Below are 57,671 nucleotides of genomic sequence, written 5' to 3' on the forward strand. Positions count from 1 at the left end.
AGTATTAGAAGGTGTGAGATTCTTAGAACCTTCTGCGTAAGTATCCAATGACCAAACGGCCAGAAATAGAGCAACAATTACTTTTCTCATTATGCTAAGTTAAATAGCCAATTAGCGTTTAGGTTTAGTACGAATAAGCTAAAAAGGCATACCAAACCCCAAAAACCAATAAAATACATTAAAAGCGCTGGATGAAAAAGGAAAATTTTGAAATCATTTTCCATGAAATATTACAATAATAAGCAAAAAAGCTAAGTATTTTCACCTAGAAGAGTCAGATTTTACAAAAATCGAAATTCGACTCTATTTGATAATTTGCTCGGTATGCGTCTTAGTTTTTACTTTACCAATAACTTCTTCGATCAAGCCGTCTTCATTAATTATGAATGTAGTCCGAACGGTCCCCATGTATTCTCTTCCGTAGAGCTTCTTCAAAGCCCAAGTTCCATAAAGATTGTGCACTTCTTTTTCGGGGTCTGATATAAGATTAAAAGGCAAATCGAATTTGTTAATAAATTTTACATGAGATTTTTCAGTATCCGTACTTACTCCGAGAACTATATAACCTTGTTTCTTTAGCAATTCATGGTTATCCCTCAAGTCGCACGATTGAGCAGTGCAACCAGGTGTATTATCTTTAGGATAGAAATATAACACCACCTTCTTCCCTAAATAATCTGATAATTTTATCCTTGAACCATCTTGAATTTTCGCTTCAAACTCAGGTGCCTTGTCTCCTACTTGTAAACTCATTATTATTTTTTTGACGTGTAAAAATCAGGCGCAATTTACACACTTATTTGATTGAGGCATCAACATTATTCTACCTACAGGAATGGGATTCTTACAACGCACACAAATTCCAAAATCGTTATCATATATTTTAGAGCGTGCCACCTTCAACTTGCTTAGTTTTTCTTCGGCCTTACGCAATGAAGCTTCATTGATACTCTTATTATTAATAGCATCCATTCTGCTCACACGGCCAATGGCGTTTTCTGGAGAAATGGGTTTAGTCAACTCTTTAAGCTCTGAAATGTTATCTTCAACTTTCTTGATTTCAGTGATGATTAACTTTTCAACTTCTTTTCTATCTAAATCCATTTCGGGCTTTTATCAATATCCTCTTGATATAATAGTACTTAATTCATCTAAATCGACCAGCGTAATTTGATTAGATTTAATCTCAATTAACCCTTCTTTCTTAAAGTCAGACAGGGTACGTATAACTGATTCTGGTGAGGTACCTACAATGTTAGAAAGATCCTCTCTTGAAAATTGAAATTTCTTATTCTCTGAACCATAATTTTTCTGAACAGTTAATAACGCCTCAGCCACGCGTTGCCGGACAGAATTATACGCGATATGCAGCATCTTCTCCTCTTGGTCTTTGAGGTTTCCAGAAAGGATTTTTATAAATCTAGAAGCTACAGATCTATCTTTATATATAAGTTGCAAAAAGTCATCCTTCGGAATATAATAAGACTCACTATCCTCCATTGCCATGGCTGAATCGCTATGATCCGATTGAGTAATGAGGTCATTAAATCCAATAAAATCTCCAGCACCATATAGACCTGTGATCAGCTCTTTTCCATCCTTATTGGTTTTATAAGTTTTAATTTTCCCTTTGTTAATAAATATCAGATAGTTAGGGTAATCTCCTTCGTAATATAGATTTGTCTTTTTCTTGTGGTGTCTGATCCGCTTTTCCTTAGATAGCTGCTTCAAACTTTCTATTTCTTTGGCATCGTTGAAAAAACTATCAAGTCCAGATATATTAGCGTCATATTCATTTTGAATCTGCTTACTCCTTTTTAATCTAGCTTCAACAGCTCCCAACAATTCAATATCGTCAAAAGGTTTCGTGAGATAATCGTCGGCTCCCAGGTTCATGCCCTTTCTAATATCTGACTTCTCCACCTTTGCAGTAAGAAAAATAAATGGTATATGAGCTGTAGATGGGTTTTTTGAAATGATATGGAGCACTCCATAACCATCCAACACAGGCATCATAATGTCGCAAATAATTAACTCTGGTTTAAAGTTCTTCAGTTTTTCTAATCCATCCTTACCATCGCAGGCAGTGGTAACCTCATAACCAGAAAGTTCCAAGATTTCAGCGGTATTTTCTCTTACCTCCACATTGTCTTCAATCAGCAATATTTTATTCATCTCTTATAGCATTAATTTTTAATACAAATGTGGACCCCTGTCCTTCCGTACTTTCAAAGTTTATGATACCCTGAATAAGTTCAAGGTATTTTTTTACAATATTCAATCCTAATCCCGTGCCTTGAATATGAGAAGCATTGTTCGCTCTGAAGAACTTATCAAAAAGGTGCTTCTGATCTGTTTTTGGGATTCCTATTCCGTGATCAATCACCTTAACTGTGAGCTCTTCCATTTCTAGTATAACATCGAGTATCACTTTCTCTCCTTCCGGTGAATACTTGATTGCATTAGACAGTAAATTGACCAGTACCTGTTTTAGAATTTGTGAATCTGTACAAAACACCCCTTCAGGAGAATTGCACTTCAGGTCAAGTACCTGATCTTTTTTCATTAACTCCCGCATTTCATCGGCTATCTCGTGAAGAAAATCACAAATATGGAGCTCCCTTGCGGATACAGTCAATTTCCCCGCATCCAATCTATCCATAGACAGAAAGTCATTCAAAATTCCGGTAAGCTCGCCTACACTAGATTTCACACGGTTGATGTGCTTGAGTTTTTTATCTCTGTTCTCATCAGTGATATACTTCCCAATCAGAGAAACAGAAGAAAGAATAGCACTAAGTGGTGTTCGAAATTCATGTGAAGCCATTGATACAAAGCGAGTCTTGAGTTCGTTGAGTTCCTTCTCTTTTTCAAGTGCTATACGAGCTTCATTTTCAGCCTTTACTCTTTCCTTGATTTGCATTTCCAAGTCTGTATTGGACTTTTGCAATTCTTCTATTGCTTCATTTAGTTTTTTGGTTCTGTCCTGAACACGCTGTTCGAGCTCGGCAGCATAAATCAATAACTGTTCTTCACTTCGTTTCAGCTCTATCTCAGCTTCTCTTCTTTTCGTGATATCAATAATGTGAGCAATAGTCACCTCTTCATTGTCCACTTTAGCCACATTCAGACTGATTTCTACAGGAAAGGTGCTACCATCCTTTTTTAAAGCAACCAAATCCCTCCCTGTTCCCATCTGTCTGGGTTCTGGATTTTCCGCATACTTGGTACGATGTTCTTTGTGGCCTTTACGAATTTCTTTGGGCATTAATTCTTCAATAGTCATACCAATTAGTTCATTGTTGGCATATCCGAACAATTCATGACTTTGCGGATTGGCTAGGGTTATTTTACCCTTATTCACAAGTAAAATGCCTTCCACACAGGAATAAAATATGTTTCTAAAAGTATTGGTATGTTTATCTATCATCGATCACGATCCTTTCTGCTTCAAAAGTAAACTCTCATCTCCTACAAAAAACTGATTTATATCATGTGATGCCTTGATCATTGCCACTTCACAGGGCTGGCACTAGGACTAATTTTGAGATAAAATTGAAACTACCTATATGATTTCAGTCCGCAATGTACTTGTGCCCATTGATTTTTCAAAAGCCTCCAAGGCTGTGGTAAAATACGCAATAGATGCTGAAGCACATAAAAACGACCACCTAGTCTTACTTCATGCCTACAGACTCATTGCCGATGATTTTTCCAGTCAGAGAGATTCTCCTGTAGAGTTACGTAAATCAATTGAAAGTCAATTACTTCAGAACTATAACACCTTTAATGAGAATCTCGATTTAAGAAAAAAACCAAATCATTTAGAATTTAAAATGGAAGTTGGATTTACGGTCAACTGTATCCGTAGCTTGTGTCGTCAAAATAAATTTGACCTTATTTTATATGCGCTAAAAGAAGGTAAAAAAAATGAACAGCTCGCGGATTTAATCAAATTAGGATGTTCACCAGTTCAATTGATCTCTGAAAAATACAACGCTGAGACGACAAAATCTCTCATTGGAAAAGGAATTTCCAGGGCGGATTTTTTTGATAGCTGGGAGGATTACATTCACCAGATTGAGCAAAATCCAAAATTGTCTTATACCGTTGCACCAGACTAAGGATTTAGCTACCTTCATCTTCACAATATCCGAGGCACTTGAGTCAAAATATCACACAAAATAAAACCATTTGTTACCACTGCGGTGAAGACTGTCAGTCCGAACCGTTATGGCACAACGATCATACTTTTTGTTGTTTTGGCTGTCAGACCGTATTCGAGCTTTTATCAGAAAATGATCTATGCGATTACTACAGTTTTGAAAACAATCCCGGTAATCAGCTAAGCCACTTCATCAAAGACAAATATCTATTCTTGGATAACGAGGAAGTAGTTGATCATTTATTAGACTTCAAATCCGATCAACTGTCCAAAATTACTTTTAGCATACCTTCCATTCATTGCAGCAGTTGTATTTGGCTATTGGAGAATATTAGTCGGTTTGATAATGGAATTATCGTTTCTAAAATCAACTTCTCTAAAAAGAGGTTGACCATCGATTACAATCCTACTAAAACCACCTTAAGGAAAATTGCTGACTTGCTATACCAGTTGAGCTATGAGCCTGAAATTTCGTTGGATGCCAAAGGAGCAACAAGCGCTAAAAAAAATAAAACCAGAGATCTGAAAATTGGAATTGCAGGGTTCTGCTTTGGTAATATTATGCTTCTCGCCTTCCCCGACTATTTGGGTATTGAGATAGATTCAGAATTCATTCAATACTTCACATACATTAGTCTTTGCTTGTCAATCCCTGTTATATCCTACTGTTCAAGCGAATTTTTCACTTCAGCATTAAGTGGCCTACGTAAACGCCTTCTTAATATTGACCTGCCTATTGCTATTGGAATTTTGGCTCTTTATGGCCGAAGTCTATATGAAATCATTAGCAACACAGGCCCTGGATATTTGGACTCTATGTCTGCTTTGGTATTTTTTCTTTTGATCGGGCGCTGGGTTCAAGGCAAAACTTATGAAGGCCTTGCCTTTGATAGAAACTTTAAATCATATTTCCCATTAGCTATCCAAAAAATAAAAGGGGCTGATAAAACCAAAACCAGCACTCTGGTCTCCCTTTTGGAGGTGAATGACTTGATTGAAGTTCGCAATGAAGAAATCGTGCCTTGTGATGCTATCTTGATGAGCAAAGAAGCATTAATAGACTATAGTTTTGTGTCAGGTGAATCTATTCCAAATAGAATTTGTGAAGGTGCTAAAATATATGCCGGCGGAAAAGTAAAGGGCTCTGCAGTCCAAATGACCATCATAAAGCCAGTTTCTCAGAGTTATTTGACCCAACTTTGGAATCACTCTTCATTTGATGAAGAGGATACTGGAATGCCCTCTCTCATAGATCAGGTGAGCAGATACTTTACCCCTATAGTGTTACTTATTGCGCTTTTTTCTGGGCTATACTGGTATGTGTTTGACAGTTCAAAAGTCCTGTATGTAGTGTCTTCTGTATTAATAGTGGCTTGTCCTTGTGCACTGGCACTGGCTACTCCTTTTACATTAAATGCAACGATGAATACTTTAGGGTTACACAAAATGTATCTGAAGGGAACTCATGTCATAGAGAAATTATGGCAGGTCAAAAAAATTATATTTGACAAAACTGGAACTATCACCACTGGATCAAGTCAAAACGTAGAATGGATAGGTAAAGAATTAAATAACGAAGAAAAAAATAACTTATATGCATTGGCTTCCCAATCGGTGCATCCATTGAGTCTGCAACTAGTCCATCATCTTAAAAATTTTCAAAAACACTTTGAAGTCACAAGTTTCCAGGAAGCGAAAGGGAAAGGTATCTCTGGCCTCGTAAATAATCTAAAAATTAAATTGGGTTCTCCAACATTCGTGGGACTATCTATAGACTCATCTGATGGTGCCGTAGTCGCTGTATCTATAAACAAAGAAGTGAAAGGGTATTTTCTAATGCGTACTAAATATCGAGTTGGTTTATCGTCTATGATTGATCAACTAAGCAAAACATTTAATCTTGCAGTGTTGTCAGGTGACAATGAGGCTGAGCGAAAAAGTCTTGTCGAAATATTTCCTAAAGGAACTGAAATCAATTTTAATCAAACACCTGAGAATAAACTATTTGCAATTGAATCGTTTGAAAAGGAACAAAAAACGATGATGATTGGTGATGGCCTCAATGATGCCGGAGCTTTGAAACGCAGCTTTGTCGGTTTATCCGTTGCTGAGAATATGTCGAGTTTTACACCTGCCAGCGACATCATTATGCTTGGGAACAAACTCACCGAGCTACCAAAATTTCTATCTCTAATCAGTTTGTCAAAAAGAATTATTTTGTCAGGATTTATTGTTTCATTTGTTTACAACATTGCAGGATTGTCCCTTGCTGTAGCAGGCTTCATCACTCCGGTGATTGCAGCTATTTTGATGCCAATTAGCAGTATTTCCGTTGTGGCGTTGTCAACTTTAGGAGTTAAATATTTGGGCTATAAGTTAAAATTGAAGGCGTGAAAATTCTAGTCATACTTATTGTCGTTAGTCTTGTAATTGCTCTGGTATTTCTTGCGCTGTTTATCTGGTCAGTAAAATCAGATCAGTATGAAGACACCGACTCTCCTGCCATGAGAATTTTATATGATGATAAACCAAAATCATCTGTCACATCCAAAAAATAGATGACACAGATCATGTTTTGAAGTGATGGAGTCCTTTAGAAGTCCAAACGGACTCCTGTTGATTTGCTATTAAATAATAATCAAACATGGCAACTTCACTTATTCATAAATACAATATTCCTGGCCCTAGATATACGAGTTATCCTACTGTACCTTTCTGGAAAGAAAGCCTCGATATGGTTGGTTGGAAATCACAAATTAAAAATGCCTTTAATCTGACTAATAATGATAAAGGTATCAGTCTCTATATTCACCTACCCTTTTGTGAGAGTCTATGCACCTATTGTGGATGCACAACCAGAATCACCATCAATCATGCCGTTGAAAAACCATACATAGACACCGTATTAAAGGAATGGAAATTATACATAGCACTATTTGAGGATGTACCTGAAATAACAGAAATACACCTTGGTGGAGGTACACCTACCTTCTTTAGCCCAGAAAACTTGGTGAGATTAATTGAAGGAATACGGCAAACATCCATTATCAGAGAAGATGCCGAGTTTGGTTTTGAAGCACATCCTAATAATACAACAGAAGAGCACTTAAGGGCTCTTTACAATCAAGGTTTTCGTCGCGTGAGTTTTGGCATACAGGACTTTGACCCAAAAGTACAACACATCATCAATCGAGTTCAAACTTATGAACAGGTAAAAAAAGTAGTCGATCAAGCAAGAACTATTGGCTATGAATCCATCAACTTCGACCTGATCTACGGTCTCCCCCTACAAACTCAAAACAGCATACAAGACACGTTTGAAAAGGTTCAAAAATTACTACCGGATCGCATTGCATTTTATAGCTATGCACACGTTCCTTGGGTCAAACCAGGCCAGCGCATGTTCACCGAAAAAGACCTACCTAACAATGACGAAAAAAGGAAATTATACGAGTTAGGTAAACACTTACTTCTCGACATAGGATATAAAGAATTGGGCATGGATCACTTCGCACTACCCAATGATTCGCTATGCCTAGCAGCCAATAACAGAAGTATGCACCGAAACTTTATGGGATACACTACCAACCACAGTATGCTATCTGTAGGGCTAGGAGTTTCGGCCATAGGAGATTCCTGGCTTGGGTATGGTCAAAATGAGAAAAAAGTAGAGGTGTACAAAAAAGCCATTGAAAACCAAGAGTTTCCAATTATCAAAACACACATTTTGACCGAGCAAGAAGCCTTTGTAAGGAGGCATATCACCAACCTTATGTGCCACTTCGAAACCCATTGGGATCTATTGGACATAAATGCTCAGTTGTTCGATGAGGTGGCCATTAGACTTGAAGAAATGATATCAGATGGTTTAGTAACATTTGAACTAGGTCACATCAGTATAACCAAAAAAGGAAGACCATTCGTCAGAAATGCCTGCATGGCGCTGGACATTTATCTATGGAATGAATCAGAAAAGTCTAATAAGTTTAGTCTGACGATTTAGACATGATCTAAATCACTATTTGGATTGCCATAACTCAGATGAGACTCAAACACAGTCTTATACCTTAGTACTGTTATTTTAAATTAATCAAACCTTTAAGTCATGCAAACTATTGCAGTACCATACGATTTTAGTCCATATGCCGAGGCAGCATTGGACTTTGCCATTCAGCTCAGCCATAAGACAAATGCTGAGATTAAACTTATTCATGTGATTGAGTATCCACTAGCCACTACATTTAATGTGACTGGAGAAATAGAAGCTGATGAACAAATGGATAAGATATTTACTCTGGAGCTCATCAAAAAGACCAATGAAAGAATGAAAACTGTTCTGCAGGCTTATGAAGGAACAGAAAACATTAATCAGGTCATTCTTATGGGAAATGCCTATGACGGAATAACTGGTCAGATCGAAGAACTTGATGCCGATTTGATTGTAATGGGCACAAAAGGCGCAACTGGCTTGAAGGAGCTGCTCGTAGGATCCAATACGGAAAAAATCGTAAGGAATGCTCACTGCCCGGTAATTGCCATTCATGAAAAATGTGATATCAATTCCATTCAAGATGTAGTGTTCGCTACGGACTTAGACGAAACACACCATAAAATACTCAAATCATTCGATGGGTTTAGAAAAGTGTTAGAGGCAAAGCTTCATCTGGTATGGGTGGATACTCCTTACAATTCTGTAAATGATGATTTGGGTAAAGAAAGATTAGAGACAATTGCCAGAAAAAATGATCTCGAAAATTATGAAGTACATATTGCCAAAGCCTTCAAACCGGAAGAGGGAATTCTTTCTTTCAGCTGGCAACTGAAAGCAAGCATGATCGGCATGAGCACTCATAGTCATAAGGGCCTGGTACACTTTTTTGTCGGTAGTGTTGCAGAAGATGTTGTCAACCATGCCACTATCCCTGTTTGGACATGTAGTATTAAATAGCAAGTAATGAAGATTAATAAAATACTGGTCCCAATGGACTACTCCCCTTGTGCAGAAAATGCCTTTCGAACAGCGCTACTATTAGCAAAAAAAGCAGGAGCCTCGATTCAGGTAGTGTCAGTTACCCATGTGCCTCACATGCATGCAGAGGCGGTAGGTGCTGCATCTATCATTCAACCGCTACTTCAAGAATATCATGAACAACTAGATGAACAATTTGACATACTAATTTCATCTAACGATGTTCAGGATATAGAAGTGACTAACTCCAAGTACAATGCTCCACTTCACAATGCTATATATAGTTGCACCGTTCAGAACGAATGTGATCTCATTGTCACTGGAACTAAATCGCAGCACGGCTGGCTCACTAATTTCTTAGGAAGCAATAGCATGGATATGATCGATAGAGCTAAAATTCCTGTGCTCGTAATTCCAGAAAACTGTCATGCTGGCAATTTCAAAAAACTTGGAGTGGCCATAGACTATTCAGACTTTGACAACCCAGCAATATTAGAACCCCTACGGGATTTTGCCACGGTGAATTTCTCCCAATTGTGTTTTTTAAATGTGACCTCAAAACAGCACAAGCTTTTTGTATATGATGACATTAAATTGAGTATTTCTAATTATTTTAATGGTCTAAAACAATCTTATCACACTTTCACTGATAATCGCAAGCTTGAAGAAATTTTAATGGAAGCCATCAAAGACCTACACTTAGATATGCTTTTTATGTTACCTAAGAATCATTCTGTGCTAGATCGATTGATTAATAAAAGTCACACCAGAGCTATGGCATCCAAAACCGACAAACCAATGATGACAATCCACGAAAAATAATACAACCATGAACGGAACATTAATAGCTGTTGTAGCCGCAGCATTTGCCATTTGGGCACTAGTTTCTGTGGCAAAAAGTAATCTTAAAAACGACCAGAAAGTCATCTGGTTCGCTGTTGTTATTTTACTGCCTATTCTTGGACCTATCATCTATTGGTTCAAGAATAAAAAATAAGTAAAACCATCTTGAAGAGCTTGTAATTAAGCTTTTTCAACAAATGAATTAACGAAATAATTGTACATGATTTTAATCATGTTTTTGAATGATTTAAAAAATTTACAGACCTGAAATAGTAACCTAATTTAGTCCTCAAATTATAAAATCAATTGCCTCATATGGAACTAGAAAAATTCAGTTACGACAATAAAATTGTCAAGTACTTTACTATTGCCTCCATTGTTTTTGGAGTGGTAGCTATGTTGGCAGGACTTACTGCAGCCATTCAGTTGTTTTATCCAGCCTTCAATTTCGACTTGCAATACACTACTTTCGGTAGAGTCAGGCCGTTGCATACCAATGCGGTGATTTTTGCATTTGTAGGTAATGCCATGTTTGCAGGAGTCTACTATTCGATGCAGCGATTGCTCAAAACTCGAATGTTCAATGACATGCTCTCTTGGATTCATTTCTGGGGATGGCAATTGATCATTCTAGCTGCAGCCATCACCCTTCCGATGGGATTTACAACCAGTAAAGAATACGCTGAACTTGAATGGCCTATTGACATTGCCATCACATTGATTTGGGTAGTGTTTGGTATCAACATGATTGGTACGATCATCAAGAGACGAGAGCGCCACATGTATGTGGCTATTTGGTTTTATATCGCCACGTTCGTCACTGTAGCTGTACTCCATATTGTAAACTCAATGGAGATTCCGGTAACCTTTATGAAAAGTTACTCATGGTATGCAGGTGTACAAGATGCGCTGGTACAGTGGTGGTATGGTCACAATGCCGTGGCATTCTTCCTTACTACTCCGTTTTTGGGAATCATGTACTATTACCTTCCAAAGGCAGCCAATAGACCGGTTTACTCCTATCGCCTATCGATTATTCACTTTTGGTCATTGATTTTTATTTACATCTGGGCAGGGCCTCACCATTTACTTTATACTTCATTACCTGATTGGGCACAGTCTTTAGGAGTAGTATTCTCTATCATGCTGATTGCACCATCCTGGGGGGGCATGTTAAACGGTCTATTGACGCTTAGAGGAGCTTGGGATAGAGTTAGAGAAGATCCTGTTTTGAAATTCATGGTGGTAGCGGTAACCGCCTACGGTATGGCCACTTTCGAAGGCCCCATGTTATCGCTGAAAAACGTTAGTGCCATTGCACACTATACAGATTGGATTGTAGCTCACGTTCATGTTGGCGGCTTAGGCTGGAACGGGTTTATCATTTTCGGTATGTTCTACTGGCTCGTTCCAAAAATGTGGAAGACCGAATTGTTTTCAAAGAGTTTAGCCAACACTCACTTTTGGTTAGGCACATTAGGTATCATTTTCTATGCACTCCCACTTTATGTTGCAGGAATCACACAAGCCTCTATGTGGAAACAATTCGATGCGGAAGGGTTCTTAGTATACAAAAACTTTCTGGAAACAGTAGTTCAAATTTTACCGATGTACATGCTGAGAGCAGTCGGTGGTAGTTTGTATTTGATTGGTGTACTCATCATGATCTACAACTTGATCAAAACAGCTGGAATAGGATCTTTCGTAAGTGATGAAGAGGCTGAGGCCCCCGCATTAGAAAAGAAAGAGATCACTGGTGGTCATTGGCACAGTATACTAGAAAGAAAGCCAGTCATTTTTACCACACTTTCTTTAGTAGCTATCCTTATTGGAGGAGTTATCGAGATGGTGCCTACCTTCTTGATTAAATCAAATGTACCAACCATTGCCTCTGTAAAGCCTTACACTCCATTAGAGGTACACGGACGAGATATCTACATCAGGGAAGGTTGTAACAATTGCCACTCACAAATGATTAGACCATTTAGATCAGAAACAGAACGCTATGGCGAATACTCTAAAGCGGGTGAATTTGTTTATGACCATCCATTCCTTTGGGGGTCCAAACGAACAGGTCCAGATTTGGCTCGCGAAGGCGTAGGCAAACTGAAGAAATCAGATTCGTGGCACTTCTATCATATGCTCGATCCTGCTCAGGTATCAGAGGGCTCTATCATGCCACCTTATCCTTGGTTGTTCGAGCAAATGATCGACAAGGATTTGACGGCAGGAAAAATCAATGCCTTGAGAACAGTAGGCGTGCCATACCCTGATGGTTATGAGGAAGTAGCTAATGGGGAATTAGAGGCTCAAGCAAAGACCATAACAGACAATCTTGCAGCTGAGGATGTAGAGATTTCAGGAGATGCGGAAATTATTGCGTTAATCGCCTATTTACAGCGATTAGGAAAGGACATAACTGTAAAAGAATAAAAGGAGGTTATTATGTTTAAATACTATTTCGAACAGGTAAATAATGTAGCTATATGGCCAATTATTTCACTATCTATCTTTTTCATCTTTTTCGTTGCATTACTCTGGTGGGTATTCAAAGGCGTAAACAATTCATACATAGATGAAATGAAGAATCTTCCGATCAATAAAACCCCCAAAACTTAAGCAAATGAATCAATTTAAAACATACACAAAAAGACTAGGAGTTTGTTTGATGTTGCTCCTTACAGGCCCAATGGCATTTGCGCAAGCGGAATCTGAAATTATGAGCTTTTCTTTGAACACCACTGAATTAATGATTGTGCTCGTATTGATTGTCATGCTACTCGTGTTACTGGTGGCCTTCTACCTATTAGTGATTCTACAAGTGATGGTGAGAGAAGACGCCATGCGAAAAGCTAAAGAAAAGGGTGTGGAATATGTCGAGGAACCTAGCGCCTGGTCTACGTTCTATGCAGGACTAACTGATGCTGTCCCGATTGAAAAAGAGGCAACCATTGAACTCGATCATGATTATGATGGCATTAAAGAGTTAGACAACCATTTACCACCATGGTGGAAGTACATGTTCTATGCGTCGATTGTATTTGCGGTCGTTTATATGTTCATGTATCATGTTAGCGGTTCTCTACCACTCCAGACGCAAGAGTATGAAATTGCCATGGCAGAAGCCCAAGCCAATATGAGTGAGTCTGAAGCAGGAAGTTCCATCGACGAATCCAATATTGTGTTCTCTGACGACCCTGCTGTATTGGCTAGTGGTAAAACTGTCTATGAACGTAATTGTGTTGCGTGTCATAAAGCTGCTGGCGAAGGTGGAATTGGCCCGAATCTAACCGATGAATATTGGCTACATGGAGGAAGCATTCAGGACATTTATAACACGATCAAAAATGGAGTTCCAGATAAAGGAATGATTGCCTGGGGTGATGTACTCTCTCCTACTAAAATGAATGACGTGGCTTCTTATATTGAAACATTGAAAGGAACAAACCCTGCTAACGCAAAGGCTCCGCAGGGAGAGTTGTATAAGGAGGAAGCCATAGAAGTAGCAGAGCAAGAGGAGACAGCAACTGAATAAGCAAAATGGACAACCATTATGAGTTTGAGGAAGAATATCGAGATACGATATCGACCGTAGACGAGGAAGGTAAGAGAGTATGGGTATACCCTAAAAAACCTAAAGGGAATTATCACAACTATCGCATACTTGTTACTATCATTTTACTTGGTCTTTTATTCAGTGGTCCGTTTATCAGTATTGATGGGCACCCACTGCTCTTACTCAATATATTTGAACGAAAATTTGTAATCCTGGGGCAGGCATTCTGGCCCCAGGATTTCTTTTTATTGGCGCTTCTTGCCGTAATATTTTTTGTATTCATCATTTTGTTTACCGTGGCCTTTGGTCGCGTATGGTGTGGGTGGGCTTGTCCACAAACACTCTTCATGGAAATGGTATTTCGAAAAATTGAATACTGGATTGAAGGAGATGCTAATCAGCAGCGGAAGTTGAATGCAGCGCCCTGGAATGCGTCTAAAATCTGGAAAAAATCTCTAAAGCATTTCATATACCTGGCGTTTTCTATTTTGATTTCTCATACGGTGATGGCCTACCTGATTGGCATTGAAGAAGTACAAGAAATCGTAACCCAACCTCCTGCTGCACACATGAGTGGTTTTATTGGATTGGTTGCCTTTACAGGAATTTTCTATTGGGTGTTTGCTTACTTTAGAGAGCAAGCTTGTGTAGCCGTTTGTCCTTATGGACGATTGCAAAGTGTCCTTATCGTAAAGGACACCATGGCTGTGATGTACGACTGGCTAAGAGGCGAACCAAGAACCAAACTAAAAAAGAATGAACAAAATGCTGAGGCCGGAGATTGCATTGACTGCAAGCTTTGTGTTCATGTCTGCCCTACCGGTATCGACATTCGAAATGGCACCCAATTGGAATGCGTGAATTGTACAGCTTGTATGGATGCATGCGATGATGTGATGACCAAAATAAGCAAGCCTAAAGGGCTTATTAGATTGTCCTCGCATACAGCAATAGAAACCGGTCAGAAGAAGCTTTTCACACCTCGTGTAGCTGGCTACTCAGTGGTGCTTGTAGCTATGATGGTATTTTTATCATTCATGTTGATATCTAGATCTGATGTAGAAATTACTGTACTGAAAGTACCTGGAACACTCTACCAGAAAACAGACGATGGACAAATATCGAATCTCTACAATATTCAGTTTGTCAATAAGACTTTTGAAGAAATGAAGCTCGAACTTAAAGTGCTCAACCTAGAAGGCGCACATATTGACAGAGTAGGTACGCAGGAAATCGTGATCCCAGCAAATGACAAATATGAAGGCGTCTTTTTTATAAAAATGCCAACAACCCATATCATAAAAACAAAATCCAGTGTAGACATTGGAGTATTCAGAAAAGGTGAAAAAATTGATGAGATTGACACCAAATTTTTAGGGCCTGTAAAAATGAAACGATGAATTGGGGAAAGAGTATAGTGTTGGCGTTTGTAATATTTGCAGGGATAATTATCACCATGGTTTCCATATCCATGCAGCATGATGTAAATCTTGTGGCAGTAAATTATTACGAAGAGGAGTTGGCCTACGAGGATCAAATGAATAGGATTAGAAACTATGAAAGTCTTCGTAACAAACCAATGGTTAAGAAAGATGGTAATCAAATTGTGCTGAGCTTTCCTAGTGAAGTAGCTGATCAAATGAAAGATGGAGAAATTCACTTTTTCAGACCGTCGGACTACAAATCCGACAAGAAAATAGAAATCAAACTGGATCACCAATACCGTCAAACTTTTCCAGTTTCTCTCTTAGGCTCCGGTTTATGGAAAACCAAACTCAACTGGAAAAGTAAGGACAAAGAATACTTCTTCGAACAAAAAATAGTCTTGTAATGCACTGGACTGCCTTGTTTCTTGGATTTGTGGGAAGCCTGCACTGTGTGGTGATGTGTGGACCAATTGCCTTAGCACTCTCCGGTCAATCATCTCTATCCAAATTCTTAATCAGTCGAATATTATACAACATTGGCAGAGTTTTTACTTACGCCTTGATTGGGTTACTGTTTGGCCTTTTGGGAGAGTTAGTGACTTTTGGGGGTTATCAACAGGCCTTTTCTATAGGTATGGGATTATTCATGATTATGGTCGCCTTGGCAGTTTCTAGTTCTATTAGAGGAAAGGTCTATCAGCCGATGCACAGATTGGCACAAGGACTTAAAAAAACACTATCTAAGTGGTTGCGTACCAACAAGCTATCTGGCACTTTCCTATTAGGTATTTTAAACGGTTTTCTTCCCTGTGGTTTGGTTTATGCTGCAGTGGCAGGTGCTCTCGCAACGGCCAGCTTCCTCGAAGGCACCAAATACATGATTGTTTTTGGGTTGGGTACTTTTCCAGCTATGCTCTTTATGGCTATTTCAGGAAGGGCTATTCGAAAGCTATCATTCATCAGTTTAAACAAGCTATCTACCATTTTCATCTTTACTTTAGGTTGTTTGTTGATCGTTCGAGGACTGAATTTAGACATCCCCTATTTGAGCCCTGCCATATCATTTCTTTATCCAACGGCAGACATTACGGTCTGCGATTAATTAATTAACAAGAATATTTCTTTGAGTTTCGGTTCGTTTATTGAATTCGAATTAAATTGAAGTATAATTTCAACAACCAACACGACAGACTTCATGAATCGATTTCTAAAAGTTCTAAAGATCAGTTTACTCACATTTATTATTTTGTTATTCTCGCTTGTAGTCACTGGATGGTTGTTGCAAGACCGAATCACCAAATACGCATTGAATGAATTAAGTGAGACCTTTGATGCTCCGATGGCCACACAGGATGTCAACTTTTCATTGATCACAGATTTTCCTTTGGCAAGCATACAATTCAAAGGGCTCTGGCTCGGAGCTTATCAGTGGAATGAAAAGAACGAAATACAAAGTATAGACACCTTGGTTAGGGTAAACAACCTGTATGTAAGCGTAAATACCAGAGATCTCCTGAATGACATTTTCACAATTAGAAAAGTAGAGTTAGAAGGAGCATTTGTGAAATATGAAATCGACTCACTAGGCGGCACCAATTTTGATTTTCTAATGACCTCGGATACGGTTGCTGTGGAAGAAGAAGTGGTGGAAGGAGAACCATTAGACCTGACCGCCGAAGGCATTCGACTGAGCAGTTTCACGCTGCTGTATAAAGATGAGCAACAAGGTATCGAGACCAAAGCCTACATTCCAGAAATCAATGGAGCGGTCAAACTCAAAGACCCTAAAACTTACGCTCATTTCAATGGCAATTTAGTGATCTCAGATGTCTTTGTGAAAGATACGCCCATGGATCGCATGGAAAAGGCTGACTTGGGGATTAATCTCACTTTTAAATCTGATACCCTAGAAATTGCCTCTTTGGTCTTACAAACAGAAGAAATAAAAATTACCAGTAACGGAAAGGTGATTTTAGGTGAACAGACATATGCCGATTTGAATACAACCATAAAGGCGCCAAGTCTTGCCAAACTCACCAAATACGCACCCGATGGAATGCTCAAAGCCAATGGAGTCTCTCAAATTGCCGGAAGTCTTGACATCAATTCTTCCATTAGAGGAATTGTAGGTGAAGAGGATTTACCTCACTATGAGGTCACTTTGAATTATGACCAAGGAAGTTTGAAATATGAGAACTACCCTCTCGTCTACAACATCGGAATTCAAACCTCCATAACCAACGGTGCTAAAAACAACAACTCGACAACGGCCATCAATTTATCTCAACTCAAAGCAAATATTAGTGGAAGCCAAATCAATCTAAGCGGCAAATTCAGTAACCTTGATCAACTCAAATACGACCTCAAAGCCGGCCTGGATTTAGATTTTGATGCTTCAAATAAAATAATACCTGACTCTCTCGCTCAAAAGGCAGGTGGTCAGATCAAAGTGCAACTAGCCACCAAAGGCATTGCTCCTGATTCAGTAGATAATCAATTTGTTGCTGACGCGCTCTCAAATACAACTGCAAAAATTAACTTCCAGCAGTTTGACCTTCTTATGAAAGATGCGATAAATCTGAAAGCTCTGTCTGGTGAAATCGCTTATGCCAATCGCACGATTCGAGTATCTGATGTGAGCGCTTCTCTCCCTGACTATAAGGTTGATTTAGCCAAAAACAACCTTGAGATGAATTTTTCCGGAGATGTAATGCAGCCAGAATCGATGGACATCAATATTCCCAACTTCCATTTGGCCACGACTGAAGCATCAATCCACGGCAGTGCTACAATTGAAAAAATGAAGCATCTAACCTTTGCAACCAATACGCAACTAAATCTAAACCTCAATAAGGCAAAAAGATTCACTTCAGATACGCTTGTCAATGATATGAATGGCCTTCTAAAAGCATCTATCCAGTCCAAGGGTAAGCTTGACATTGAAAAAATGGCAGATGAAGACATAGAGACGATTCTATATGACAATACCAATTTAGACCTCACCCTTGAGCGTATCAATCTGGATATGAAGGATACACTAATGAATGTGAAAAATCTCAGCGGAAGGATTACAAAGAAAGAGCATCATATTTCTATCGATGGGTTTAAAGGCGGCTATCAGGGTATTTCGTTTGATATCACTACGACCATAGAAAATGCAATCAATACAGCATTACGAAACAAACCAGGTACTCTAAAAGTAGACGGCACATACAAGCTGGGTGATTTGGATAACAAAATATTAGGAGCGTTTGCTTCGGAAGACGAAGCCCAGGACACCCCTTCTTCCAGAGAAATCGAAGAACCTACCAATTGGAATTATGAAGTTACCGGTCAGGCTTTTGTGAAAAGTTTTAAATATGATGATACGACCGTAAAAGACATTGAGACTGTATACGATATCAATGATGCGAATCAACTCATTAAAAGTACAGTGAAAGTTGGGCAAACAATATATGGTAAGACGGCTACGATCAACAACCTATCAACCAAACTGGAAATGAATATGTCCAACAATGAAGTGAAAGGCAAGTTGGCCATCACTGATATGAAGTATGAAGATGCCATACTGAAGGACATTTCTGCACTCTATAATGTCAATGATTCCGTTTATACTGTGGATCAACTGGATTTCATGGGGTTTGGAGGGGAGATTATTTCATCTATGCAGGTTCACATGAAGCCAGAGGATGAAATGGAAATTGAAATGAAAAGCAATATCGTAGAATTAGATGTCAGAAGGTTGATGAAAGAAATGAAAAATTTCGATCAAAAAGAAATGACCTATGAGCAGTTGAATGGAATCGTGTCCTCAGATAATTTCTTCTTAAGAATGGTCATGATTGGTGATTCAATTGTATATGATGACATGAGAATGACCTGTGACTTGAAATTTCATGATGGGGGAATCTATCATTACCCACCTGTGCAAATATTAGCTAATGATATACCAAAAATTGATAACTTAGATACTCTCAGTTTTAAGACAATCGACACTCACATGTTCTTGTTTAAAGATGCAGTCTATGTTCCAAGAACTTATGTTGTTAGCAGTCTTTTTGATATCGACATTTTGGGTATGCAAAAGTTTAATGAAGATTACCATTACCATGTTGGTGTTAACCTAGGCCAAGTAATGGGAAGAAAAAAAGCTTCAAGCTTAGATGACAACTCAGAAACCAAAAAGAAAAAAATGATCCGAGTTAAAGCCACTGGTCATCAAGGAGAATACAAAACCAAAATTGACAGTCCAAAAGCTAGAGATGACATGAAAACCAAAGTAAAAACTCAGGAAAAAGTTTTACAATTCAGATTTCAGCCCAAAGCTTTCAGTTTTGAAACAGGTGCTGAAAATCTATAATTTTAGCTTTCAAAGCAATAAAATAGTGAATTGATCATTACATTTAATAAGAGATTAAATAGAACTTTAAAACCAATAATATGAAACACAATATATTTTTATATGCGATGCTTGCTTCTGTATTTACGCTCGGAGCATGTAGCGATGATGACGATGAATCATGCGAAAAAGATGAAGTTTGTGAAGTCGAGTATTCTGTTTGCTGCTCATCTGGATCAGATGACGATTGTACTTTTGTAGTAGACGGTGTAGAGTATGACTCGTTCGAAGATGCTTCAGAGAATTTTGAGTGTACAGCTAGTGCTTTCCCAGATGAAGACAAAGCAAGGGCCATTCAATCATTAAAAGATTTAACCGCCCGCGCCAAAGCAAACCTTTAAGCGCTACCAAGTTCAGTTATCGAAAAGGGACTTAAACCAGGATTCGGATTTCCGGTTCTTTTTAAGTGCCTTTTCGAGTTTATCCCCTCTTGGGTTGACTGCTACGATCACACCGTCCCCATCGATCAAATAACTCATGGGCACACTGGAAATGCCATAAGCCACAGCTGCTTCATTTTTCCACCCCTTCAAGTCACTCACATGCGTATCCCAAATCAAACTATCCTTCGTGATGGCTTTCTGCCAGGCTTCTTTTTTTTTGTCAAGTGAAACACCATATACGGTAAAACCAGTACCGTTTTCGAACTCTTCATCCTTGTACTTCAGATAATCAGCTACAATCTGCGGGTTTTCTTTGCGACATGGCTTACACCAAGAAGCCCAAAAGTCAATAAATACCATCTGACCTCTTAGAGAAGACAACTTTATGATTTCGCCGTTCATATTGGGTAAGGCAATGTCGGGAGCAGTTTCTCCTACTTTAAAAGCAGGATCAGTGGGCCCCATCATCATTAAACTTACAAATAGTATAAGTAGTTGTTTCATAATCGTATGTTAGCCAAAAACTAAGCCAAAGGATAAAAATCAGCTCAATTCAGCTTTAAATATAATCCTTCCCAAGAGATAATTTGAACAATCAAATCTAAACCTTTAGGTATACTACTGATTATACCATATAAAATGATAATGGTTGGATTTGACAGTAGACCCTATTCTATCTCCAGCTTCTCATAAGGTTGAAACAAACTCAAATTCAATGCATCAACTTCTTTTTCAAAACCTGCCCACTCTTTCTCAAAAAAACTATTGGTTTGAGTCAGCACCCCATCCAATTGTGTTTTTAGCTGGTTGGCCACCAGCTCCTGTGACGAGTTGTTCGTACTGTAAAGCTGAGAGTAAAAACTAGCTTTCCAAAGCTGTCCTGATATCAGCTTACCCCCGTCTATAAACCCTTGTAGATCTTCCTTATCATTCACCAACTCTTTGAGTGATTTGATTTTCTCTTTCAACTCTTTAGCACTTTTAGCAACTTCATCATTAGTCACGTTTTGTCTTTTCATAGCAGCCAATGTTAAATCAATCGTCTTCTTCGCTTCATTGAGCTGATCAATCGCTGTAGTTGCCAGCATCAGATATTTATTGATCTGATCTAAAGTCTGGGCATTCTTAGTCATCATAGCTTCTGCAATATCAATCCGAGGATCTTTCTTGATGGTGACACTAGTCATCATAGAATCATTACCAAACTTAAATTGAACATTGTACTCACCTGGAAGCACCCAACGACCAGAAACATCCTGTATTTCCTTCTCTGGTTTTGCCATTGATGTCGAACGATAACCTTTTTGGCACATGTCCCAATTGTAGCGATTCATCCCCTGTTTTCCGATAGTATATGCTTTTCTAATTTCATTGTTAGCAGCATCAAACACCTTTACCCATACCGTATCAGATTTGATTGTAGTATCCTGTTTTGAGGTTTTCTTCAAGGAGTAAGTCAATAGTGCACCATTTGCTTTGTCATCTCCCTTATAAATAGCATCTCCCTGGAATCTTGTACCTGCCGCCTCTTTTCTACTCCACAGGTAAGCGTCCGCTGCTTCGTACACATATAGGTTCTTGTCCAGCAACGAAGATCCCTGCTTAGCCAAGTCTCTCAATGGGCGGATATCATCCAACACCCAAATAGAACGGCCAAACGTGCCTATAACTAAATCGCCAAATTCCTCTTGAATATCAAGATCATAGGTGGAAACAGTTGGATAACCTTCCTTCCATTGGTTCCATGATTGCCCAGCATTGAATGACACATATAATCCAAACTCTGTACCAGCAAACATCAGGTTGGGCTCCACCGGATCCTGAACAAAACTCAACACATAGCCGGATACATCTTGCTCATCAATCAATCTTTCCCAGCTTTTTCCATAATCTTTAGTTCTATACAACCATGGCGTCCAATCATCTCTTCTATAATCATTGACTACCAACACTGCCTCTCCGGCATTGTACTTAGATGCTTTCACTTGGGGCATCCAGGCACCAGATTTCAAGCCCTTAATTCTGCTATTAAGTTTCGTCCATGTATCTCCTCCATCCTGGGTCAATTGGATGTTTCCATCGTCTGTAGACACCCAAATTACCTGATCGTCCACTGGTGATGGAGAAATGGCTAAAATCGTGGTGAAATTTTCTGCTCCTGAGGCATCCATGGTCAACCCACCACTTTCATTACTTTTTTGTTTAGCTGCGTCATTAGTAGTCAGATCCGGAGAAATGATTGACCAGTTTTGCCCTTTATCAATGCTTTTGTGCACATACTGACTTCCGTAGTATATCACATCTGGATTGATTGGGTCTTGGGCAATGGCTGCATTCCAATTGAACCTTAAGTTCTTTCCTTCTGGATGTACAGGTTTAATATACTGTGACTCTCCCGTTTCCAAATCAATATACAGGACATTACCCCCTTGCCACATACCAAAGGCATATCTTGGATTGGATCGATCTGGCACTACATCAAAACCATCACCAAAAGCAATTTCATCCCAGTAACTATTTCTGATACCTCCGTTTCTTAATGAATTAGATGGCCCAATCCACGAACCATTATCCTGCATTCCACCATAAATATTATAAGGCACTTGATTATCTGTGGAAATGTGATAAAACTGACCAACTGGCAAATTTTCTACAAAACGAAAGGTCTTTGCTCGATCTCTTGATATCGCCAATCCTCCATCATTCCCTATAATAACTAGAGAGGGGTCTGTGGGATGAACCCATATGGCATGGTAGTCGCCGTGCACTCGTGTTGGATTCCAGCCCAACAATGTAGAGAATGTCTTTCCTCCATCCTCGCTCAATCCTACTTCAGAATAGATATTATACAATCTATTCTCATTCAATGGATCTGCAGCTATCTCTGCATAGTAGAATGGCCTGCCACCAACCTGTTTGTCCTGAACCTTCTTCCATTTTACACCACCATCCTCAGATTTATATAATGCATTCTTTTTTGACTCCACCAAAGCATAAACAATCTTAGAATTGCTTTTTGAAATAGCCAATCCCATTCTACCCAGTTCGCCCTTAGGCATTCCATCGTCGCTTGTGATTTTCTTCCAGGACTCACCTCCATCGTAGGTCACATGAAGTGCAGAGCCCTCTCCTCCTGATTTAAAAAACCACGGCCATCTTCTAAACTCCCACATGGCTGCAAACAGTTTGTTTGGATTATTTGGATCCATGATCAATTCTCCAATACCCGTTTTTGAATTGGTATATAATATTTTTCTCCAGGTTTTACCACCATCTACGGTTTTGTAAACTCCTCTATCCTTACTTTCACCCCATGCAGAGCCTTGTGCTCCGACATAGACTACATCAGAATTTCTAGGATCTATAATGACTCTGTGGATGTTTCTTGTTCCTTCCAGTCCCATGAGCTGCCAGGACACTCCTCCATCGAGCGTTCTATACACCCCCGCTCCGCTAGTCGCGCTATTTCTAGGGTTTCCTTCTCCTGTTCCAATCCAAATCACATCTGGATTCGATTGATCAATGGCTAGTGCTCCTACAGAAGCAACGGCTTCCTTTTCAAAAACAGGGCTCCAGGTCACGCCACCGCCCTCGGATCTCCATACGCCACCTGAGGCTGTACCGATGTAAATGATATCAGGGTCAGTATGAACAGCATCGATGGCTGTCACCCGACCACTCATGCCTGCAGGACCAATATTGCGTATTTTCATGCCCTTCATTAATGACATATCTATGTCTTGGGCACATATCAGATGTGCAAATAAAACTAAGCTTAGGATTGTTAAGATATTTCGCATGGATTAATGGTTTTTTTAATAAAACTAAAATAACCATTATCACGCTAAGAAGACCTCTATTCTGATGAACGGACTTATTATATGATAAACAGAGAACACAAAAAAAACCACGCATACACGTGGTTATATAGTTGAGGTTATGTACTCATATCCAAGACATAACCAGTTGAAATCTTAACAATTATAAGAATTCTAGAATTGCTTCAAAAGTCTACTTCCTTTTTTTTCTAAATGTAATCGGAATATACTCATCTGTGGGTATTCCAATATGTGCCAAGTCCCATTCTTGGTCATAACTAGCCACCAAGTTTTTGATACACTCTACTCTATCTTCAGTAGGAAAAGGGCATTCCTCCCAATAGAATATCTCAACACGGTAACTGTACTGTTTTTTGATTCCGTTGATCTTAACTTCAACACTGATGTCCTGATCTTCTTCCAGTCTTGGGATTTCAATTCCGATGATACTCATAATTTCAAGTTTTATTTGATATAGTTAACTATTTGTTAACAAAAAATATACCTAACCATATATCTACCTGACATACTGATAGTTAAGTAAAATCACAGCATTCATTCGTGATCGGTTTTGATACAACTGTTGTGCGATAATTGTGCAGTTGGTTCATCATTCAACCAATAGAAATAAATGTTTGAACATATTTTAAGGTATCTCGTACACTTGATTCAAGAAAATATTAATTTGGCAAATTGAAAGAACGGTTATCAAATATGAACATGCGCAATTGGTGGAAACTCATAGTTATCCTCACTCCTCTTGCCCTGAGTGGGTGTTATCGCCCTGAATACCCCTCAAAATTTATCTCCTCCGATTTAAAGGAGTTTGAATCCTATCAAAAAAAATGTGCTTCAAGACCCTCTCCTCCTGCGAGAGCAATCACCAGTCTTGGAGATACCGACGTTTTTATTACATACAGTCAACCCGCAGTAAAAGGTCGAACGATTTGGGGTGATTTGGTTCCTTATGAACGTATCTGGAGAACTGGAGCAAATGAAGCCACCGTGCTTTCAGCCACGGGAGATATTTTAGTCAATGGCGATACGTTGCTCGCAGGCAACTATGCACTCTATACTATCCCCTCTAAGGACAAGTGGACAGTCATACTGAATACTAAATATGAAGTCTGGGGAGCGTATGATTATGATCAATCACTAGATGTTCTTCGCTTTGAGGTCGAACCCACCACAAACAATGAAGTAAGTGAAAGAATGACATTCAGTGTTGATGACGCAGGAATGATAGAATTTGCTTGGGACAAGTTAAAGTTTGATTTTTTGGTCATGCCGTTATAATCAAACCAGCTCAGTATCCATGGCCTTCATGGTTCCGTCTTCATCAACGGCCTGCATACTAACTAATTTTATCTTGTTAACAAGCTCTTCCTGATAAGGCAGCTTTACTTTAAGGTAATTCTCAGTAAAGCCATACATAAATCCATCCTTTACATCATTTTCCAAAAGCACAGAAAACTCATTTCCAATTTGAGATTCATAGAACGCACGTTTCTTCTTTTCAGAAAGAATGCGAAGCATATTTGAGCGCTCATTTCTTTCCTTTTTAGGAACTACCCCATCCATTTCGACAGCATTGGTATTAGCCCGCTCGGAGTAGGTAAATACGTGCAGGTACGACACCGGCAGCTCATTTATAAAATTGTAGGTGTCTAAAAAGTCCTCATGTGTTTCACCCGGAAAACCGGTAATCACATCCACGCCAATACAAGCATTTGGCATCGTTTCTTTGATCTTAGACACTCGTTCTACATAAAGTTCTCTCAAATATCTTCTGTTCATCAATTTGAGTATCTTATTGCTTCCCGATTGCAATGGAATGTGAAAATGTGGAGCAAAACGTTTACTTTCTGCTACAAATTCAATGATCTGATTATTGAGTAAGTTGGGTTCTATCGAAGAAATTCTAAATCGTTCAATTCCCTCTACCTCATCCAAAGCTTTTACCAACTCAAGAAATCGTTCCTTTCTTCTTCCACCTTGTACACCAAAGTCCCCAATATTGACTCCAGTCAACACCACCTCCTTTACTTCTGTTTCAGCTATTTCATAGGCTGATTTCAAAATATTCTCGATACTATCACTACGGCTCTTACCTCTGGCTAATGGTATGGTGCAGAATGCACAACCATAATTACAACCATCTTGTACTTTGAGAAAGGTTCTCGTACGATCAGCAATAGAATAGGCATTATTGAACTCTGTGGCGTTAGATATTTCAGATGCGCAAACAATGGCTTCTTTTTGCTTTTCGAAATTCTTAAGGTGCTCTAGTAGCTTAAACTTCTCAGCCGCCCCAAGCACAGCATCTACACCTGGAATTTCGGAGATTTCTTTTGGCTTTAATTGCGCAAAACAACCAATAATAACCACGAATGATTCTGGAGATACCTTCTTGGCATTCTTTACTATTTGACGACATTTTTTATCAGCATTCTCTGTGACAGAACAAGTATTGATAACAAAAATGTCAGGCTTATTTTCGAACGCTACTTTTTCATAACCTTCTTCTTCGAAAAGCCTTGAAATAGTAGAGGTTTCAGAAAAATTGAGCTTGCAGCCCAGAGTAAAAAATGCAACTTTTTTCATGCCAAAGAAATAAAACGCAAAAGTACTAAAAAAAAGAAAGCCCCGCTAGGGGGCTTTCTCCAAGGTAAATCTCTCTACCTTTTTCTCAATGAAGCGTCTTTATTAAAATATATATCTTACACCCAGTTGCAATTGCCATCTAGATCTTAATCCAAAATCATCAGCAAATGTCTCTGTGGCACTTGTATCAAATGAATAAACTGGCTCTCCGGTAGTACCATCAAAACCTGCCACTCCAATTGGCGAAGTATTCAACGGTACTCGTTTCACACCCCACTTATTTGAAATTAAGTTTCCAATATTAAGAATATCTAAGCTTAACTGCAAAGTTTGTTCGCCAATATAAAAATCTTGAAGCACTCTCATGTCCCAAGTAGAGAACCAAGGGCTTAACGCACTGTACTTTTCAGCATACCTTCCTCTTCTTAGGCTTAGATAATCGTCCTGAGCAATGTATGACTTTAAACCTGCACGTTGAGCTGCTTCTGTAGCAAAAAAAGTATCGAATTGCATTTGATCAATCTCACCGTCAGTAGGCACATAAATCAAATCGTTCAGACCAGAACCATCATTATTGATATCACCTGCGTAGGTATAAGAGAATCTTCCACCCTGAGCGTATTCAATGAAGAATGAAACTGTTGTAGCTGTTTTACCACCTCCGTAAGTGAACTTCTTATTGATAGTACCTACGATTCTGTGCTTGTTACCATAAAGTGACGGAGTAGCTGTAGCTGCATTCACATTATTCATAGCAGGGTTTCTATCATAAGTATCACTAGAAATCTCTCCTACCAAAGAAGAAGCATCTTTTGAATCTAAGAAGTTATAGGCTAGCGAGGTATACAATCCGCTTGTCCAGTTTTTTTTCAACTCCAAAGACAAATTCACACTACGGCCAACATCTGAGTTAGTCAAGACATAGGCATTGGTTGCTCCTCCGAATACAGTTGCTCTGTCTCCTGCTCCATAGACTTGTCTGCCTGGCTGACCTGGCAATGAAGCATTAGGCTGAATTAGTCCATAATTTCTCACCATGATGCCATTGATATCCTTTGAGTACACCAAATCGGCGCTTAATGTAAATCCTTCTCCTAGTTTCTTATCAACACCCAAATTTGTTTTCCAAACCTGAGGGAATTTAAAGTCAGTTCTTGAAACCGTATAAAAGAAGAAATTCGGGTTTGCTACTTGGTTTCCAATCCAAACAAATGGAAATCTACCAGTAAAAAGCCCGGTACCCCCTCTTACCTGTACATTTCTATCTCCATTCACATCCCAGTTGAAACCAAATCTTGGTGAGAACAATGGCTTCTGCTCTGGAAACTCTAGTGAATTGAACATGATAGGGTCACCATTTTCATCATAGTATTGGATAGAAGGATCATAACAGCAGTTTCTATCTAAGTTCTCCTGCATCTTTTCCTCCGTATCGAAATACAAAGGCAAATCCATTCTCAAACCAAAAGTTAGTGCCAAGTTATCAGTGGCCTGCCATTCATCTTGAGCATAAAACGAGAGCTGCCCAACATTCGTTTCTGCCAATGCCCACCCTCCGGTGTCTGGCGTAGCTGCATTGTTAGAGTTGAAGGTAGCTTCTGCTGCTGCCATCTGTCCAGCTATATATCCACTAGCAATTGAATCTTGGAATTGATCAACACTAGCATAAGCTGGTCCAAAAGTTCCACCATATACGCCTAGGTTGAATGAGTTATCGAACATAAATTTTTCAAAAGACCCACCTACAGTAAACGTATGCGCACCTTTGAAAATATTCACATTATTAGTAATCTGGATTACATTCTGATCCAATCTATTGTGAATTGAAAAAGGTTCATGACCTGCCACAATATAGTTGATCGTATTGTTAGCAATATTCAGATCAGGAAATGGAGCGCTTTTTGGGTCTCTCGCATCTCTAAACATGGTCATACCTACTTGCAGCTTATTTGAAACTGTATTATTAAAAATAGAGTTTAATTCAAGCATTCCTGATTGAATCTTGTTTTCAATATTATATCCAGAGTTTTCAAACTGCATGGTTGTTCTGTCCGGCCCTCTTCTAATAATTGCATTTGGGTGAGCAGGTAAGTCTCTGTTTGCATCCAGCATATTATAAGTAGCCGTCAAACTATGCTTGTCATTGATATTCCAATCAATCTTCAGCATAGCTTTTAAATTCTCAGTGTTATGCGTGTATCCCTGATAAGCACCTGGATCATAGCCTATATCTAAAAGTGCGCGTTGAACTTCCTGAAGATCAGATTCTAATACCCTCGCCACATTACTCTCACCGGCATTATTGCTATTAGATGCAACTACATTTTGACCTAAATCCTCTCTTCGCTCCATTTCCATATTGGCGAAGAAGAAGAGTTTGTTTTTGATAATTGGTCCACCTAAAGAAAAGCCACCTTGAAACTGAGTCAAGTCAGGCACATCAATAGAAGTTCCATCAACCTTCTTCCCAGTCATGGCTTGGTTCCGGTAGAAGCCAAATATCGTTCCTTTTAAAGTATTTGTTCCGCTCTTGGTTACGGCATCAACAGAAGCACCAGTAAACCCTGCTTTGGTAACATCAAACGGCGCTACGGATACCTGTATCTGGTCAATAGCATCGAGAGAGATAGGCTGTGCACCAGCTTGACCACCTGGGGTAGCAGCATCAAGCCCAAAAGGGTTATTGAAAATAGAGCCATCCAAGGAAAAGTTCGTGTCATGGTCACTTCGACCAGCAAAACCGTTGCCATCATTCGAAGGGGTCAACCTAAAAATATCCTGTGTAGACCTGGAGATAGTTGGCAATAACACTAGCTGATCATTACTAATGGTAGTCTCAGCACCTGTACGCTCACTATTCATCACATCATCACGATTTGCAGTAATAACTACTTCTTGAATAGTCGTTGCATCTTCCAGCAACACAAAGTCAAGTCTTTGCTTTTGACCTAGGGTCAAAAATATTCCTTCTACTTTTTGACTTTTAAAGCCAACGAAAGAGACTTCTACTGAATAAGGTCCTCCAATTTTGGCATTAGGAATATCATATCCTCCATCCAGTCTAGTTGACACACCATACTTTGTACCAGTAGGTACATGTATAGCAATAACCGTGGATCCTACCAGATCCGCTCCATCGGTACCTTGCACTCGACCTGTAATCCACGAAGTGGTTGTCTGCGCTACAGCACCAATACTAAAAAATAAGAAAGCAATCCCCATATACAGGGATTTTCGAGTATTGGTTTTTATCATAATTAAGAGTTTGAGTGAAGCTCCAAATATATAATAATATTATTATGCATGCATACATTTTGGATGACTATATGTAGGTACAATTAATTTTCTTGCAACCTTTTTGTTAACTACTAGTCCTTATAGGAAACAATCAAAAATTTACAATCTCATGAAAAAAGCAATAACCTGTTTGGGTATCCTTCTAGCAAGCTTCTTAGTGGTTCAAGCTCAAACCAGTGAAACAAGAAAACTTGACTCATTTAACGAAGTCAAAGTAAGCGAATCCATATCGGTAAGAATGAAAAAAGGCAATACTAATGAGGCCAAAATAGAGACTCGTGGCGTAGACGCTGACCGTGTCGAAACTGAAGTTGAAGGATCCACATTATACATCCGAATGAAAAGAGGTAATTACTTTTCCAAAAACGTTGAGATTGACCTCACCTATTCAGGAAAATTAGAGTCCGTTTCCGTAAGCTCTTCTGGTTCGGTCATTGGATCAGACGAAATAGCCACAGAAAATTTTGAAATTCGAGCTAGCAGTTCTGGTAGAGCAGACTTAATACTCAACGTTAGAAAATTGGATGTCAGAATTTCTAGCAGTGCTGATGTTGTTCTTTCAGGGAAGGCCAAATTTCAAGACATCGACATTAGCAGTTCAGGAAGACTATCCGCATACGACATGGACAGTGAGGAAGCAGATGTGAAAGTTAGTAGCTCAGGCAAAGCAGAAATAACTGTTCACGGTCTAATTGATGGAAGAGCAAGCAGTAGCGGCAAAGTCTATTATCGAGGAAATCCAGACAAAGTATATGTCGATACGAGTAGCAGCGGTAAAGTCAGAAAGGATTAGTTTACTGTAAAAACAAAAAAGCCCGAATCTTCTAAGATGATTCGGGCTTTTTTATGAATTACCGTCTCTTACGATACAGACACATGTTCTTCAATACCTACAATACTTTCAGTCACATTGATAATGTGATCTCCGATTCTTTCACATCCAAAGATGATATCTCTATAAACAATTCCAGTCTGTACGTCATAGTGATTTTCCTCGACGCTCTTCCAGTGCTGCTTACTCAATTCCTTTTTCAATTTATTTATCGATGACTCTTTTGACATTGCATCTTCTAATTCTACCTCAGAATAATCTGCCTTTAGATTTGTATGCATGACAGTCAATGCCTCATCTACAGAACTGAAAATCTTCTGAATGTTCGAGATCTGATCGTCCGTAAATGTAAGATTGTGCTTATTTTTTCTGTTAATTTCTCTAGACATTCTCATGAAAATATCAGCAGTTCTTTCCAGGTCACTTGTGATGCTCATGATTGCACGAATCTCTTCAGAGGCCGCCGTACTCAATCTACCTTCAGATACTTTCACTAGATAATCGTCGATTTCCATTTCAAGTTCGTCCGTACGATCTTCATACTTTGAAATTTTATCTGTAAGCTTTTCAATTCTCTTAGTGTCGGTAGACTCGATCAGTTCCTGGACAAACTTGCTCATCTTCACTACATGCTTACTAAATTTAGCCACTTCCTTTCTCGCTTCCATCAATGACAATTCTGCAGTTCTCATCAATTGTGTACCAATAAACTCCAAGTGAAATTCTTCATCTTCTTCGTCTTTGGATGATATCAATCGAGTTACCACATTTTCGATTTGAGGCACAAACCATATCATAATAGCCGTATTCAAGATGTTGAAACTAATGTGGAAATAGGTTAGCCCCCATTTGATAGCTCCAGTCTCGTTTAGTGGTGACCCATTGCCTGTACTCACCATGATAGAATCGATTCCATTGATATAAAAATTAAATATCAAAAGCATCCAAACCACTCCAAAAACATTGAACATAAAGTGAGCAAGTGCTGCTCGCTTCGCATGAACATTACCAACTAGAGCTGCCAAATTAGCTGTAATAGTTGTACCAATATTTTCTCCTAACACGATACCCGCTGCCATATCATAAGGAATCCATCCATTATCACACATAATCAAAGTAATGGCCATGGCAGCACTTGAAGATTGAACTACTACAGTAAGCACGGTTCCGATAAGCACGGCAATTACAACTGACAAAAATCCAAGGTTATTCAAATCAGTGATCCAAGCCAAAATTTCTGGATTGTGTTTCAAATCTGGAACAGCACCTTTCAATGCACTCAATCCCATAAATAGGAGAGCGAATCCAATCAAGAACTCACCCCAGTACTTCCACTCCACTTTTTTAGCAAACAATAGTGGAAAACCAACTGCTATAATAGGAAGCGTATAATGCGAAATACTAAATTTTGAAAAACCAAATACCAAAATGAGCACCGCAGTAATGGTGGTACCAATATTGGCGCCCATAATTACTCCAATGGCCTGTCTAAGCTTCAACAATCCTGCATTCACAAAGCTCACTACCATTACTGTGGTAGCAGAAGAGGACTGTATAATAGCAGTAGTCAAAAATCCGGTAAACACACCACTTACTCTATTTGAAGTAATAATGCTCATTACAGATCTCAAGGAATCCCCCGCTACCTTTTGAATCGATTCACTCATTACTTTCATTCCATAAATGAAAAACCCGAGTGCTCCTACAAGTTTTAAAATGTCATAAATTCCGTATTCCACGAGATCGTTATTTTATTTTCTGAATAATTATTTTTTCCGCTGCAAAGCTATAAATATTAAGGAAGTTCAATTTTAAATAAATGTTAAGGATAAACCCAATATCAGACGATTAACATTTGATATGTTAACAATTTGGTAATATACGGCAAGACAATCTATTCTAATTTTGCAGCCGGAATTATGGAAGGTAATATAAAACAAAATCAACTTAGTGTAATTCAATTCATTTTGAGCATTTCTGTTGCTCTTTTTGTGTTTTTGTGGTCATTAGATTTAATGACCGGCACTTTTCATGTCATCGGCAATGAAACTGTAATAAAAATATTGTCGATAACTTCTAACCCTTTTATCAGCCTATTTATTGGCTTGTTCATCACCGCGGTAATTCAAAGTAGCAGCACAAGTACATCACTCATAGTCGCAGTCGTTGCATCAGGAGGCATGACTTTGGAGAATGCAGTACCTATGATCATGGGAGCAAATATTGGCACTACTTTGACAAGCACCATTGTTTCTTTGAGTTACATCACGGACAATAAGGCATTCAAAAATGCCATTGCCACTGGAGTTATGCATGACTTCTTTAATATCATGACCGTAATGATTCTGTTTCCACTTGAATACTACTATCATTTACTGTCTAAACTCTCTACTTCGGTAGCTTCTATTTTTAACCTCTCAAACATCCCTACAAAAACAGGTCAAGATTCAAGCTCTGGTTTATTCGATATTATCAATGGATTTCTAATAAAATCAATTGATTACAAAATAATCCTCGTGCTGATTGCCTGTGCTACCCTCTTTGCATCTATAAAGATTATTTCGAAAATAATTTCCAAAAGAATGATCGGTGCTTCTGACGAGCGATTTCAGGAAGTTTTCTTTAAGCGTAAATTGAATTCGTTCGGTCTTGGTACCATGTTAACAGCTGGCATACAATCAAGTTCGATAACAACTTCTATCATTGTATCTCTTGGAGCGACTGGAAAGGTTCAGCAGAGCAAAATTTTCCCATACATTGTAGGAGCCAATATTGGCACCACGATCACTGCCTTGATTGCTGCCTTTAATAAATCTGAAGCAGCTTTGAGTATCGCTCTTGTGCACTTTCTATTCAACCTCATTGGCACCCTCATCTTCTTGCTTATACCGTACCTCAGACAACTTCCTATTTATTATGCAAGAAAATTTGGGTTCATGACGATGCAGTACAAAGTAATTGGATTCTTCTATATCCTATTTGTGTTTTTCATTTTGCCATTGGCGTTGATCTTTCTCAACAAACTTTAATAGCTATTTTTCAAGCCGTTTCCTTTGTTAACAATTACTTAACATTAAAATAATTATGGAGTAACTAGTTACAAGAAGCTACCCAATAACTTCGCGGCATATATTCAGAAAATATGAGATTCATTTACATTACTATAGCTTTGGCTGCGTGCGCCGTAATGGCCCAAGCTCAATCATTCGACGGCAGTAAGATGGGAAAAGGTATTCGCTTTATGGCGAAAGATTCCTCTTTCAGTATGCAATGGAATAATAGATTCCAAACGCAGTATATCGGTGCTCAAGACCTAGAAACCAATGAGTACGCAGATGCATTTACGATTAGACGTTTTCGTTTGAAATTCAAAGGACATCTCTACGATCCAAGAATCAATTATAAAATTGAGTTAGCGATGTCTAACCGAGATCAAGGAGATTTTTTCGCAGAACACAATGGAGCGGCAAGTATTGTACTTGATGCGGTATTGAAATGGAAGTTTCTCCCAGGATGGCAACTATGGGTGGGTCAGACCAAACTTCCTGGCAATAGAGAACGCGTTATTTCATCTGGTGCTCTACAGCTTGTAGATCGAAGTAGATTGAACAGTAGGTTTAATATCGACCGTGATAAAGGACTTTGGCTACACCACGAACACAAGATGGGTAATGTTGTTCTTCGAGAAGTAATCGCCCTTACTAAGGGAGAAGGAAGAAACATAACCGAATCCTTGGAAGCAGGATATGATTACACTTTCAGGGGGGAGATTCTACCTTTCGGGAAATTCACAAATAAAGGCGATTACTTTGGAGAGGACTTGGCGAGAGAACAATCACCAAAACTATCCATTGGAGCGACCTATGATCACAACTTTGGAACATCAAGACAACGAGGTCAATTAGGGTTATTTATCCTTGATGCCAATGGCGATAAAGTTCACAGTGACTTAGCTACAATTTTCGTAGATATGATGTTCAAGTACAAAGGATTTAGTGTCATGTCCGAATATGCGCACAAAAGAGTAGCAGATGGAGTAATTAGTGGCGTTACAAGTAGTGGAGATGATATCTACTTTTACACTGGACAAGCCTTTAACATTCAATCAGGCTATTTGTTCAAAAATAATTGGTCAGTTGATGGTAGATTCACGGACGTAAGACCGGAGCGAATTGAAATTGATGACGATGAAAGAAGATATGAAATTGGTTTTGGAAAATACATTGTCGGCCATACTTTGAAATTGCAAGCAAGTGTTGCATACAGAGATAGAGCGACTAAAAATGACAATATGATCTATTCGGCACAATTAGAAATAGGATTCTAATTCGTAAGTAAGCTCTTTCAAAAACACCCCACCAAGAATAACTCCTTTGTGGGGTGTTTTTATTTAGAGTCTTTGAGTTTTATTATTTCGTTTTGAAGATTCTTGACAATACCTGAAAGCTCCTCCATGGACAAGTCACCTTTACCATCAGCATCAGGAAAATCGATACTTATAAATGCCTTGGATTCCCACACCTCAATAATATCTTTGGCGTCTACTTGATAAGGTGCATAGGACTTATTGTCTGAGACAAGAAAGAGTTTTCCGTTCTCCTCTACATAGTTGAACACTCTCTTGTACACTACGCCCTCCTCTTTGCTCAGCAACACATAAGTCTTTCCATTCTTTATATTGGAGATGTTCTCTACGTACTCTCCAATAATCACTGTTCCGGGCTGCAATGGCAACATAGAATCCCCGGAAATTTCAAAGGCACGATAGGTTGCATTTTTAGGTAACATAGGTAGTTGAAACTTGGGCATCGTTTCTATGTAGGTTGGATCAGCATAGCCGTTCATGTAGCCTGCTGATGCTTTCTGAGGTATTAGCTCGATGTTTTCGTTATCCTCCTTATCCACTGTAATAGCCAGGACTTTAGCACTTCCTTCTTCTTGCTGATGTAGTTCTTCATCGGACAACTCACTAACCATCTTGCTGATCAGCGTATCGACACTCACGTTAAACACTTCAGACATTCGAAGTAAGTTGTTCAATCGGGGATCGGCCCTACCCTCTTCATACGCACCTACCAGTGATCGTTTGATCCCAATGGCTTCAGCAAATGTCTCTTGTGTGTATCCGAATTTCTTTCGTAAGAATTTAATATTGTCGTTTACCTTGGCTACTTCCATGTTCGATTTTCAATTGATAACAAACTTAACAGAACCTCTTTTTATTCCAACCATTAAGCATCAAATAGCACCATACCCGTATCACTCACTGCTGGCTTTCCTATCGAATACAAATTGATATGATGAAAATTTTCACGATTCTTTACCTGATCTAAGCGCTTGATAATTTTTTCAACTACATGTTTCAAGGTCTCTCCTGAATCAGCCAACACATAACCATACATCTTTTTCGTTTTTTGAACTGATGCATGAAATTTAACTTGACATTTTCCAGATTTCAACTTCTTAGACGTGAGTTTTAGTCTGTATTCTCCTCCTACAGTATATGTTTCCATTACTAATTATTTTATCATTAAATTAATTAAACCCGTTGATTGATCAATTAATTAGCGCTAATGACAATAAAATTAGTATTATAATTCTAATCAGCAAAACTAAATGCTAATTTTTTTAGTAAAACATATTGAATTAGAATTACTTCTTGCTGAATCGACGTTTATTCTGACCGTTTCGCTTTGGTTTGGATGCTCTAAACTTCGGATTGTACGCTGGCCCTTCTCCGATATGCTCAGGTATTTTAACCTTTTGAATTTCCTTGCCAATCAGTTCTTCAATATTTGAAAAATTGTACATATCCTCTTCATTCACGAAAGTGAATGCTACACCATTGGCATCTGCTCTACCTGTACGACCAATTCTGTGTACGTAGTCCGCTGCGTCTCCAGGCACATTGTAGTTGATTACCATGTCGATGCCTTTGATATCGATTCCCCTACTCATTACATCAGTAGCTACCAACACATTGATCTTCTTATTAATAAAATCCTGTAGGACATCCTCACGTTTCTTTTGTTCGAGACCGGAGTGTATAGGTGCCGCATTGATTCCAAGACTCTTAATCTCTCTCGCAATTTTATCAACTTCACTTTTTCTTGATAAGAATACGATCACACTATCCATCTTTTTAGCCGAGAAGATATGCTTGATCAATTCAGGTTTCTGACCATCATAAATCATAAACGCTCCTTGAAGGATATTTTCAGAAGGCTTTGATATCGCAATATTCACCTCCTCAGGATCATTCAAAATTTCCTTGGCCAGCTTTCTTATTTTCGGTGGCATCGTAGCCGAGAACATCAATCGCTGACAATCTTTAGGAATGAACTTCATGATTTTTTTCAAATCATCATAAAACCCCATATCTAGCATTCGATCAGCTTCGTCAAGGATGAAATGCTTCACTTTTGACAGATCTACATACTCCTGATTCAAGTGAGCAATCATACGACCTGGCGTCGCTATAATTATATTAGCTCCCTTGAGAAGTGCTTTCTTCTGTACATCCCAGCTCATTCCATCGCCACCACCATAGACCGCCAGAGAGCTCGTTTCAACAAAATACCCGAGCCCTTGAATTTGCTGGTCTATCTGTATAGCAAGCTCCCGGGTTGGCACTACCACAAGCGCATCGATACTGCCATGATCGGATTGATCATGAATCTGCTGCATGGTAGGCAATAAAAAAGCTGCGGTTTTACCTGTACCTGTTTGTGCACAGGCAATGAGGTCTTTGTTTTCTAAAATAATGGGAATGGCTTTCTCCTGTATAGGAGTAGTATTTTCAAAACCCATGGCATCTACTCCATCCAATACGGGCGGGTGAATACCAACTTCTTTAAACTTCAAATTAATTATTCTTATTGATCGTACTCAAATCTACAAGTTATTCTCCAGTTTCTGAGGCTTCCCTTTGATTTCTACCTCACTATTACGATTTGGATACCTATTGTTGTCATAATTTAGATCAATCATACGACGAGAGGGATCAATCTCTACGGTCTCCACGTCTTCGATATTCACATCTACAACAAAAGAATAATAAGGATTGACCCATTTCCATGGAGTCATTAGTATTTCATCCTCTTGCAACGCCCTATTTCCTCGCATCAATCCTAATGGAATATTGTAGCTCGTCTTGCTTCCATCCTTCATGGTAATCATTACATCTAGGGGCATGGGCATTAAGCCAATTCTTTCCATTGAAATTTCGATTCCTCCTTTTACAGTATTAACATTAGATAGAGCATAATCAATGGTTTTTGTCGTTTTCACCCAATAATCAAAAAACCAGCTCAACTCCAAGCCACTTTCTTTTTCCATAATCACCTCAAAGTCTACTGCATTTGGATGTTTGAATTTCCAAGTATTATAATAGCGTAACATAGCTCTGTCGAACACATCTCTTCCCATGATGTATTCAAGATTTTGTAAGGCCAATGCTCCTTTGCCATAGGCAGCCATACCGTACGCCCTGTGATCTTCAAAGTGGTCTGCATGAGTAGTCAGTGGCTCTTCTTTACCAGCATCAACTATACCTTTATAATACCTGTAGTAGCCTGCCATAGGTTTGCGCGACACAAAGTTTTCGTCAAATAGATAGTTCATGGTCATCTCATCGTAATACTGATCAAATCCCTCATCCATCCAATAGAGATAGCTCTCATTCGTACCCAAAACCAATTGGTAATAACTATGAAGGAATTCATGAACGGCTGTACCTACAACAGACCTCAGTGATTTGTGCCCTGTCATAAGAGTAAGCATAGGATACTCCATTCCTCCATCTCCACCTTGCACTACCTTATAAACAGGATATGGATACTCTCCGCATTTTGCTTCAATAAACGAAATGGCCTTTTTCATATAGTCGCCCAACTGTTCCCATTGTTCTTTCAAGGTGTCAGCCTGATAGTAAATATGAACATCTAGTCCTTCTCTAATATTTACAACATCATGTGTATAATCTGGATCTGCTCCCCAAGCAAAATCATGTACATTTTTGGCTACATAACGATGAGTAGTCTTACCCTTCTTCGATTCTTCAGCACTTTGCAATACACCTGAGGCCCCAACTACGTAGTCATTGTCTATAGTAATAGACACATCATAATCACCCCAAGGGCTATAAAACTCTCTCGCGATATAGTCGTGTGGATGCCAGCCCGAGTAATCATACTCTGCTATTTTAGGGAACCACTGCCCCATAGAGTAGCGAATACCTTCAGCATTATCTCTTCCGTTTCTCCTAATTTGAATAGGCACCTGACTTTCAAATTCCATATCAAACTCTACGGTCTCTCCAGGCAAAATTGGAGAGGATAGTTTGGCAGTCATAATAGTACCATCAACAGAAGTGCTAACCTTCTTTCCATTTTGCTTGAAATTTTTGATTTTATGATATCCAATCTCGTCTTCATTCAATTTGAAGATGCGATCCTGAACCCCTCTTCGAGCATCAGTATGGGTTCTACTTCTTACATCCATCATACTTCCTGGCTGGAAGGCATTGAAATAAAGGTGGTAAAAAACCTTATCGAGCGTATCAGGGGAATTATTGTAATATTTAAGTTTTTGGACGCCTGTAAACTGATTGGTTTCTACATCCATATCAATCTCCATCTTATACTCCACATTTTGTTGCCATCGATCTGGTTGTGCTGCTGCTGAATATCCTAAAACCACCAAACTCCATACAAGTATTCTCCTTGCCATCATATTATTTCATTATTAAATTAGATAGGCAATTTAAACACAAACCTCAGAGGTCAGCTGTATTTTGTGATGGATTGAAATATGATGTGGTTGACGGTAATTTGAATTTTAAAATCCATGTATTAACTCTTGAAAGGAATACCTAATCTATACATGAAGCCAGCACCTCACGCTTCACTTCATGAATACCATCAAATACAATAATTTCTGGTTTTAGCCCAATGGCCGCTTCCATTTTATCGACTTCAGGTTGGTAGTTTTTATCTAGAGCATAAAATTCATCTTGAGACCCTAAGACCACTTTGAGTTTAGCCTTGGCATTGAGATGTTCAAAATCTACTGGTTTAAGTTCGGGAGGAAAACCGCCAGCCCATAGCACCAGCGTATCAAAATCAATTTTTGCATGTGCCGCCACCCTACTGATCATAGACACTCCTTGTGAGAATCCCATTAAATGAACCTTATAATTGTTCAGAGAGTTTCCTCTAAAAAGTTCATTGGTCACTGCATCAAAATACGATCGTTGATTCTGCATGTCAGTTTCTCTACCTTCCTTGGTCATCCAGCTGGCTCCTACATTTTTTTGATCTGGGAGATAGAACTTTGACAATCCTTGAAGTACGATAACAAAATGCTTATTGGGGTCAAACACATCAAATCTTCTGATAAAGTATTTCGCTAATTGACCATAACCTGGACAAGCAATCCATACATCTGTGGTTTGATCAGTCAACTCATTGAGTGTATAAAAAGGCGCTGAAAAATTGAAATCAATATGATGCTCCATCAGTTGGCTGAGTAAGAAATTCGATAAATGACTCCTGCTCTGTCATCAGAAACTAACATCGCTCCATCAGGCATAATCAATACATCTACAGGCCTACCAAAGGCCTCCTGCGCTTCTTCATCCAACCATCCATAAGCAAATGGCTCATATCCTGTTGCCTTGCCATCCTCCATTTTGATCCGCATCACTCGATACCCAATCTTGCTGCTTCTATTCCATGAGCCATGCTCGGCGATAAAAATATCATTCTTATATTCCTCTGGAAACATATCACCCGTATAAAACTTCAATCCAAGTGGGGCTACATGAGGACCTAGTTGCTGAGCTGGAGGTGTAAAATCTGTACAACTATATTCCCCACCATGAGTAGGGTCGGCTATATCTCCTCCATGACAATAGGGATAACCAAAATGCATGCCTGACTTTGGCGCATGATTCAGCTCGCAAGGAGGCATATTGTCGCCCATCATGTCTCGTCCATTATCGGTAAACCACATTTCATTAGTTTCTGGGTGCCAGGTAAAACCCACTGTATTTCTCACACCTTCGGCGAAAATTTCAAACCCTGATCCATCTTTATTCATTCGGGTAATAGAGGCATAAACTTCCTTTTTGCTTTCGCAAATGTTACAAGGAGCACCTACAGGCACATATAGTTTATCATCCGGTCCAAAGGCGATATACTTCCACCCGTGGTGCTTATCACTCGGAAATTCATCCGAAACCAAAATTGGTTCTTTTACATTATTCAAGTCAGATTCTATATCAACAAACTTCCAGATTTTGTTGATCTCGGCTACATACAAATCACCATCCTTGAATGCTACCCCGTTAGGGGTATTCATATCCTCTGCAATGATGTATTTTTTATCTGCTACCTTGTCTCCATCTGTATCTTCTAGTGCATATACTTTATCATCTTGTCTGGTCCCCACGTATAATATGCCACCAGGGCTTAAAGTCATCGATCGGGCATTAGGCACGTTGTCCGAATAAAGACTTATCGAAAATCCTTCAGGAAGCTTGATGTCTTTTAGAGCCTGGGTCAAAGACTCGTCTTCTAGCGTGTCATCAGTCTCAATATTAGCTGTATCATTCTTTGGAGTTGATTCACACTGATAGAATGAAAAAGCACTGAATACCAGTATAGCAATTGATTGGGAGTAGCGCATGCTTGTGTAATAAATTTCTTAGCTAAAATTACAAGGGATGATGTCTAATATCAAATGTTCGTAGAGTTTTAATTGCTTATGATCCTTTGCATATTTGCGGCATGATTTCAATCAACAATTTATCGTACTATCTGGGTAGCAGAGCGCTATTCGAAAATGCATCCCTCCACATCAAACCCAAGGATAAAATTGGATTGATCGGACTTAACGGTACGGGAAAATCTACATTGTTGAAATTGATCATTGGCCAACTCCAAAAGGACAGCGGAGAGATCAGTATGGCCAAGGACTGTACCATTGGCTTTCTTAATCAAGATTTACTTTCTTTCCAATCAGACGATTCTATACTATCGGTAGCTATGGAGGCCTTTGCTGAAGTGATTGAGCTTCAGCACCAGATAGACAAAATTATTCACAAGATGGAAACCAACTATGAGGACAAGTTGGTAGAAAGACTATCCCGTTTGCAAGAAGAATTTGAGGCCAAGGACGGCTATGTGCTTCAAAGCAAGGCAGAAGAAGTACTCGAAGGCATTGGTTTTAAAACTGAAGACTTGCAGCGTCCGCTAAAAGAATTCTCTGGAGGGTGGAGAATGCGGGTTATCCTGGCCAAACTTCTTTTGGAAAAACCATCCATTCTGATGCTTGATGAGCCGACTAACCACTTGGATTTACCGTCCATTCAATGGATAGAAAATTACCTCAAATCCTATGAAGGCGCCGTTATCGTTGTCTCACACGACAGACAGTTCCTAAATAACACAATTAACAAAATCGTAGAAGTAAGTGGCCAACAACTCACACCCTATCCAGGCAACTATGACAACTATCTGGAGGAAAAAGAATTGAGAAACGAATTGCAAAAAAATGCGTTTGAAAACCAACAAGCCAAGATTCGGCAGACCGAACGATTTGTAGAGCGATTTCGTGCAAAAGCTTCCAAAGCACGTCAGGTTCAATCTAAAGTAAAAGCATTGGATCGGATGGACAAAGTAGAAGACGTGATAGAAGAAAATGCAGCGGTTAATTTCAAATTCAACTTCAGCAAGCAATCAGGCCGTCACGTTTCCATTCTGGAAAACATTTCAAAATCATACCCTGGGATAGACATACTAAAAAATGCCAACGGAACTATAGAACGAGGTGATAAAATTGCACTCATTGGAGCCAACGGCAAAGGAAAGTCTACCCTACTGAGAATCATTGATGGAGATGAAAAAGTAGAAGGCAAAGCAAAGATGGGCTTCAATGTGAACCCATCTTTCTATGCGCAGCATCAGCTAGAGTCTTTGAATGTCGATAACGAAATCTTGGAGGAGCTTAAACAATTTGGCTCCGGTAAATCCGAACAAGAACTTCGTGGGGTATTGGGTTGTTTCCTGTTTTCTGACGAGGATGTATTTAAGAAAATCAAAGTACTTTCTGGTGGAGAAAAATCAAGAGTGGCTCTGGCCAAGACATTGATTTCCGAAGCCAATTTTCTTCTACTCGATGAGCCTACAAACCACCTTGATATTCAGTCAGTGAATATATTGATTCAGGCTTTACAACAATATCAAGGCTCTTTTATCCTGGTTTCTCACGACAGATATTTCGTTACTCAGGTTGCCAATAAAATATGGTGGATCGAAGATCAAGAACTGAAAGAATATCCTGGTACCTACGAAGAGTATACCTGGTGGTGTGACAAAAACAACAAACCTAAGGATACTTTCAAACCGACTGTAGTCAAAGAAGAAAAACCCAAGAAAGAGAAAAAACAGAAGGTAGTTGATGTTGATCAAAAGGAACTTTCTCGGCTTAAAAAAGAACTCAGTAAAGTAGAAACTGAATTGGAAAACCTAGAAGTGGAAAAGACTAAACTAGAAGCAGATCTCGCTGACCCGGCCAACTTCAATGATGCCGAAAAATTGACAGAAATTAATCAGGCTTACGAAATCAATAGCGAATCACTCAAGGCCAAAGATCAAGCCTGGGAGACACTGGTAGAACAGATTGAAGAACTAGAAGGGTAAACATTTCGGGATTTCCTTCGGGTTGTGTTGGCTACATTCATTCAAGTTGTACTCAATCTGCTATTAATTAATTCCCATTTATTACATTTAAATATAAATCAGCAAAATCGAACTATGAAAAACTCAGCAAAACTCCTCACTATCCTGCTTTTTACAACTCTTGTTTGTAGCTGTGGTAAAAAATCTACTTCAGAAGAAAGGAAAATTATTGAGGAACAACTAGCTCAAGAACAGGAAAACAAGACCATTCATGACATTGACCAATTACTAAAGGATCTTCCCTCCCCTTCGTTGGTTCCATTTACTCTCAAATCTATTGATGCCACTTTTGACAATACACTTATAAATGAATTAAGCAATGTTAACAAGTATGAAGGCAATGCGGACAAGCTAGCGCTAAACATGGGAGTATTTGCTTCTGACGTTAGTTATTTGGCAGCCTATGGATATGAAGAACAGTGTCTAGAATACCTGAGTGCATCACATCAAATGGCAAAACTATTAGGAGATTCTACCATCTATGATGATGCACACATTCAGAACTGGAAAGGACATATTGCAAATCAAAATCAGGAAGAAATATCAAAGCTTCTAAATGAACTGTTCGTTACAACGAGTGTTCAAATGGAAGAAGACCATCACCTGAACATGGCTGGATTGGCCTTGGCAGGCAGTTTCATTGAAGGATTGTATCAAGCGGTTGTCACCATTGATAAGGCTTCTTCTACTGAAGCGGATGAAAAAAGTTTAGGTCCCCTCGTTGAAGTTGTGCTTAAACAAGAACCAGCACTAAAAGAAGTGATTGAGGTGCTCAATGATTTACCCAGCGATGATACTATCAGCACTATTGTGACAGAACTTCAAATTCTAGATGTGCTTTACAAGGGAGAACTCAAGGAAATTGATGAAATGATGAAAGCTGATCCAAATTTTTTAATCAAAAAGCATATGCTGGTAGACATCGACGGTGAGATCAAAAGAATCCGTCAGTGGATTGTGGAATGACATCAAAACGTCAGCCATCAGCTAACAATCTCCAAAAAGAATGAAAAACGTCATTGGAAAATATGCTTTTGAAGTGGTCGTAATATTCATAGGTATTACGGCCTCTTTTCTTTTTGAAGAATGGAGGCAAAATCAAGAGAAAGAAGAAAAAGCCATTGAGATCATGGAATCAATGGTCATTGAGCTTGAGCGGAATGATAATTACGCACGGTATGCTGACACGATCTACTTTGAACTAGATTCTGCTATACAGCTTATCATACAAGGTAACAACGGTAATGAAACAGATGGTGCTGAGGAGATGTTATTGGCTGATGTCACATTCGGCCTTATGGAAGAAATTACTAAAAATCGCTTAATAAATATCTCATCATTTATTCGCGGATTCTCATCTTCTGATCAGCTCCACCTAATAAATAGCAATAAAGAAATAATTACCTATTTGAGCTATTTGGAAACTGTGTTGGTTGAACATGAAAACTACACCAATGATATACGTGCCTATGCTTCGCTCAACCTTTGGCCAGCAATATATGACTATGGTTTAGCAAACTATCTAGTTTGTAAATCTGAAAGTGAGTTTAATAACTATCAGCAGAGTGCTTCCAATTTAATAGCCAAAGACATTAAAGAGCTTAAATCAGATCATGGATTAATAAAGCACCTGAAATGGTCGCAACTAAAACTCAGAAGGCTTATTGAAATTAATCAATTCATCCACAAGCACATCAAAAACACAATCAGGGAACTGAATAAAGCAATTGAAGAAGCCTGATACCAACGCTTAGTTTAGCTCAACCCTTCCCCACAAAGAGGTTTATTAAGTATTTTATATAAACTACAATTACGAATTAAATAACATTCTATATATTTACGACAATTACGAATAATATAGAATGAAAAAGACAAAACTCGGAGAATTAGAAGAGCTTGTACTCCTTACTGTTGTGTATTTGAATGAATCGGCGTACGGTGTTCAGATTAAATTAGAGTTAGAAAATCGTTTGAAGCAACCTCTTAGCGTGGGTTCTATTCAAACTTCTCTAAAGAGAATGGAAGAAAAGGGTTATTTGACTTCCGAATTTGGTGAGGCCACTCAAAAAAGAGGCGGCAAACGCAAACGTATTTATTGCGCTACTCCCCTTGGGCAAAAGGTGCTACAAGAAATGAAGACAGTACGTTCTAAGTTTTACGAAGTTATTCCCTCCATCTCCTAGTTTCCATTTCATGAAAAAGAAACAACCATCCCCTCCAAGCTGGCCATCACGTATACTGAGACTTTTTATTCACAAGGACTACCTAGAAGAAATTCAAGGTGATCTGGAAGAGCTCTATCAAAATAACTTAGAAAATCATTCTACTTCCAAAGCAAAATGGCTTTATACCATTGAAGTCATTAAACTACTCAGACCCTTACTCCTTAAAAGCCTGGAGGGTACCTATAAAATGAATAATTACGGAATTGTAAAAAACTATGTCAAGATTGCCTTACGAAACCTGCAAGCAAACAAACTGCAAAATGCCATAAAAATAGCAGGCATCACAATAGCACTGTCCACTTCCATCTCCATCTATCAGTACATCACTTTCGAAAGGAGTTATGACCAATTTCACTCCAATGTGAATCAGTTATACAGAGTAGATGTGGATCGCATACATAGTGGTGTAGTACAAAGTCAAAAGGCTACCTCCTACTCAGCTTTTGGTCCTGATGCTCAACTAGACATTTTCGGTATAAAGGAATTTGCCAGAGTGAGAATTAGAGCCTCTAGTGCGGTCGTAAGTAAAGACTCAACACTAATGACTTATAGTATTCAAAAACCGGCTTTTGTAGACCCTTCTTTCCTATCGATGTTTGATTTTGGGTTGAAAGAACCATCCATTCTTGAAGATCCTAATAGCATTATCCTAACTCAAACAACAAGCGCTAAATACTTTGGCAATCAAAACCCACTAGGACAAGTTATCACCTTGATACATGGCAGGTATGAATTGCCGCTAGAAGTCAAAGCCATTATTCCTGATGTCAAACCCAATTCACACATCCAATTTGAAGCCTTAATTCCATATCATGCTTTTTTTCCAGAAACCGATTGGATCAGTAATTCGTGGGATTGGTCCGGTGTGACCACTTATTTAAAATTGAGTTCTGACGTCTCTCCAGACCAAGTGGCGTCTTCATTTTCTACCTTGGTACGCAAGTACAAAGGTGATAAAATGAAGGAGCGAGATATGGATTATCAATTTTCTCTCAGACCAGTTAAAGAAATTCATTTGAATAGCCAGCTAGATGGTGAGTTGGAACCCAACGGTAATGAGCAGTCACTTTACTTCTTAGGAATCGCAGCTTTGCTCATTCTGACTCTTTCTTGGTTAAATAATGTAAATCTAACCACAGCACACAACGCAACCCGATCGAAGGAAATGTCTGTAAGAAGAGTGCTAGGTGCCCAAAAAACGCAAATATTCGTGCAGTTATTTATAGAATCATTATTGACCCATGGCATAGCTGTTATCCTTGCTTTCGTTGTTATTTCTACTTCAACTGATCTGATAGAAGCTTGGTTAGATATTTCGCTAAATGTAGATACGCTACTGCAATTAGAGTTTTGGGGCTTATTCATACTTTATATTATGCTGGGTAGTCTCTTTGTTTCATTTGACTACCAAACGATCTTCAATTCAATTCGCCTGAAGAATACTCTGCAAGCTTTTAGTACAAAACCAAGTGGCTCATTTAGAAAAGTAGCCGTGTCCTTTCAGTTTGGTATTCTTCTGGCATTAATCATCATGACCTGGGCGGTCACTGACCAACTCACCTACATCCAAAACTATAATCTGGGAATAGACAAAGAAAAGGTTATAGTCATAGAAAAACCAAGACTTTCCAGATCACTAAGCGAGGGCTCTTCAGCATCTGCGTTCCAGGATAAATTAGCGCTACTACCATGGGTTAAATCATATACTAGCAGTTTTCAAGTACCCGGGAGCGAATTGGGTTGGACTGGTGGAATCCGCCAAACCACACAACCAAAGGAACTAGGTCAGGACCTTTATGCAACTGCAGTAAGTGATCATTACATTAAAACACTTGGACTAAAATTGGTAGCAGGGTCAAGTTTTGAAGACATTGCTTGTGAAGAACATAGCCACGTAATACTCAATGAAACCGCCACTCAATTGCTCGGATTTGACAAACCCAAAGACGCAGTATTAACTAATTTAATTAACAGCACAGGCCGTAAACAAAAAGTAATCGGTGTCATAAAAGACTTTCATTATAGCTCCCTTAGAGATCACGTGGAACCTTTGATGCTTGCCCACCTGCCCAGACCCTTGGATTATATATTTGTCAATCTGGACGGTGGCGACTTGTACAATCAAATTGAGCAAGTAGAAACGGCATGGAAAGAGTCTTACTTCAATACTCCTTTTGATTTTTTCTTCTTGGATAATCACATCAATCAGCAGTACAAGGCAGATATTGAATTCAAGAAATTGTTTACTGCATTTTCAAGTATAGCCAGCCTATTGGCCTTTATGGGTATATTAGGACTTTCCTCTTTTTTTGCCTCTAGGAGAATCAAAGAAATTGGTATCAGAAAAGTATTGGGAGCCAACCTTGCTTCAATTATTTGGTTACTTTCAAACCGTTTCATATTACTCATTGTAATAGGCTCAACTATTGCGATACCCTTCTCCTACTATCTCATTTCCATTTGGCTTCAAAGTTTCGCTTATCAGATTGAGATTACCTGGATGTGGTTTATCAGTTCTTTTTTATTGGTGATTTCCGTATCATGGTTTGTACTAAGCCTTCAAACCTTAAGAGCCGCTGGTGTTAACCCTGTTGAGTGTCTGAAAGATGAGTAATTATAGTTCTACAATAGAACCAAACATAGTTCCTAAGCCCAACCCAAAAGTTCAGGAGAAAAGTCCGTCATGAGTTCGTTTCATCATAATATCAGTAATAGGCGTTAAAACATCAATACATAGCATGCTTGCTTTTTATTATTGTTGATTAAGTGGTGAATCTTTATTCGATAGAGTCATCTACAAGAGGATGTAACGAAAATTGACTGGCAAGATATATAGCTCACTAAATTTTCCATAGTTCAACCTACCAGGTAAAATTTCATCCTCAACATTTATCCCACCTTCCCTACTTTATTATGAAAACAAAAAGCATGCATTATGAAAATAAACAAACTACTAAAGATACTCCTATGTGTCATTTTATTAAACACCTTATGGGTGTCAACCAACCTTGCTCAGGTCAATGAACCTAAGGTATACATTCATTATATGGCTTGGTTTGGCCCAGGGGCTAACGGCAATCATTGGAGTCATGGCACCGCACAAGAACCGTTGATTGGCCATTACAATTCTCAGTCATGGGCTACTCACTTGTACCACATTTTGCTATCCTCGGCCTGTGGCATAGATGGGATGGTAATTAATGTGAGGACCCAATATGACGAGAACAGTTTCAAATCAGTCTTTCCGTCACTACAACGAATCATTGACATCAACCCTAATTTCGATTATGAAATCGGAGTGAGTTATGATGACCAAGACAGAACCCAGCAGTCGGCAGAGCTGGAATTACAAGTACTAAGGGACGAAGTTTTACCCCATACAAATCATTACATCTACAAAGGTGGACAGCCAGTCATCTTTATATGGAACTATGCCGGATACTTATCTTCCAATGATTATCGCAACGCTGTATCTAATGTTTTCACTATTCAAACACCCATCTTGTTGAGAAATGAAATTGATTTCAATATCGGTTCTGGCGTCATAGACTCCTATTACCCTTGGGTACAGGGCTATACTTACGACGGCTTAGAATGGGGTGGTGGATATTTGAATTGGTACTATCAAACCCTTAAAAGCAGGCAAGAAATAAACTTCAGGACTGGGGCGGTTTGGCCTGGTTTCGACGATAGACAAGCGAGTTGGGGGCAAAATCGGTGGATCGATAGAAGAGGTGGCAACACCTACAACGACACCTGGAATTTGGCCCATGCCAATAGCACAGACCTAGATTGGATAATTATAGAAACTTGGAATGATTGGAATGAAGGTACAGAGATAGAACCCAGTGTAGTTGATGGATTTAAATACGTCGAACAAACCGCGACCAACATAGCGCAGTTTAAGGGCAACACCACGTCTGTGGATACTGCCCTCTTTCATGCCTCTACAAAGATCTATGAAGCAGCCTCCATGATAGAATCGTTGACCCGGGATTCTGTAGTGTACTATGCAATATTAGAAGATGCCATTTCAGCATTTATAGGACAAAACGCTAACGTATCCATTCAAAAAGCCGAACAGATCATATACGACCTTGGCACATGTACTCCGCCGAGCATTACTTTTAAGAACCAAATAAACGGCGGGTCATGGCAGTACAATCAAAGCAGCTTATCTGTGAATGTAGGAGATACTGTCCTGTTTTCACCTGAATCACCAAATTCGGCAAGTTGGAATTGGACTGGATCCAATGGATTTTCTTCGAACCAAAGAGAAACCCTGTTTCAAAATCTGAGTTCTTCTCAATCCGGCAGTTATGTCGTCAACGTGGTCGACAACAATGGATGCACTAATAATTATCATATTGACCTTGCGGTTAATGAATTGAATGACTCATACTACATCATAGATAGATGGCAAGGTACATATTTATATGATGCTGGCAGTAATGTAGGATACGGCAGTTCAAATACCAACACTTTGTACCAATGGCAGCTGATAGAAATAGATGGCCATACTATCATTCAAAATGTGGACACTGGAGATTATATGAATATTCAAAACCTATGGAGCACCGTGGAATGCACCAGCATACCCAATAATTATTGGAGTGCACATTGGATATTAGAGGATTTTCAAGGATACATTAGAATTAGAAACAGATGGCAAGGCACTGATTATATCAACATCGAAAACCTAGTTGGTTTTGCCGAGCGAAGTGCCATATTCGAAGGCGCTTACTCTAGCCATTGGTCCTTTGTCCCAGTGGTAGGTTCAACTTCCAGAACTCTATCAAATCCGGATGAGTCAAAATCTTTTGCCGAATCCAAAACCTTACTCTACCCTAACCCGGCCCATAATGAGTTAGTTATAAGTTCACATTCTGATGGCCCTATTAAGCTTCAGATTATTGACAACTCGGGTCGGTTGGTCTATCAACGGGCATTCAACAGCAACTACATAAAGAAACACTCTGAACTAAAAGTTGATGTTTCGGATCTCAACCCAGGGTTATACATCATAATCATTGAACAAACTGGCCGATCCACTTATCATAAGTTAATGAAAGAATAACGTCAGGTTATCTAGAGATCTTGAACATGCACTTCAAGGTCTCTATTACTTTATTAGTGAATACTAAAAACTCATCAGGGGGTATTGATAAATCAATAACTAAAGCGTTACTAATTACACTGCTTTTCTTTACTTCTTCTCTAGTGGTTTGTCCATCTTCATCACAATGCTTTTGAAGATTTCCCAGGCGCGATAGAAGCGATAATGGATTTTGAAGTCTGAATCTTCTACCAGATTCTTTTGGGCATAAAACAACATCAGGCTGTTAAGCTTAGCATACAGCTCTTCTCCTAACCTCGTCCTCTTGGTATAACCAAACGGTACGAAGCCCATCATAGCTACCTGCTTACCTCCCATAGGTTCGACATAATGTTCTTCGACTAACCCGAGTCCTTCTAGTCTTTCCAGAATATCTTCAATAGAACCACCAAACAAGGAAGCGTACTCAAAAATGGGGTCTTCGAGTTTTTTACGAGTGGTATAAAACAACATGGAATTGAGCATCTCTAACATACCCTCAAGTGCTTCAGCTCTATTGCTCCATCTTGTACGATGATGAGTAGTCAATGAGTCCAAAGACATCTCCAAAAAGATCTTCATGTCCTCTTCGGAAATCTCTACATTTTCTACGATGTACGACAAGATCGGCACCCACATATAGGCTTGCTTGGACGTATACAACAATTCCGAACTTGGTTCTTCTTCACCTTCAGGCGGCACATAGGCCGTAGTCATACAGAGCAAACCGTACTCATCTACTTTCAAAATGGCTTCGTTTCGCTCGTTTATTAATTGTTCTAGACTCATTAAATTCAGTTAATTATATGCCTGAGGCGGTCAATAATACGAAATATTCGCTAGTTATCAAATCCTATTTTTTGAACTTCATTTGGTGCAACATCAGTCCTGAGGCTGGAGCAATGAAATAATCGGGAGAATCTGATGGATTATTAAGGGACTCCTCTATCTCGCTCAGGGTAATTTCATGCTTACCCAATCTAAAAAGTCTACCCATAAACAGACGAATTTGATTGCGCATAAAACCCATGCCTTTCACACGATACACAAAGCTCCGATCAGGAAAGAAATTAGCCGTCCAAATGTCATTTTCGACAATCTCACTACAAATGATCTCACGTTCAAATTGCGTCCCATCTTTCGGTTTGTAACAATACTCCTGAAAGTTGTGCGTACCTTGAAAGAGCAGCGCCCCTTTCTTCATGAGTTCTATGTCCAAATCTTCACGGATGTAGGTAATGTAGGGTGCGGCAAAAGGATGATTCTTTCTTCCAAACGAGAATAGATACAAATACTCCTTCTCTTTGGCATGCTGGATCACATTAAACTGCTGATCAACAGCTTCTATGCTAATGGCTCGAATATCCGCCGGCAAGTTTTCATTAAAATCAGCCAGCAATTGCTGCTCATCTTCAGGCTGTTCTAGAAACAACTCGAAAGCCGCCTGAGTAGCAGATACCATAGCATCTGTACGACTTGCACCTAATATTTTAAATGGCTTGTCAGCCAAAATGTATTTGAGTGTGCGTTCGATCATTTCCTGCACAGTCTTCACACCAGGTTGACGTTGCCAGCCATGGTATCTAAAGCCGAGATACTGAACTTCTATTAAGTAGAAATGAGTTGCCTTCATGTATTATCAAGAACCAAAATAAAGGCGCAAAGCTAGTCATATTGATTACAGATCGAACAAAACGTTACTTTTTCAATCCTAAAATCTTATTTAGTTGGTCATGATCAACCTTAGCACCAGCGAAGTCGTCAAAAGCTTTTTCAGTCACCTCAATGATATGATCAGAAATGAAAGGAGCTCCTTCTTTGGCTCCCTGCTCAGGTGACTTGATGCAACACTCCCACTCCAACACTGCCCAGCCGTCGTAGTCGTATTGGCTTAGTTTGCTAAATATCTGTTTGAAATCTATCTGACCATCACCCAACGACCGGAATCTTCCTGGCCGATCGATCCAGTCCTGATACCCGCCATAGACCCCTGATTTGCCGTTAGGACGAAACTCAGCATCCTTGACATGAAACATGCGAATATGCTCATGATAGAGGTCTATGAATTGCAGGTAATCCATCTGCTGCAATACAAAGTGACTGGGGTCATATAATATTTTCGCACTAGCATGATGGTTAGTCACATCCAAAAATCGCTCGAAAGTCACACCATCGTGCAGATCTTCGCCGGGATGCAGTTCGTAGCATACTTCTACACACAAGTCTTTGCAATAATCTAAAATAGGAAGCCATCTCTGCGCCAGCTCCTTAAACCCGGCTTCCACCAATCCTTTAGGTCGCTGTGGCCAGGGATACATCGTATGAAACAGTAAAGACCCCGAAAACGAACCCATTACATTTAATCCCATATGATGAGTAGCTTTAGCTGATGCTTTCATTTGTCTTACTGCCCATTCAGATCTGGCTATAGGGTTATTGAACAGTTCAGCTGGTGCAAAAGCATCGAACATGATATCATAAGCGGGATGGGAAGCCACCAGTTGTCCCAAAAGATGCGTGGACAATTCAGATATTTCTAACCCTGCTTCATTCACTATTCCTTTGATTTCATCACAGTAGTCTTTGCTTGCTGCCGCCTTTTCTATGTCTATCACACGTTTGTCCCAAGCCGGAAGCTGCACAGCTTTATAGCCCAATCCTGCGACCCATTCACAAATATTCTTGAGATTGTTGAAAGGCGCTTGATCTCCGAGAAACTGCACTAGAAATATGGCTGGCCCTTTTATCGTTTTCATCTTATAATGTTTTCCAGACGTTGCCGTCTCTATTAGATTGTACTACCTGCTCTATAAACCGCATCCCCCGGACTCCATCCAATACAGTTGGGTATTCTCCTTCCATGGTCTGCTCCTCCCTAACAGCTTTAGCCATGCCTTTGTAGATATTGCCCATCGCATCAAATATTCCTTCGGGGTGTCCTGGAGCCATTTTTGTGCTTTCCATTGTTAGTTGCGCATTGTAAGGATTGCCGGGTTTGAGTGTTTGAATCGGGTTGCCCTCTTTCAATAATACTAGCTCGGTTGGATTCTCCTGACACCATTTCAACCCTCCTTCTTTTCCATAAACCTGGATGGTCAGATTATTCTCTTCACCTGTGGCGATCTGACTAGACCTAATCACGCCTTTGGCTTTGCCCATGCGAACCAAAATGGTTCCGTCTACATCCAATGTATTATCCTCATACAGATAATTAAGGTCCGAGAGTAAACGATCGACCTGAAGACCGGTAGTATATTCGGCCAGATTGAAGGCATGTAGACCAATATCTCCAATACAACAGGATATCCCAGACTTTTCAGGGTCCAATCTCCACACTTCTTTTCTCTTCTCCTTTTCATGAATAAATGGATTGATCCAACCTTGATAGTACTGCACATCTACTCTTTGGATCTCACCCAGTTCTCTATTGGCTATCATGGTTTTCATTTGCCTCACCATCGGATAACCAGTGTAGGTATGCGTCAAACAAAATTTCTTACCTGACTGATTTACAATACCTTGTAATTCGTTAGCTTCAGCAGCAGTCATGGTCATAGGTTTTTCACAAATCACATGAAATCCGCCCTGCAAGAGACTTTTGGCCATGGGGTAATGCAGGAAGTTTGGCGTCACGATCGACACCACCTCCATTCGCTCAGACGATGGCAATTTATTTTCCTCACTGATCAAAGTAGCTACATCTGGGTAAACCCGGCTGATATCAAGTTCCAGTTCATTGGCGAAAGCCTTCCCCTGTTCATAATCAACATCAAAAGCTCCACCTACGAGTTCATATCGCTCACCCATGTATGCAGCGATACGATGTGCGATACCTATAAAAGCACCTTGACCACCGCCTAACATACCCCATTTTATTCTACCTCTTTTCATTCTTTATGAAGCTTTGTATGCTACTTTCTCATTTTTGAAACTCAGTATAAATACAACCAGAATTACGGCCGCAAAACCTGCCGGATAAAACCAAATCTCTTTCCAGTCATGAAGACCTTCTGCGTTTATATAGCTATCCGATATCTTACCTGCCATCCAAAAACCAATCAACATACCCACACCATAGGTGGCCAATGTGATTAATCCTTGTGCCGCACTTTTATGCTGTTCTCCTGCCTTGGTGTCTGTATAAATTTGTCCGGAGACAAAAAAGAAATCATAACAAATGCCGTGCAGCGCTATACCCAAGATCAACATAAAGGTCAACTCATCAGCATTACCAAATGCAAACAATACGTATCGCACGGCCCAGGCCAGCATGCCCACCAAAATGGTTTTCTTGAATCCAAATCGCTTAAAGAACAAAGGAAGCAACAACATAAACAATACCTCTGATGCTTGTCCAATCGTCATTTTTCCTGTTGGGTTGGCTACCCCAATCTCCGCCAAAAAAGGATTGGCATTTTGATAATAAAATGCCAATGGAATACAGATCAAAACAGAGGAGAGAAAGAAGATGAGAAAATTTCTATCCTTCAATAATTTGAGAGCGTCTAGTCCAAGAATACCCGACAGTGAAACCTGTTCGATTTCATTGGTTTTTGGAGGGGTCTTAGGCAAGCTGAAACTGAACAACCCCAGAATTCCGGAAGCAAAGGCAGTCATCAGAAAAGTATTTTGCAGCAAGCCCTTTTGAGTTCCTGCACTTGAGTCCCACCCAAATACAAAGCTAATGGCCAGACCTGCTACAATCCACCCAACAGTTCCCCAGACGCGAATCAACGAAAACTCCCTGGCTGGATCAGACATTTGATTGAAGGACACGGAATTGACCAACGCCAGAGTAGGCATGTACATGATCATGTATCCCAACAGATAAGGATAGAAAGCGCCAAAATCAGAGGCCTGAGACATCTGAAACATCAGAATAGCCCCGGCTATATGTAAGACACCTAAGATTCGCTCTGCATTGAAAAAACGATCGGCAATTAGTCCAATAATAAATGGGGCTATAATAGCTCCCCAAGACTGCGTAGAGTAAGCCATACCCGTTTCTGCACCAGTAGCATTCAGATTATTGCCTAGGAACGTACCCAACGTGACAAACCATCCGCCCCAGATAAAAAACTCCAGAAACATCATCACTGACAGCTGGACTTGAGTTGATTTTTTCATCAAAATCGTATAATTAAATTTTTGTATAAATTTGATCAATCCATTTACCCACACTTCCCAAAATTGGATTAACTAAAGCAAAATAGCTTTTATCGAATTCTTAACTGTTTAAAATATTTCAATGAATAATATTAAACAAAGCATTGTACCCTTCAGGGAAGAAAATGGGTCGGTTTATCATGCAGACACGTGTCTGCCCCTAGTAGATGCGGTACAAAGAGAAAAAGTAGAGTTTAAGGCCTTAGCCAGACACACCTATCCCGGCGACCGACTGACAGAGGACACCAAAGGGCTAAATACGATCGGATACTGGAGTGCACACGAGGTGCAAGACTGGGGACTCGATTGGCATCGAAACGAAGGCGTAGAATTTCATTTTTTAGAATCTGGTCACATGCCTTATGCAGTAGAAAATACAGAAACTGAATTGTTTCCGGGCGACTTTACGATCACCCGCCCCTGGCAACAACACAAAGTAGGTAATCCTCATGTAGGCATTGGTAAATTTTATTGGGTGATTATCGATGTGGGAGTTCGAAGACCACACCAGCAGTGGAGCTGGCCAGAATGGATTGTGTTATCTGATGATGATTTGAATAGACTGAATCTCTTACTCAGACAAAATGAGCAGCCAGTGTGGAAAGCTACACCAGAAATTAAGGCATGTTTCAAACAAATCAACCAGACCATTCATCAGGATGTGAATGGTTCTTCTTCTTCAAAACTAAGAATACACATCAATGAGCTTTTGATTCATTTGCTGGATATGTTCGACAAAGGCAAGATGGTTTTGAATGAATCGCTCACCGACAGCATGCGTTCGGCCAAGCAGTTTATCGATGAACTGTCGAACAACCTGTCTCACCCTTGGACCATTGAAGAAATGGCGGCATCCTCTGGGTTAGGCGCTACGCGCTTCACCCATCACTGCAAGCAGCTGACCAACCTCACCCCTATGCAACTGCTCACTAAGAAGCGCATTGATTGGTCTAAAAAACTTTTACTCGATCACCCAGAGCAGAGCGCCACACAAATCGCTTACACTTGCGGGTTTGCTACCAGTCAGTACTTTTCTACCGTGTTTAAGAAGCAGGAGAAATGTTCGCCGCAGGAGTTTCGGGTAAGGAACAAGGTGAAAGTAGCTTAATTGCAGCATTCATTGCGGCATCTGTTTCCATTATAGCTGCAGTTTACTCTAATAGGTAGCTGAACAAGTCCGCGAATGGGTGGAAATGTACAATTTCATTCATTGAATGATTTTAAACAAGTCATATGTTCCTATGCTATACTTTAGGTAAAGTTTTAAGTGTGAAAATGTCTTGTCACATATCAGCTGATAGATTTTATACACTTGGTGATACTACTTTATCTACTAATAAATGAAAACATTATCATGGACCGTGTGCTTCCTTTTAAGTGTAGCCATCTTAAGCTGTGGAACGAATAAAAAGGGAGAACAAGACTCTTCTAACATGCCGGTGGCCAATAAATTCAAAATCAAGCAGCTGCTGGAGAAAAACACCTGCTTTGCTTGTCATAAGGAAAAAGAAAAATTGGTCGGGCCTTCCTATACGGAGATTGCCAAAAGAAACTATAGCAACGAGCGCATAGTGGAACTGATCTATAAACCAGAACCGGAGAATTGGCCCGAATACCCTGCACCAATGATAGCATTACCCCACCTTGATAAGAATGAATTATTAGAAATTGCTAATTGGATCAATTCCTTGAACTAACACGATACAAAAATGAAAACAAGCAGAAGAAACTTCATCAAGCAATCAGGATTGCTCACGGGCAGTCTGGCCGTTGCTTCCTCACCCCTCCTCAACGCATGTTCAAACACCATAAAAACCTCTGACTTTAAAATATCTCTGGCGCAATGGTCTTTGCACAAGAAACTGTTCGCCGGAGAAATGGACAATCTGGATTTTGCCAAAGTGGCGAAAAACGATTTTGGTATTTCTGCTGTTGAATACGTCAGCCAATTCTTCAAGGATAAAGCCAAAGACAGTGGCTACATCAACCAAATGAAACAAATAGCCGCAGACAATGGCGTAAAGAACTTATTGATCATGGTGGACGGTGAAGGTCACCTAGGTGATAGCGATGAAGCCAAAAGAAACCAGGCCGTAGAAAATCACTATAAGTGGATAGAAGCGGCTAAGGAGTTGGATTGTCACTCTAT

At 39.4% G+C, this 57,671-nt stretch carries 49 protein-coding genes (2 of these 49 cut by a window edge); 27 read left to right on the top strand and 22 right to left on the bottom strand.

Going from position 1 to position 57,671, the window contains the following annotated elements; genetic code table 11:
* The 5 genes from ACO6S2_RS13275 to ACO6S2_RS13295 form a co-directional block, all read right to left on the bottom strand.
* Nucleotides 1-90, bottom strand: partial view of a T9SS type A sorting domain-containing protein gene (locus ACO6S2_RS13275; protein ID WP_422359043.1) — the start only. Its footprint begins 10,710 nt before the window's first position; the window shows 90 of its 10,800 coding nt (coding positions 1-90); it begins with the start codon at nt 88-90; its stop codon lies beyond the left edge, outside the window.
* Nucleotides 91-303: 213 nt separating this feature from the next.
* Complete coding sequence (gene bcp, locus ACO6S2_RS13280; RefSeq protein WP_422359044.1) at nt 304-753, bottom strand: thioredoxin-dependent thiol peroxidase; 450 nt, start codon at nt 751-753, stop codon at nt 304-306.
* A 24-nt stretch (nt 754-777) separates the two neighbouring features.
* Nucleotides 778-1,104: a TraR/DksA family transcriptional regulator gene (locus ACO6S2_RS13285; protein WP_422359045.1), complete on the bottom strand. Its 327-nt coding sequence runs from the start codon at nt 1,102-1,104 to the stop codon at nt 778-780.
* A gap of 12 nt (nt 1,105-1,116) precedes the next feature.
* Nucleotides 1,117-2,175: a response regulator gene (locus ACO6S2_RS13290; RefSeq protein WP_422359046.1), complete on the bottom strand. Its 1,059-nt coding sequence runs from the start codon at nt 2,173-2,175 to the stop codon at nt 1,117-1,119.
* Nucleotides 2,168-3,430, bottom strand: a complete 1,263-nt coding sequence (locus tag ACO6S2_RS13295) for a PAS domain-containing sensor histidine kinase (RefSeq protein WP_422359047.1) — start codon at nt 3,428-3,430, stop codon at nt 2,168-2,170. Before ACO6S2_RS13295 ends, ACO6S2_RS13290 begins: the two co-directional genes overlap by 8 nt.
* 139 nt (nt 3,431-3,569) lie before the next feature.
* Between ACO6S2_RS13295 and ACO6S2_RS13300 the strand changes: the two genes are divergently transcribed.
* The 14 genes from ACO6S2_RS13300 to ACO6S2_RS13365 all read left to right on the top strand — a co-directional run bounded on the left by ACO6S2_RS13300 (nt 3,570) and on the right by ACO6S2_RS13365 (nt 19,700).
* Nucleotides 3,570-4,124: a universal stress protein gene (locus ACO6S2_RS13300; RefSeq protein WP_422359048.1), complete on the top strand. Its 555-nt coding sequence runs from the start codon at nt 3,570-3,572 to the stop codon at nt 4,122-4,124.
* Nucleotides 4,125-4,162: 38 nt separating this feature from the next.
* Nucleotides 4,163-6,559 (top strand): heavy metal translocating P-type ATPase, encoded by a 2,397-nt coding sequence (locus ACO6S2_RS13305; protein WP_422359049.1) that lies wholly within the window; start codon nt 4,163-4,165, stop codon nt 6,557-6,559.
* On the top strand, nt 6,556-6,723 hold the full coding sequence (gene ccoS / locus ACO6S2_RS13310) for a cbb3-type cytochrome oxidase assembly protein CcoS (RefSeq protein ID WP_422359050.1): 168 nt from the start codon (nt 6,556-6,558) through the stop codon (nt 6,721-6,723). The genes ACO6S2_RS13305 and ccoS overlap by 4 nt, the downstream gene beginning before the upstream one ends.
* An 86-nt stretch (nt 6,724-6,809) precedes the next feature.
* On the top strand, nt 6,810-8,168 hold the full coding sequence (hemN, locus tag ACO6S2_RS13315; protein ID WP_422359051.1) for an oxygen-independent coproporphyrinogen III oxidase: 1,359 nt from the start codon (nt 6,810-6,812) through the stop codon (nt 8,166-8,168).
* Between the two features lie 102 nt (nt 8,169-8,270).
* The gene (locus ACO6S2_RS13320) at nt 8,271-9,113 is read left to right on the top strand and encodes a universal stress protein (protein ID WP_422359052.1); all 843 of its coding nucleotides are present in this window, start codon (nt 8,271-8,273) and stop codon (nt 9,111-9,113) included.
* 6 nt (nt 9,114-9,119) lie between these two features.
* Nucleotides 9,120-9,956, top strand: coding sequence for a universal stress protein (locus ACO6S2_RS13325; RefSeq protein WP_422359053.1), 837 nt, complete (start codon nt 9,120-9,122; stop codon nt 9,954-9,956).
* A gap of 7 nt (nt 9,957-9,963) precedes the next feature.
* Nucleotides 9,964-10,131, top strand: a complete 168-nt coding sequence (locus ACO6S2_RS13330; RefSeq protein ID WP_422359054.1) for a PLD nuclease N-terminal domain-containing protein — start codon at nt 9,964-9,966, stop codon at nt 10,129-10,131.
* A gap of 161 nt (nt 10,132-10,292) precedes the next feature.
* On the top strand, nt 10,293-12,410 hold the full coding sequence (gene ccoN, locus ACO6S2_RS13335; protein WP_422359055.1) for a cytochrome-c oxidase, cbb3-type subunit I: 2,118 nt from the start codon (nt 10,293-10,295) through the stop codon (nt 12,408-12,410).
* Between the two features lie 190 nt (nt 12,411-12,600).
* Nucleotides 12,601-13,512, top strand: coding sequence for a cbb3-type cytochrome c oxidase N-terminal domain-containing protein (locus tag ACO6S2_RS13340; RefSeq protein WP_422359056.1), 912 nt, complete (start codon nt 12,601-12,603; stop codon nt 13,510-13,512).
* 5 nt (nt 13,513-13,517) lie between these two features.
* Nucleotides 13,518-14,933, top strand: coding sequence for a cytochrome c oxidase accessory protein CcoG (ccoG, locus tag ACO6S2_RS13345; protein ID WP_422359057.1), 1,416 nt, complete (start codon nt 13,518-13,520; stop codon nt 14,931-14,933).
* Nucleotides 14,930-15,364, top strand: a complete 435-nt coding sequence (locus ACO6S2_RS13350; RefSeq protein ID WP_422359058.1) for a FixH family protein — start codon at nt 14,930-14,932, stop codon at nt 15,362-15,364. Before ccoG ends, ACO6S2_RS13350 begins: the two co-directional genes overlap by 4 nt.
* On the top strand, nt 15,364-16,062 hold the full coding sequence (locus tag ACO6S2_RS13355) for a sulfite exporter TauE/SafE family protein (RefSeq protein ID WP_422359059.1): 699 nt from the start codon (nt 15,364-15,366) through the stop codon (nt 16,060-16,062). The genes ACO6S2_RS13350 and ACO6S2_RS13355 overlap by 1 nt, the downstream gene beginning before the upstream one ends.
* Nucleotides 16,063-16,155: 93 nt before the next feature.
* Nucleotides 16,156-19,320 carry an AsmA family protein gene (locus ACO6S2_RS13360; protein ID WP_422359060.1) on the top strand — a complete coding sequence of 1,055 codons (3,165 nt, stop codon included), beginning with the start codon at nt 16,156-16,158 and terminating at the stop codon, nt 19,318-19,320.
* An 80-nt stretch (nt 19,321-19,400) separates the two neighbouring features.
* Complete coding sequence (locus ACO6S2_RS13365) at nt 19,401-19,700, top strand: hypothetical protein (protein WP_422359061.1); 300 nt, start codon at nt 19,401-19,403, stop codon at nt 19,698-19,700.
* Between the two features lie 12 nt (nt 19,701-19,712).
* Here the strand turns inward: ACO6S2_RS13365 and ACO6S2_RS13370 are convergent, their stop codons facing one another.
* The 3 genes from ACO6S2_RS13370 to ACO6S2_RS13380 all read right to left on the bottom strand — a co-directional run bounded on the left by ACO6S2_RS13370 (nt 19,713) and on the right by ACO6S2_RS13380 (nt 24,014).
* The gene (locus ACO6S2_RS13370; RefSeq protein ID WP_422359062.1) at nt 19,713-20,246 is read right to left on the bottom strand and encodes a peroxiredoxin family protein; all 534 of its coding nucleotides are present in this window, start codon (nt 20,244-20,246) and stop codon (nt 19,713-19,715) included.
* Nucleotides 20,247-20,410: 164 nt separating this feature from the next.
* Nucleotides 20,411-23,455 (bottom strand): WD40/YVTN/BNR-like repeat-containing protein, encoded by a 3,045-nt coding sequence (locus ACO6S2_RS13375; RefSeq protein ID WP_422359063.1) that lies wholly within the window; start codon nt 23,453-23,455, stop codon nt 20,411-20,413.
* Between the two features lie 298 nt (nt 23,456-23,753).
* Entirely contained in the window at nt 23,754-24,014 is a 261-nt protein-coding gene (locus tag ACO6S2_RS13380) for a hypothetical protein (RefSeq protein ID WP_422359064.1), read from the bottom strand.
* A 266-nt stretch (nt 24,015-24,280) separates the two neighbouring features.
* Between ACO6S2_RS13380 and ACO6S2_RS13385 the strand changes: the two genes are divergently transcribed.
* Nucleotides 24,281-24,856, top strand: a complete 576-nt coding sequence (locus ACO6S2_RS13385) for a DUF2911 domain-containing protein (protein WP_422359065.1) — start codon at nt 24,281-24,283, stop codon at nt 24,854-24,856.
* Here the strand turns inward: ACO6S2_RS13385 and mtaB are convergent, their stop codons facing one another.
* Both mtaB and ACO6S2_RS13395 read right to left on the bottom strand, forming a co-directional pair.
* The gene (gene mtaB, locus ACO6S2_RS13390) at nt 24,857-26,164 is read right to left on the bottom strand and encodes a tRNA (N(6)-L-threonylcarbamoyladenosine(37)-C(2))-methylthiotransferase MtaB (RefSeq protein ID WP_422359066.1); all 1,308 of its coding nucleotides are present in this window, start codon (nt 26,162-26,164) and stop codon (nt 24,857-24,859) included.
* A 102-nt stretch (nt 26,165-26,266) separates the two neighbouring features.
* Nucleotides 26,267-29,419, bottom strand: a complete 3,153-nt coding sequence (locus ACO6S2_RS13395) for a TonB-dependent receptor (protein ID WP_422359067.1) — start codon at nt 29,417-29,419, stop codon at nt 26,267-26,269.
* Nucleotides 29,420-29,570: 151 nt separating this feature from the next.
* Between ACO6S2_RS13395 and ACO6S2_RS13400 the strand changes: the two genes are divergently transcribed.
* Nucleotides 29,571-30,254: a head GIN domain-containing protein gene (locus ACO6S2_RS13400; protein ID WP_422359068.1), complete on the top strand. Its 684-nt coding sequence runs from the start codon at nt 29,571-29,573 to the stop codon at nt 30,252-30,254.
* Between the two features lie 68 nt (nt 30,255-30,322).
* Here ACO6S2_RS13400 and ACO6S2_RS13405 read toward each other — a convergent pair whose 3' ends face one another.
* Nucleotides 30,323-32,032, bottom strand: coding sequence for a Na/Pi cotransporter family protein (locus ACO6S2_RS13405; protein WP_422359069.1), 1,710 nt, complete (start codon nt 32,030-32,032; stop codon nt 30,323-30,325).
* Nucleotides 32,033-32,212: 180 nt separating this feature from the next.
* On the opposite strand from ACO6S2_RS13405, the gene ACO6S2_RS13410 reads away from it, so the two are divergent.
* Both ACO6S2_RS13410 and ACO6S2_RS13415 read left to right on the top strand, forming a co-directional pair.
* Nucleotides 32,213-33,322, top strand: coding sequence for a Na/Pi symporter (locus ACO6S2_RS13410; RefSeq protein ID WP_422359070.1), 1,110 nt, complete (start codon nt 32,213-32,215; stop codon nt 33,320-33,322).
* A gap of 113 nt (nt 33,323-33,435) precedes the next feature.
* Complete coding sequence (locus ACO6S2_RS13415) at nt 33,436-34,620, top strand: porin (protein WP_422359071.1); 1,185 nt, start codon at nt 33,436-33,438, stop codon at nt 34,618-34,620.
* A 59-nt stretch (nt 34,621-34,679) separates the two neighbouring features.
* Here ACO6S2_RS13415 and ACO6S2_RS13420 read toward each other — a convergent pair whose 3' ends face one another.
* The 6 genes from ACO6S2_RS13420 to ACO6S2_RS13445 all read right to left on the bottom strand — a co-directional run bounded on the left by ACO6S2_RS13420 (nt 34,680) and on the right by ACO6S2_RS13445 (nt 40,982).
* Nucleotides 34,680-35,471, bottom strand: coding sequence for an XRE family transcriptional regulator (locus ACO6S2_RS13420; RefSeq protein WP_422359072.1), 792 nt, complete (start codon nt 35,469-35,471; stop codon nt 34,680-34,682).
* 53 nt (nt 35,472-35,524) lie between these two features.
* Entirely contained in the window at nt 35,525-35,806 is a 282-nt protein-coding gene (locus tag ACO6S2_RS13425) for a hypothetical protein (protein ID WP_318171712.1), read from the bottom strand.
* 139 nt (nt 35,807-35,945) lie between these two features.
* Nucleotides 35,946-37,157: a DEAD/DEAH box helicase gene (locus ACO6S2_RS13430; protein WP_422359073.1), complete on the bottom strand. Its 1,212-nt coding sequence runs from the start codon at nt 37,155-37,157 to the stop codon at nt 35,946-35,948.
* A gap of 30 nt (nt 37,158-37,187) precedes the next feature.
* Entirely contained in the window at nt 37,188-39,026 is a 1,839-nt protein-coding gene (locus tag ACO6S2_RS13435) for a M1 family metallopeptidase (protein WP_422359074.1), read from the bottom strand.
* 139 nt (nt 39,027-39,165) lie between these two features.
* The gene (locus ACO6S2_RS13440) at nt 39,166-39,810 is read right to left on the bottom strand and encodes an alpha/beta hydrolase (protein WP_422359075.1); all 645 of its coding nucleotides are present in this window, start codon (nt 39,808-39,810) and stop codon (nt 39,166-39,168) included.
* Nucleotides 39,810-40,982, bottom strand: a complete 1,173-nt coding sequence (locus tag ACO6S2_RS13445) for a PQQ-dependent sugar dehydrogenase (protein WP_422359076.1) — start codon at nt 40,980-40,982, stop codon at nt 39,810-39,812. Before ACO6S2_RS13445 ends, ACO6S2_RS13440 begins: the two co-directional genes overlap by 1 nt.
* A 101-nt stretch (nt 40,983-41,083) precedes the next feature.
* On the opposite strand from ACO6S2_RS13445, the gene ACO6S2_RS13450 reads away from it, so the two are divergent.
* The 6 genes from ACO6S2_RS13450 (at nt 41,084) to ACO6S2_RS13475 (ending at nt 50,338) form a co-directional block, all read left to right on the top strand.
* On the top strand, nt 41,084-42,997 hold the full coding sequence (locus tag ACO6S2_RS13450) for an ABC-F family ATP-binding cassette domain-containing protein (RefSeq protein ID WP_422359077.1): 1,914 nt from the start codon (nt 41,084-41,086) through the stop codon (nt 42,995-42,997).
* 114 nt (nt 42,998-43,111) lie between these two features.
* Nucleotides 43,112-44,002 (top strand): hypothetical protein, encoded by an 891-nt coding sequence (locus tag ACO6S2_RS13455; protein WP_422359078.1) that lies wholly within the window; start codon nt 43,112-43,114, stop codon nt 44,000-44,002.
* Nucleotides 44,003-44,042: 40 nt separating this feature from the next.
* Nucleotides 44,043-44,777: a hypothetical protein gene (locus tag ACO6S2_RS13460; protein ID WP_422359079.1), complete on the top strand. Its 735-nt coding sequence runs from the start codon at nt 44,043-44,045 to the stop codon at nt 44,775-44,777.
* Between the two features lie 121 nt (nt 44,778-44,898).
* Nucleotides 44,899-45,219, top strand: a complete 321-nt coding sequence (locus ACO6S2_RS13465) for a PadR family transcriptional regulator (protein WP_422359080.1) — start codon at nt 44,899-44,901, stop codon at nt 45,217-45,219.
* A 10-nt stretch (nt 45,220-45,229) separates the two neighbouring features.
* Nucleotides 45,230-47,875, top strand: coding sequence for an ABC transporter permease (locus ACO6S2_RS13470; RefSeq protein WP_422359081.1), 2,646 nt, complete (start codon nt 45,230-45,232; stop codon nt 47,873-47,875).
* Nucleotides 47,876-48,196: 321 nt separating this feature from the next.
* Nucleotides 48,197-50,338 carry a T9SS type A sorting domain-containing protein gene (locus tag ACO6S2_RS13475; RefSeq protein WP_422359082.1) on the top strand — a complete coding sequence of 714 codons (2,142 nt, stop codon included), beginning with the start codon at nt 48,197-48,199 and terminating at the stop codon, nt 50,336-50,338.
* A gap of 129 nt (nt 50,339-50,467) precedes the next feature.
* Here ACO6S2_RS13475 and ACO6S2_RS13480 read toward each other — a convergent pair whose 3' ends face one another.
* The 5 genes from ACO6S2_RS13480 to ACO6S2_RS13500 all read right to left on the bottom strand — a co-directional run bounded on the left by ACO6S2_RS13480 (nt 50,468) and on the right by ACO6S2_RS13500 (nt 55,483).
* On the bottom strand, nt 50,468-51,145 hold the full coding sequence (locus ACO6S2_RS13480) for a hypothetical protein (RefSeq protein WP_422359083.1): 678 nt from the start codon (nt 51,143-51,145) through the stop codon (nt 50,468-50,470).
* A gap of 64 nt (nt 51,146-51,209) precedes the next feature.
* Nucleotides 51,210-51,989: a tRNA pseudouridine synthase A gene (locus ACO6S2_RS13485; RefSeq protein WP_422359084.1), complete on the bottom strand. Its 780-nt coding sequence runs from the start codon at nt 51,987-51,989 to the stop codon at nt 51,210-51,212.
* A gap of 64 nt (nt 51,990-52,053) precedes the next feature.
* Entirely contained in the window at nt 52,054-53,112 is a 1,059-nt protein-coding gene (locus tag ACO6S2_RS13490; protein ID WP_422359085.1) for a sugar phosphate isomerase/epimerase family protein, read from the bottom strand.
* A gap of 1 nt (nt 53,113) precedes the next feature.
* The gene (locus tag ACO6S2_RS13495; RefSeq protein WP_422359086.1) at nt 53,114-54,247 is read right to left on the bottom strand and encodes a Gfo/Idh/MocA family protein; all 1,134 of its coding nucleotides are present in this window, start codon (nt 54,245-54,247) and stop codon (nt 53,114-53,116) included.
* 3 nt (nt 54,248-54,250) lie between these two features.
* Nucleotides 54,251-55,483, bottom strand: a complete 1,233-nt coding sequence (locus ACO6S2_RS13500) for a nucleoside permease (protein ID WP_422359087.1) — start codon at nt 55,481-55,483, stop codon at nt 54,251-54,253.
* Nucleotides 55,484-55,604: 121 nt separating this feature from the next.
* Between ACO6S2_RS13500 and ACO6S2_RS13505 the strand changes: the two genes are divergently transcribed.
* From ACO6S2_RS13505 to ACO6S2_RS13515, 3 genes are all read left to right on the top strand, one after another.
* Nucleotides 55,605-56,630 carry a helix-turn-helix domain-containing protein gene (locus ACO6S2_RS13505; protein ID WP_422359088.1) on the top strand — a complete coding sequence of 342 codons (1,026 nt, stop codon included), beginning with the start codon at nt 55,605-55,607 and terminating at the stop codon, nt 56,628-56,630.
* A 232-nt stretch (nt 56,631-56,862) separates the two neighbouring features.
* Complete coding sequence (locus ACO6S2_RS13510; protein ID WP_422359089.1) at nt 56,863-57,219, top strand: c-type cytochrome; 357 nt, start codon at nt 56,863-56,865, stop codon at nt 57,217-57,219.
* Nucleotides 57,220-57,231: 12 nt separating this feature from the next.
* Nucleotides 57,232-57,671, top strand: the 5' portion of a protein-coding gene (locus tag ACO6S2_RS13515; RefSeq protein ID WP_422359090.1) for a sugar phosphate isomerase/epimerase family protein. Its footprint extends 496 nt past the window's final position; the window shows 440 of its 936 coding nt (coding positions 1-440); the start codon lies at nt 57,232-57,234; the stop codon falls past the right edge of the window.

The organism is Reichenbachiella sp. (assembly GCF_965233835.1).
In the GTDB taxonomy this organism is placed as follows: Bacteria; Bacteroidota; Bacteroidia; order Cytophagales; family Cyclobacteriaceae; genus Reichenbachiella.

Excerpts from the sequence above, each read along its gene's own strand:
- ACO6S2_RS13465 (WP_422359080.1), top strand. The coding sequence starts at position 44,899 with ATGAAAAAGACAAAACTCGGAGAATTAGAAGAGCTTGTACTCCTTACT.
- ACO6S2_RS13365 (WP_422359061.1), top strand. The coding sequence starts at position 19,401 with ATGAAACACAATATATTTTTATATGCGATGCTTGCTTCTGTATTTACG.
- ACO6S2_RS13385 (WP_422359065.1), top strand. The coding sequence starts at position 24,281 with ATGCGCAATTGGTGGAAACTCATAGTTATCCTCACTCCTCTTGCCCTG.
- ACO6S2_RS13455 (WP_422359078.1), top strand. The coding sequence starts at position 43,112 with ATGAAAAACTCAGCAAAACTCCTCACTATCCTGCTTTTTACAACTCTT.
- ACO6S2_RS13350 (WP_422359058.1), top strand. The coding sequence starts at position 14,930 with ATGAATTGGGGAAAGAGTATAGTGTTGGCGTTTGTAATATTTGCAGGG.
- ACO6S2_RS13355 (WP_422359059.1), top strand. The coding sequence starts at position 15,364 with ATGCACTGGACTGCCTTGTTTCTTGGATTTGTGGGAAGCCTGCACTGT.
- ACO6S2_RS13480 (WP_422359083.1), bottom strand. The coding sequence starts at position 51,145 with ATGAGTCTAGAACAATTAATAAACGAGCGAAACGAAGCCATTTTGAAA.
- ACO6S2_RS13325 (WP_422359053.1), top strand. The coding sequence starts at position 9,120 with ATGAAGATTAATAAAATACTGGTCCCAATGGACTACTCCCCTTGTGCA.
- ACO6S2_RS13435 (WP_422359074.1), bottom strand. The coding sequence starts at position 39,026 with ATGATGGCAAGGAGAATACTTGTATGGAGTTTGGTGGTTTTAGGATAT.
- ACO6S2_RS13395 (WP_422359067.1), bottom strand. The coding sequence starts at position 29,419 with ATGATAAAAACCAATACTCGAAAATCCCTGTATATGGGGATTGCTTTC.
- ACO6S2_RS13320 (WP_422359052.1), top strand. The coding sequence starts at position 8,271 with ATGCAAACTATTGCAGTACCATACGATTTTAGTCCATATGCCGAGGCA.
- ACO6S2_RS13505 (WP_422359088.1), top strand. The coding sequence starts at position 55,605 with ATGAATAATATTAAACAAAGCATTGTACCCTTCAGGGAAGAAAATGGG.
- ACO6S2_RS13285 (WP_422359045.1), bottom strand. The coding sequence starts at position 1,104 with ATGGATTTAGATAGAAAAGAAGTTGAAAAGTTAATCATCACTGAAATC.
- ACO6S2_RS13380 (WP_422359064.1), bottom strand. The coding sequence starts at position 24,014 with ATGAGTATCATCGGAATTGAAATCCCAAGACTGGAAGAAGATCAGGAC.
- ACO6S2_RS13450 (WP_422359077.1), top strand. The coding sequence starts at position 41,084 with ATGATTTCAATCAACAATTTATCGTACTATCTGGGTAGCAGAGCGCTA.
- ACO6S2_RS13300 (WP_422359048.1), top strand. The coding sequence starts at position 3,570 with ATGATTTCAGTCCGCAATGTACTTGTGCCCATTGATTTTTCAAAAGCC.
- ACO6S2_RS13340 (WP_422359056.1), top strand. The coding sequence starts at position 12,601 with ATGAATCAATTTAAAACATACACAAAAAGACTAGGAGTTTGTTTGATG.
- ACO6S2_RS13290 (WP_422359046.1), bottom strand. The coding sequence starts at position 2,175 with ATGAATAAAATATTGCTGATTGAAGACAATGTGGAGGTAAGAGAAAAT.
- ACO6S2_RS13400 (WP_422359068.1), top strand. The coding sequence starts at position 29,571 with ATGAAAAAAGCAATAACCTGTTTGGGTATCCTTCTAGCAAGCTTCTTA.
- ACO6S2_RS13360 (WP_422359060.1), top strand. The coding sequence starts at position 16,156 with ATGAATCGATTTCTAAAAGTTCTAAAGATCAGTTTACTCACATTTATT.
- ACO6S2_RS13375 (WP_422359063.1), bottom strand. The coding sequence starts at position 23,455 with ATGAAAATACGCAATATTGGTCCTGCAGGCATGAGTGGTCGGGTGACA.
- ACO6S2_RS13510 (WP_422359089.1), top strand. The coding sequence starts at position 56,863 with ATGAAAACATTATCATGGACCGTGTGCTTCCTTTTAAGTGTAGCCATC.
- ACO6S2_RS13440 (WP_422359075.1), bottom strand. The coding sequence starts at position 39,810 with ATGGAGCATCATATTGATTTCAATTTTTCAGCGCCTTTTTATACACTC.
- ccoN (WP_422359055.1), top strand. The coding sequence starts at position 10,293 with ATGGAACTAGAAAAATTCAGTTACGACAATAAAATTGTCAAGTACTTT.
- ACO6S2_RS13495 (WP_422359086.1), bottom strand. The coding sequence starts at position 54,247 with ATGAAAAGAGGTAGAATAAAATGGGGTATGTTAGGCGGTGGTCAAGGT.
- ACO6S2_RS13490 (WP_422359085.1), bottom strand. The coding sequence starts at position 53,112 with ATGAAAACGATAAAAGGGCCAGCCATATTTCTAGTGCAGTTTCTCGGA.
- ACO6S2_RS13475 (WP_422359082.1), top strand. The coding sequence starts at position 48,197 with ATGAAAATAAACAAACTACTAAAGATACTCCTATGTGTCATTTTATTA.
- ACO6S2_RS13445 (WP_422359076.1), bottom strand. The coding sequence starts at position 40,982 with ATGCGCTACTCCCAATCAATTGCTATACTGGTATTCAGTGCTTTTTCA.
- ACO6S2_RS13415 (WP_422359071.1), top strand. The coding sequence starts at position 33,436 with ATGAGATTCATTTACATTACTATAGCTTTGGCTGCGTGCGCCGTAATG.
- mtaB (WP_422359066.1), bottom strand. The coding sequence starts at position 26,164 with ATGAAAAAAGTTGCATTTTTTACTCTGGGCTGCAAGCTCAATTTTTCT.
- ACO6S2_RS13420 (WP_422359072.1), bottom strand. The coding sequence starts at position 35,471 with ATGGAAGTAGCCAAGGTAAACGACAATATTAAATTCTTACGAAAGAAA.
- ACO6S2_RS13295 (WP_422359047.1), bottom strand. The coding sequence starts at position 3,430 with ATGATAGATAAACATACCAATACTTTTAGAAACATATTTTATTCCTGT.
- ACO6S2_RS13485 (WP_422359084.1), bottom strand. The coding sequence starts at position 51,989 with ATGAAGGCAACTCATTTCTACTTAATAGAAGTTCAGTATCTCGGCTTT.
- ACO6S2_RS13410 (WP_422359070.1), top strand. The coding sequence starts at position 32,213 with ATGGAAGGTAATATAAAACAAAATCAACTTAGTGTAATTCAATTCATT.
- ACO6S2_RS13370 (WP_422359062.1), bottom strand. The coding sequence starts at position 20,246 with ATGAAACAACTACTTATACTATTTGTAAGTTTAATGATGATGGGGCCC.
- ACO6S2_RS13500 (WP_422359087.1), bottom strand. The coding sequence starts at position 55,483 with ATGAAAAAATCAACTCAAGTCCAGCTGTCAGTGATGATGTTTCTGGAG.
- ACO6S2_RS13470 (WP_422359081.1), top strand. The coding sequence starts at position 45,230 with ATGAAAAAGAAACAACCATCCCCTCCAAGCTGGCCATCACGTATACTG.
- bcp (WP_422359044.1), bottom strand. The coding sequence starts at position 753 with ATGAGTTTACAAGTAGGAGACAAGGCACCTGAGTTTGAAGCGAAAATT.
- hemN (WP_422359051.1), top strand. The coding sequence starts at position 6,810 with ATGGCAACTTCACTTATTCATAAATACAATATTCCTGGCCCTAGATAT.
- ACO6S2_RS13425 (WP_318171712.1), bottom strand. The coding sequence starts at position 35,806 with ATGGAAACATATACTGTAGGAGGAGAATACAGACTAAAACTCACGTCT.
- ccoG (WP_422359057.1), top strand. The coding sequence starts at position 13,518 with ATGGACAACCATTATGAGTTTGAGGAAGAATATCGAGATACGATATCG.
- ACO6S2_RS13330 (WP_422359054.1), top strand. The coding sequence starts at position 9,964 with ATGAACGGAACATTAATAGCTGTTGTAGCCGCAGCATTTGCCATTTGG.
- ACO6S2_RS13460 (WP_422359079.1), top strand. The coding sequence starts at position 44,043 with ATGAAAAACGTCATTGGAAAATATGCTTTTGAAGTGGTCGTAATATTC.